This window comes from Cupriavidus campinensis (assembly GCF_905397395.1).
Classification (GTDB): Bacteria; Pseudomonadota; Gammaproteobacteria; order Burkholderiales; family Burkholderiaceae; genus Cupriavidus; species Cupriavidus campinensis.
On sequence record NZ_CAJPVH010000005.1, the window covers coordinates 113,078 to 170,232 of the forward strand.

The 57,155-nt window shown below is 67.8% G+C and carries 50 protein-coding genes and 1 pseudogene (2 of these 51 running past the window's edge); 33 read left to right on the plus strand and 18 right to left on the minus strand.

Going from position 1 to position 57,155, the window contains the following annotated elements:
- The 6 genes from KHO18_RS05080 to KHO18_RS05105 form a co-directional block, all read right to left on the minus strand.
- Positions 1-33, minus strand: partial view of a (2Fe-2S)-binding protein gene (locus tag KHO18_RS05080; protein ID WP_092294846.1) — the start only. Its footprint begins 423 nt before the window's first position; the window shows 33 of its 456 coding nt (coding positions 1-33); the start codon lies at positions 31-33; the stop codon falls past the left edge of the window.
- 36 nt (positions 34-69) lie between these two features.
- Positions 70-477, minus strand: a complete 408-nt coding sequence (locus KHO18_RS05085; protein ID WP_092294844.1) for a GFA family protein — start codon at positions 475-477, stop codon at positions 70-72.
- A 28-nt stretch (positions 478-505) separates the two neighbouring features.
- On the minus strand, positions 506-1,531 hold the full coding sequence (locus tag KHO18_RS05090) for an alcohol dehydrogenase (protein WP_211942885.1): 1,026 nt from the start codon (positions 1,529-1,531) through the stop codon (positions 506-508).
- Positions 1,531-2,916 (minus strand): NAD-dependent succinate-semialdehyde dehydrogenase, encoded by a 1,386-nt coding sequence (locus KHO18_RS05095; protein WP_092294840.1) that lies wholly within the window; start codon positions 2,914-2,916, stop codon positions 1,531-1,533. The genes KHO18_RS05090 and KHO18_RS05095 overlap by 1 nt, the downstream gene beginning before the upstream one ends.
- A gap of 229 nt (positions 2,917-3,145) precedes the next feature.
- Positions 3,146-4,552, minus strand: a complete 1,407-nt coding sequence (locus KHO18_RS05100; protein ID WP_144196538.1) for a dihydrolipoyl dehydrogenase — start codon at positions 4,550-4,552, stop codon at positions 3,146-3,148.
- A 177-nt stretch (positions 4,553-4,729) separates the two neighbouring features.
- Positions 4,730-5,461 (minus strand): glutathione peroxidase, encoded by a 732-nt coding sequence (locus KHO18_RS05105; RefSeq protein ID WP_144196537.1) that lies wholly within the window; start codon positions 5,459-5,461, stop codon positions 4,730-4,732.
- Positions 5,462-5,750: 289 nt separating this feature from the next.
- On the opposite strand from KHO18_RS05105, the gene KHO18_RS05110 reads away from it, so the two are divergent.
- Together KHO18_RS05110 and KHO18_RS05115 are read left to right on the plus strand one after the other, a co-directional pair.
- The gene (locus KHO18_RS05110) at positions 5,751-6,293 is read left to right on the plus strand and encodes a hypothetical protein (protein ID WP_144196536.1); all 543 of its coding nucleotides are present in this window, start codon (positions 5,751-5,753) and stop codon (positions 6,291-6,293) included.
- Positions 6,259-6,444, plus strand: a complete 186-nt coding sequence (locus tag KHO18_RS05115; protein ID WP_144196535.1) for a hypothetical protein — start codon at positions 6,259-6,261, stop codon at positions 6,442-6,444. The genes KHO18_RS05110 and KHO18_RS05115 overlap by 35 nt, the downstream gene beginning before the upstream one ends.
- Positions 6,445-6,469: 25 nt before the next feature.
- On the opposite strand, the gene KHO18_RS05120 is transcribed toward KHO18_RS05115, so the two are convergent.
- Positions 6,470-7,129 (minus strand): response regulator transcription factor, encoded by a 660-nt coding sequence (locus KHO18_RS05120; protein WP_144196534.1) that lies wholly within the window; start codon positions 7,127-7,129, stop codon positions 6,470-6,472.
- A gap of 368 nt (positions 7,130-7,497) precedes the next feature.
- Between KHO18_RS05120 and KHO18_RS05125 the strand changes: the two genes are divergently transcribed.
- From KHO18_RS05125 to KHO18_RS05170, 10 genes are all read left to right on the plus strand, one after another.
- A complete protein-coding gene (locus tag KHO18_RS05125) occupies positions 7,498-8,184 on the plus strand; it encodes a hydrolase (protein ID WP_144196533.1) in 687 nt (228 codons plus the stop codon).
- 251 nt (positions 8,185-8,435) lie between these two features.
- On the plus strand, positions 8,436-9,257 hold the full coding sequence (locus tag KHO18_RS05130) for an alpha/beta fold hydrolase (RefSeq protein WP_144196789.1): 822 nt from the start codon (positions 8,436-8,438) through the stop codon (positions 9,255-9,257).
- Between the two features lie 13 nt (positions 9,258-9,270).
- Positions 9,271-11,208, plus strand: coding sequence for an amidohydrolase (locus tag KHO18_RS05135; protein WP_144196532.1), 1,938 nt, complete (start codon positions 9,271-9,273; stop codon positions 11,206-11,208).
- Between the two features lie 36 nt (positions 11,209-11,244).
- The gene (locus tag KHO18_RS05140; protein WP_211942867.1) at positions 11,245-11,670 is read left to right on the plus strand and encodes a DoxX family protein; all 426 of its coding nucleotides are present in this window, start codon (positions 11,245-11,247) and stop codon (positions 11,668-11,670) included.
- Positions 11,671-11,674: 4 nt separating this feature from the next.
- Positions 11,675-13,303 (plus strand): MFS transporter, encoded by a 1,629-nt coding sequence (locus KHO18_RS05145; protein ID WP_211942868.1) that lies wholly within the window; start codon positions 11,675-11,677, stop codon positions 13,301-13,303.
- A 25-nt stretch (positions 13,304-13,328) separates the two neighbouring features.
- On the plus strand, positions 13,329-13,616 hold the full coding sequence (locus tag KHO18_RS05150; RefSeq protein ID WP_092294822.1) for a XapX domain-containing protein: 288 nt from the start codon (positions 13,329-13,331) through the stop codon (positions 13,614-13,616).
- Positions 13,617-13,620: 4 nt separating this feature from the next.
- Positions 13,621-14,739: a porin gene (locus KHO18_RS05155; RefSeq protein ID WP_144196529.1), complete on the plus strand. Its 1,119-nt coding sequence runs from the start codon at positions 13,621-13,623 to the stop codon at positions 14,737-14,739.
- A gap of 183 nt (positions 14,740-14,922) precedes the next feature.
- The gene (locus tag KHO18_RS05160; RefSeq protein WP_244844554.1) at positions 14,923-15,312 is read left to right on the plus strand and encodes a response regulator transcription factor; all 390 of its coding nucleotides are present in this window, start codon (positions 14,923-14,925) and stop codon (positions 15,310-15,312) included.
- Between the two features lie 78 nt (positions 15,313-15,390).
- Positions 15,391-20,958 carry a trifunctional serine/threonine-protein kinase/ATP-binding protein/sensor histidine kinase gene (locus KHO18_RS05165; RefSeq protein WP_211942869.1) on the plus strand — a complete coding sequence of 1,856 codons (5,568 nt, stop codon included), beginning with the start codon at positions 15,391-15,393 and terminating at the stop codon, positions 20,956-20,958.
- A gap of 271 nt (positions 20,959-21,229) precedes the next feature.
- Positions 21,230-22,747 carry an MFS transporter gene (locus tag KHO18_RS05170; RefSeq protein WP_144196526.1) on the plus strand — a complete coding sequence of 506 codons (1,518 nt, stop codon included), beginning with the start codon at positions 21,230-21,232 and terminating at the stop codon, positions 22,745-22,747.
- Here KHO18_RS05170 and KHO18_RS05175 read toward each other — a convergent pair.
- Positions 22,739-23,314, minus strand: coding sequence for an HlyD family secretion protein (locus KHO18_RS05175; protein WP_313818361.1), 576 nt, complete (start codon positions 23,312-23,314; stop codon positions 22,739-22,741). The genes KHO18_RS05170 and KHO18_RS05175 overlap by 9 nt on opposite strands.
- A 215-nt stretch (positions 23,315-23,529) precedes the next feature.
- Here KHO18_RS05175 and KHO18_RS05180 point away from each other — a divergent pair, with 215 nt between their 5' ends.
- Positions 23,530-24,675 carry an FAD binding domain-containing protein gene (locus tag KHO18_RS05180; protein ID WP_144196524.1) on the plus strand — a complete coding sequence of 382 codons (1,146 nt, stop codon included), beginning with the start codon at positions 23,530-23,532 and terminating at the stop codon, positions 24,673-24,675.
- A gap of 99 nt (positions 24,676-24,774) precedes the next feature.
- Positions 24,775-26,532 carry a dipeptidase gene (locus tag KHO18_RS05185; protein WP_144196523.1) on the plus strand — a complete coding sequence of 586 codons (1,758 nt, stop codon included), beginning with the start codon at positions 24,775-24,777 and terminating at the stop codon, positions 26,530-26,532.
- Between the two features lie 65 nt (positions 26,533-26,597).
- Here the strand turns inward: KHO18_RS05185 and KHO18_RS05190 are convergent, their stop codons facing one another.
- From KHO18_RS05190 to KHO18_RS05210, 5 genes are all read right to left on the minus strand, one after another.
- A complete protein-coding gene (locus KHO18_RS05190) occupies positions 26,598-27,077 on the minus strand; it encodes a nuclear transport factor 2 family protein (RefSeq protein WP_144196522.1) in 480 nt (159 codons plus the stop codon).
- 111 nt (positions 27,078-27,188) lie between these two features.
- Entirely contained in the window at positions 27,189-28,043 is an 855-nt protein-coding gene (locus tag KHO18_RS05195) for a class I SAM-dependent methyltransferase (protein ID WP_144196521.1), read from the minus strand.
- Positions 28,044-28,085: 42 nt separating this feature from the next.
- Positions 28,086-29,162: an alpha/beta fold hydrolase gene (locus tag KHO18_RS05200; RefSeq protein WP_144196520.1), complete on the minus strand. Its 1,077-nt coding sequence runs from the start codon at positions 29,160-29,162 to the stop codon at positions 28,086-28,088.
- 195 nt (positions 29,163-29,357) lie between these two features.
- Positions 29,358-29,657 carry a hypothetical protein gene (locus tag KHO18_RS05205; protein WP_211942870.1) on the minus strand — a complete coding sequence of 100 codons (300 nt, stop codon included), beginning with the start codon at positions 29,655-29,657 and terminating at the stop codon, positions 29,358-29,360.
- A 355-nt stretch (positions 29,658-30,012) separates the two neighbouring features.
- The gene (locus KHO18_RS05210; protein WP_144196518.1) at positions 30,013-31,794 is read right to left on the minus strand and encodes an FAD-dependent oxidoreductase; all 1,782 of its coding nucleotides are present in this window, start codon (positions 31,792-31,794) and stop codon (positions 30,013-30,015) included.
- A 304-nt stretch (positions 31,795-32,098) separates the two neighbouring features.
- On the opposite strand from KHO18_RS05210, the gene KHO18_RS05215 reads away from it, so the two are divergent.
- The 10 genes from KHO18_RS05215 to KHO18_RS05260 all read left to right on the plus strand — a co-directional run bounded on the left by KHO18_RS05215 (position 32,099) and on the right by KHO18_RS05260 (position 41,695).
- A complete protein-coding gene (locus KHO18_RS05215) occupies positions 32,099-33,640 on the plus strand; it encodes an acetyl-CoA hydrolase/transferase family protein (RefSeq protein WP_144196517.1) in 1,542 nt (513 codons plus the stop codon).
- Between the two features lie 157 nt (positions 33,641-33,797).
- Entirely contained in the window at positions 33,798-34,370 is a 573-nt protein-coding gene (locus KHO18_RS05220; RefSeq protein WP_211942871.1) for a diguanylate cyclase, read from the plus strand.
- A gap of 165 nt (positions 34,371-34,535) precedes the next feature.
- The gene (locus KHO18_RS05225; protein WP_144196515.1) at positions 34,536-35,813 is read left to right on the plus strand and encodes an Nramp family divalent metal transporter; all 1,278 of its coding nucleotides are present in this window, start codon (positions 34,536-34,538) and stop codon (positions 35,811-35,813) included.
- Between the two features lie 138 nt (positions 35,814-35,951).
- Positions 35,952-36,419, plus strand: a complete 468-nt coding sequence (locus KHO18_RS05230) for a carboxymuconolactone decarboxylase family protein (protein ID WP_149138057.1) — start codon at positions 35,952-35,954, stop codon at positions 36,417-36,419.
- Between the two features lie 327 nt (positions 36,420-36,746).
- On the plus strand, positions 36,747-37,712 hold the full coding sequence (locus KHO18_RS05235; protein ID WP_144196514.1) for a patatin-like phospholipase family protein: 966 nt from the start codon (positions 36,747-36,749) through the stop codon (positions 37,710-37,712).
- A complete protein-coding gene (locus tag KHO18_RS05240; protein ID WP_211942872.1) occupies positions 37,705-38,532 on the plus strand; it encodes an AraC family transcriptional regulator in 828 nt (275 codons plus the stop codon). Before KHO18_RS05235 ends, KHO18_RS05240 begins: the two co-directional genes overlap by 8 nt.
- 75 nt (positions 38,533-38,607) lie before the next feature.
- Entirely contained in the window at positions 38,608-39,018 is a 411-nt protein-coding gene (locus KHO18_RS05245) for a cupin domain-containing protein (RefSeq protein ID WP_211942873.1), read from the plus strand.
- Between the two features lie 208 nt (positions 39,019-39,226).
- Positions 39,227-39,634 (plus strand): hypothetical protein, encoded by a 408-nt coding sequence (locus KHO18_RS05250; protein ID WP_244844555.1) that lies wholly within the window; start codon positions 39,227-39,229, stop codon positions 39,632-39,634.
- A 177-nt stretch (positions 39,635-39,811) separates the two neighbouring features.
- A complete protein-coding gene (locus tag KHO18_RS05255; protein ID WP_211942874.1) occupies positions 39,812-41,071 on the plus strand; it encodes a BON domain-containing protein in 1,260 nt (419 codons plus the stop codon).
- A 27-nt stretch (positions 41,072-41,098) separates the two neighbouring features.
- Positions 41,099-41,695: a M23 family metallopeptidase gene (locus KHO18_RS05260; protein WP_144196510.1), complete on the plus strand. Its 597-nt coding sequence runs from the start codon at positions 41,099-41,101 to the stop codon at positions 41,693-41,695.
- Between the two features lie 10 nt (positions 41,696-41,705).
- Here KHO18_RS05260 and KHO18_RS05265 read toward each other — a convergent pair whose 3' ends face one another.
- Both KHO18_RS05265 and KHO18_RS05270 read right to left on the minus strand, forming a co-directional pair.
- Positions 41,706-43,616, minus strand: a complete 1,911-nt coding sequence (locus KHO18_RS05265; protein ID WP_211942886.1) for a methyl-accepting chemotaxis protein — start codon at positions 43,614-43,616, stop codon at positions 41,706-41,708.
- 184 nt (positions 43,617-43,800) lie between these two features.
- Entirely contained in the window at positions 43,801-44,565 is a 765-nt protein-coding gene (locus KHO18_RS05270) for an SDR family NAD(P)-dependent oxidoreductase (RefSeq protein ID WP_144196509.1), read from the minus strand.
- A 150-nt stretch (positions 44,566-44,715) separates the two neighbouring features.
- Here KHO18_RS05270 and KHO18_RS05275 point away from each other — a divergent pair, with 150 nt between their 5' ends.
- Both KHO18_RS05275 and KHO18_RS05280 read left to right on the plus strand, forming a co-directional pair.
- A complete protein-coding gene (locus KHO18_RS05275; protein ID WP_211942875.1) occupies positions 44,716-45,345 on the plus strand; it encodes a TetR/AcrR family transcriptional regulator in 630 nt (209 codons plus the stop codon).
- A 115-nt stretch (positions 45,346-45,460) separates the two neighbouring features.
- Positions 45,461-46,765 (plus strand): MFS transporter, encoded by a 1,305-nt coding sequence (locus KHO18_RS05280; protein ID WP_211942876.1) that lies wholly within the window; start codon positions 45,461-45,463, stop codon positions 46,763-46,765.
- Here KHO18_RS05280 and KHO18_RS05285 read toward each other — a convergent pair.
- Positions 46,734-47,669 (minus strand): LysR family transcriptional regulator, encoded by a 936-nt coding sequence (locus tag KHO18_RS05285; protein WP_211942877.1) that lies wholly within the window; start codon positions 47,667-47,669, stop codon positions 46,734-46,736. The two genes, KHO18_RS05280 and KHO18_RS05285, sit on opposite strands and share 32 nt — an antisense overlap.
- Before the next feature lie 133 nt (positions 47,670-47,802).
- On the opposite strand from KHO18_RS05285, the gene KHO18_RS05290 reads away from it, so the two are divergent.
- The 4 genes from KHO18_RS05290 (at position 47,803) to KHO18_RS05305 (ending at position 50,779) form a co-directional block, all read left to right on the plus strand.
- On the plus strand, positions 47,803-48,225 hold the full coding sequence (locus KHO18_RS05290; protein WP_144196505.1) for a VOC family protein: 423 nt from the start codon (positions 47,803-47,805) through the stop codon (positions 48,223-48,225).
- Positions 48,226-48,307: 82 nt separating this feature from the next.
- A complete protein-coding gene (locus KHO18_RS05295; protein WP_144196504.1) occupies positions 48,308-49,003 on the plus strand; it encodes a fumarylacetoacetate hydrolase family protein in 696 nt (231 codons plus the stop codon).
- 415 nt (positions 49,004-49,418) lie between these two features.
- On the plus strand, positions 49,419-49,892 hold the full coding sequence (locus KHO18_RS05300; RefSeq protein ID WP_211942878.1) for a copper resistance protein CopQ: 474 nt from the start codon (positions 49,419-49,421) through the stop codon (positions 49,890-49,892).
- Between the two features lie 284 nt (positions 49,893-50,176).
- Positions 50,177-50,779 carry a TetR/AcrR family transcriptional regulator gene (locus tag KHO18_RS05305; protein ID WP_144196502.1) on the plus strand — a complete coding sequence of 201 codons (603 nt, stop codon included), beginning with the start codon at positions 50,177-50,179 and terminating at the stop codon, positions 50,777-50,779.
- 111 nt (positions 50,780-50,890) lie between these two features.
- On the opposite strand, the pseudogene xth reads toward KHO18_RS05305, so the two are convergent.
- Positions 50,891-51,697, minus strand: a pseudogene (gene xth / locus KHO18_RS05310) (exodeoxyribonuclease III); the annotation flags it as partial.
- A 577-nt stretch (positions 51,698-52,274) separates the two neighbouring features.
- On the opposite strand from xth, the gene KHO18_RS05315 reads away from it, so the two are divergent.
- From KHO18_RS05315 to KHO18_RS05325, 3 genes are all read left to right on the plus strand, one after another.
- Positions 52,275-53,678 (plus strand): lactonase family protein, encoded by a 1,404-nt coding sequence (locus tag KHO18_RS05315; RefSeq protein ID WP_149138070.1) that lies wholly within the window; start codon positions 52,275-52,277, stop codon positions 53,676-53,678.
- A 258-nt stretch (positions 53,679-53,936) separates the two neighbouring features.
- Positions 53,937-56,342, plus strand: a complete 2,406-nt coding sequence (locus tag KHO18_RS05320) for an ATP-dependent DNA helicase (RefSeq protein WP_244844560.1) — start codon at positions 53,937-53,939, stop codon at positions 56,340-56,342.
- A gap of 74 nt (positions 56,343-56,416) precedes the next feature.
- Complete coding sequence (locus KHO18_RS05325) at positions 56,417-56,758, plus strand: thioredoxin family protein (RefSeq protein WP_144196498.1); 342 nt, start codon at positions 56,417-56,419, stop codon at positions 56,756-56,758.
- A gap of 9 nt (positions 56,759-56,767) precedes the next feature.
- On the opposite strand, the gene KHO18_RS05330 is transcribed toward KHO18_RS05325, so the two are convergent.
- Positions 56,768-57,155, minus strand: the 3' portion of a protein-coding gene (locus KHO18_RS05330) for an Lrp/AsnC family transcriptional regulator (RefSeq protein WP_144196497.1). It continues 86 nt past the right edge of the window; the window shows 388 of its 474 coding nt (coding positions 87-474); its start codon lies beyond the right edge, outside the window; the stop codon is at positions 56,768-56,770.

Sequence of the window (57,155 nt, forward strand, 5' to 3'; positions counted from 1 at the left end):
GTGCTGCCGGCCGTTGATATCCAGTCTTACCATGTGTGCCGCTCCGGTTTAGGGGGGATGCGCCAGCGCTCAGGGGCTGAGCGCGAAGCGCTGCGTGCCGTCCACCGGCGCGAGCCAGTACGGCGCGCGATCGGTATAGATCTCAAGGCCGGGCGGCTGGATGCCGGCCAGGCTGTCCAGCGTGCCTGCCTTCACCAGCACCACGCCGGGCATCGTCGACACCCGGGTGAGGATGGGCGACCCGCAACTACCGCAGAAATGGCGATACGAGGGATGCCCGCTGTCGCCCCGGTCCTCGAACACCCTGGTCTCGCCGTGCTGCGTGAAGTTGGCCTCCTTCACGAAGAGGTTGAACGAGAACAGGCTGGCGCTCTGTTTCTGGCAGTGCCGGCAATGGCAGATGGCCGCCGTCTCCGGCTCGCCCTTCATCACGTAACGCACGGCTCCGCACAGGCAGCCGCCTTGTCTTTCCTTCATGATTGGGATTCCCTGTTGATAGGTTGGATCAGTGTGACGGGTCTGGCGTCAGCACGATCTTGAAGCGGGCCTTTCCGCTCTTCATGCGTTCGTAGGCTTCCGCCGCGCGGGACAGCGGGTACTGCTCGATCATCGGCCGCACGCCGGACAGCGCGCTGAAGGCCAGCGTCTCCTGCGATTGCGCGGCCGTGCCCGATGGCCAGCCTTCCACGGCATTGCGGCGCATGATGAACTGCGTGGCCGAGACGGCGATGGGCTCCTCGGTCCAGCCGAGCATGACCATCCTGCCGTTCATGCCCAGCCCGCCGAGCGCGCCGCTCATCGCCTTGCCGCTGTTCGCGGTCGCCAGGATCACGCGCGCGCCACCGAGCGCCTGCAGCGCTTCGGCAACATCCTGCGTGGCGGCGTCGATGTAGTGATGCGCGCCGAGGTCGCACACCAGCGTCGCCTTGTCCTGCCCCAGCGCGATGGCTACGGTGACGAAGCCCATCTGCCGCGCGAACTGCACGCCGATATGGCCGAGGCCGCCCACGCCCAGGATGGCCACCACGTCCCCGGCGCGCGCACCGCTGTGGCGCAGCGCGTTGAAGGTAGTCAGGCCCGCGCAGAGCAGCGGCGCGGCATCGACGTCCGCAAGCGCGTCCGGCATGCGGGCGAGCGCCTCCTGCGGCGCCACCATGTACTCCGCATATCCACCGTCGTAGCTGATGCCAGGCACGCGCAGGTTGTCACAGCGCACGAAGTCGCCATGCCGGCAGTTGTCACAGTGCCCGCAGTGGCCACCGTGCCAGCCCACGCCCACCCGCTGCCCGGGCTGCCAGCCTTGCACGCCAGCGCCGATCTCGTCGATCACGCCCGCAATCTCATGGCCCGGCACACGCGGATACTGGATCCCCGGCCACGAGCCATCCAGCGTATGCGAGTCGCTGTGACAGATGCCACAGGCCTGCACCTTGATCCGCACATGCCCCGCGGGCGGCTCCGGGATCTCGCGATCCACCAGCTCCAGCGGGCCGCCTGCCTGCGCCACCTGCACCGCGCGCATGGTTCGCATCATTGGCTCCCGGCGGCGTCGGCGATGCGGATCAGCTTGCGGTTGAGGAACTCGCCAATGCCCTGTTCGGACAGTTCACGGCCAAAGCCCGAGTTCTTGACGCCACCGAACGGCAGGCCCGGGGAGTCGACGAAGCACGAGTTGATGTAGACCATGCCCGACTCGATGCGGGACGCCACCTGCTTCGCATGCTCGATATCGGCGTCGAAGACAAAGGCGCCCAGGCCGTACTTGGAGTCGTTGGCCAGGGCGATAGCCGCTTCCTCGCTATCCACCACATAGAAGGACAGCACGGGGCCGAAGGCTTCCTGTTGATACAGCGGATTGTCTTCGGCGATGTCAGTGATGATGGTCGGCTCGAGGTAGAAGCCGGGGCGGTCCACCCGCTTGCCACCGTAGACGATCGTCGCGCCGGCAGCCTTGGCGTCCTCGATCTGCTTGAGCAGCCCTTCCAGCGCGCGTTCGCTGACGAGGGGGCCGAGCAACGTGGTCTCGTCCGTGGGGTCGCCCACCTTGATGGCGGCAAACCGCTCCTTCAGCGCCGCCAGCATCTGGGCGCCCCGAGTCTTGCCCACCACGATCACGCGCTTGATATTGACGCAGCCCTGCCCCGAGTTGAACGTGCGGCCCATCACGCACTGTTCCACCGCGTGATCGAGCGGCGCGCCCTCCAGGATCAGCGCCGGATCGCTGCCGCCCAGCTCCAGGATCACCTTCTTGAGATTGCGTCCGGCACGCTCGCCCACGGACGTGCCCGCCCGCTCGCTGCCGGTAAGCGCCACGCCGCGCACGCGGAAATCGTCGATCAGGCTGGCGATCTGGTCGATGCTGCAAAACAGGTTCGTGTACACACCCTCCGGCGCGCCGGCTTCCTCGAACAGCCGCGCGAAGGCGAGCGCGCACTGCGGCACGTTCTCGGCATGCTTCATCAACACCACGTTGCCGGCGATCAATTGCGGCGCGGCCACGCGCACCAGCTGGTAGTAAGGGAAATTCCAGGGCTCAATCGCCAGGATCACGCCGATGGGCTCGGCCACCACCGTGGCGCCGGGCTCGCCGGGCAATGCCTGCGCCGCGAGCAGCCGTTCGCCATGCTCGGCGTAGTAATCCAGGATGTCCGCGACAAGATCGATCTCCATATAGCCAAAGCGGACCACTTTGCCCATTTCCAGGGTCGGATACTTCGCGTATTCATCGCGCTTCTCGCGCAGGATCTGGGCCGCCCGGCCCACGATGCGGGCCCGCTCGGCCACGGAACGGAACTTCCAGTCCTCGCGATAACGCTTTTCCGCGGTGTCCAGCGCCGCGAAGACTTGCGCATCGGTTTGCAGCGGAAATTCCTTCACGAATTCGCCCGTGGCCGGATTGACTGTACGAAAGCTCATGGTCTGACTCCTGTTGAGAGTTTCGAAAATGAATCGAAAACGATTTCGATAAAAATAGTACCACAGCCGATAAATTTCAACCTGCTGCCACATTGTCTGATGGACAACGTCCCGAAAACGGTTTCACACCCTGCCCAGGACCCAATTCCGGAACGAAAAAAGGGCCGACAGCGTCACCGCTGCCGGCCCTCCCAACCAGACTCTGGTCAGTCCTGCTGCTACTTATTCATCACTTTTTTGTCGCATCTGCCAGCTTGGCTTCCGCGTCGCGCAGCGCGGTGCGCAGGCCCTCTTCCACCACCGGGTGGTAGAACGGCATGGCCAGCATCTGGGCGATGGTCAGGCCTTGCTGGCAGGACCACGCCAACAGGTGGGCGATGTTCTCTGCACGCGGGCCCATCCACTCGGCACCAAGGAAGCGGCCCGTGGCGATGTCCGCATAGACGTGCATCAGGCCCTTGTTCTTCAGCATCACGCGACTGCGGCCCTGATCCTCGAAGCTGACCTCGCCCGTGACGAAGCTGCCCGGCTCCAGGCTGGCGTAGCTGTTGCCGACGATGGCCAGTTGCGGATCGGAGAACACCACGGCCAGCATGGCGCGGCGTGCCAGCGGGCGCACGTCGGGCCAGCGCGCGGCGTTGTCGCCGGCGGCCTTGCCTTCGTCGGCGGCCTCGTGCAGTAGCGGGAGCACGTTGTTGGCATCGCCGGCGATGAACACCGGCGCGGTGCCGCACTGGAGCGTGAGCGGGTCGAAGACCGGCACGCCGCGTGCGTCGAGCGCCAGCCCGGCGTTCTCGATCGCCAGGTTATCGACATTCGGGCGGCGTCCCGTGGCCGCCAGCACGTAGGCGAAGCGCTCGGTCACGCGCTGGCCGTCGGCGTCCTCGAACGTGATCACCGCTTCGTCGCCCTCACGGCGCATGTCGGTCACGCGGGCGTCGGGCTGCAACGAGAATTCCTGGTTGAACGCCTGCGCGGCATAGGCGCGGATCGCCGGATCGGTGAACGGGCCGACCGCGCCGCCCACGCCAAACACGCGCACCCGCACGCCCAGCCGGGACAGCGCCTGGCCCAGTTCGAGCCCGATCACGCCGGGGCCGAACACCGCCACGCTGGCGGGCAGGTCGTCCCAGGCGAACACATCGTCATTGACGATCAGCCGGTTGCCAAACACCTGGAATGACGGCGGCACGGCCGGACGCGAGCCCGTGGCAATCACCACGCGGCTGGCGCGCACCGTGGTGTGGTCGTCGATCTCCAGCACGGTGTTGTCGATGAAGCGCGCATGGCCGATCAGGCGATGCGCTGTCGGAATGCTCTCCGTGCCGCGCACCACGAAGCCGACGAAGCGGTCGCGCTCGCTACGGACGCGGGCCATGACCTCGCGGCCATCGACGCGCACCGGGCCATCCACATGCACGCCGAACGCGCCGGTGTGGCGCGCCTCGTGGGCGGCCTCGGCGGCGGCGATCAGCAGCTTCGACGGCATGCATCCCACGCGGGCGCAGGTGGTGCCGTAGGCCCCGCCCTCGATGATCACGGCGCGCTTGCCGGCCGCGATGGCGGCACGGTAGGCGGCGAGGCCAGCGGTGCCTGCGCCAATCACGGCTACGTCGGTCTGGATGGTCGTCTTCATGATGCGATTCCTGGTAATGAGCGGTTTGCTGGCTTTTTCTCAATCAGCGGACGGCATGACACCGGCGCCAGGCTGGGCGCCCGATGTCATCGGATCCGACGACTGTCCTGCTTCGGGAAATGTCCCCCTGGACACCGGCGGGAAACCGGGCCAGGGGAGGACGCGGGAGGGATGCGCTTAGCGCGACAGGTACTGCTCGAGCGCTTCAGCGCCGCCGATCAGATTGCCGTTGATGAACACCTGCGGGGCCGTCATGCTGCCGGACACTGCGCCCAGCACCTTGCCACGCACCTTGTTTTCCAGCGGCACGTCGATGTACTCGAAACCGTTGTCCGACAGCAGTTGCTTGGCCTTGGCACAGTGCGAGCAGCCGATCTTCGAGAACACCACGACCTGGTCGGGGCTCTTCGCGTTCGGGGCGATGTGGTTCAGCATCGTGTCGGCGTCCGAGACCTTGAACGGGTCGCCCGGCTCTTCCGGCTCGATAAACATCTTGGTCACCACGCCGTCCTTGACCAGCATCGAATAGCGCCAGCTGCGCTTGCCAAAGCCCAGGTCGGCCTTGTCCACCAGCATGCCCATGCCGTCGGTGAATTCACCGTTGCCGTCGGGAATCATGGTGATGTTCTGGGACTCCTGGTCCTTCGACCACTCGTTCATCACGAAGGTATCGTTCACGGACACGCACAGGATGGCGTCCACGCCCTGCTTGGCGAACACCGGCGCCAGTTCGTTGTAGCGCGGCAGGTGGGTGGACGAGCAGGTCGGCGTGAAAGCGCCGGGCAGCGAGAAGACCACGACGGTCTTGCCGTCGAACAGTTCGGCCGTGGTCACGTTCTTCCATTCATTGTTCTCACGCACACGGAAGGTGACTTGGGGAACGCGTTGGCCTTCGCGGGATTGCAGCATCGGTAAGACTCCTCTGGGTTGGGTTGGGCGCCACGTGTTGTAGCGATGGGGTGGATTCTGAAGATTGAGATGTGATTTGTACAATTCATCGTTCCTACCTGTCCGATTGAAACAATCTATTATCATTCGGCGTTATCCGATTGCTTTTTCCTATCAGACGGCGTTCTGACCGCTGGCGCCGCCCGTGAAATGTTGTAAAGAAGCGGCCCGCCGTGCAGCACGGCGGTTAGCATCCGGGCTTGAAAAAGGCGGGGTATGCCGCCTTTTGTGATGCAATTTTCGTTGCCCGATGTACGACTACATTTGCCCCGGACTGGTCACGCGCGTGTTTCCCCCGCAGCCGCCGCAAGGCGGCCGCGGCGACATTCACGTGACGGAAACGATACGCGTGGAGGATGGCCTGGAGGTCATCGGCATCGGCTTTGCCGACCTGCGCTATGTGATGTTCTTCGCGGAGGTGCCCGAGGACATGGCCGACCCCGCAGCGGGCGAGGTGACCCGGTTCGTCACGGTGGTGCGCGTGGAGGCCGACCACGGCACGATGTTCCTGCCGGACTTCTGGCGCCTGCCCTGCCCGCACATGGTCTGGCAGTTCTCGGAGGCCCTGCTGTGGGCGATGCGCCACCATGTGGACGCCCACCCGGCGGTGCAGCAGTACGTCTGCGTGTCGCAGACCCGCAAGATGGATTTCCTGTGCGAGCGTGTGATCCGACAGTTCGCGCGCGCCGGCGGCAACGCGCGCTTCCGCTGCGTAACGCGGCCCGAACCAGGCAGGACAGGGGAGAAGGAAGGAATCTATGGCTTTGCACGTCACGAACCATGTTCGGCCTGAGGCGCTCGCGCAGCAGAAGCGCCTGATGTCGGGCATCCTGGCCCGGGTGGCCCAGGCCGCGGCGGCGTCCACGTTCACGGTGACCCCGCGCCCGCTGTTCCGGGCGGCCTTGCGCATGCAGCCACATCCGGCCACGCACGGACCGGGCTAGCCGCCCCCCTTTCAGAGGTTGCCTTTCAGAGGCGCTGCCTGCAGATGCCGAGCTGCTGCGCCATCAGGACGAGATCGGCGAACGTACGCGCACGCATCTTGCGCATGGCCTGCCCGCGATGAATCTTGACCGTTACCTCGCTGATGCCGATCTCGCTCGCAATCTGCTTGTTGAGCAGCCCGGACACGGCCAGCGTCATGACCTCGGTCTCGCGCGGCGTCAGCGCCTCGTAGTTGGCGCGCAACGCCTCCACCTGCCGCATCCCCAGGCGCCGAATCCGGTCTTTGTCGAGCGCGGCGGACACCGCGTCGAGCAGGTCCTGGTCGCGGATCGGCTTGGCCAGGAAGTCCTCGGCGCCGGCCTTCATCGCCGCCACGGTCATCGCAATGTCGCCGTAGCCGGTCATGAAGATGATGGGGATGTTGACGCCCATCTGGGCCAGCCGGGTCTGGAGGTCGAGCCCGCTCGGCCCGCGCAGCCGCACATCGAGCACCAGGCAGCTCGGCACGTCCGGCATGGCGTAGTCGAGCAGTTCGGCGGCCGAGGCGAACAGCGCCACCCGCATGCCCACCGAGCGGAACAGGTTGCCCAGGCCGCTGCGCAGCATCGCGTCATCGTCGACGATCAGCACCAGTGCGTCGTCGTGCGTGCTGTCGTCAGCGGGCTCCAGGCTCTTCGATGTCACGTCTTCTCTCCCTGTCCGCGGGGGTGGTCCCGGGTGTCTGTTGCGGATTATATCGAGGGCAACCATACGCCCCGGCGGCCGCAGCGGACGCGGCACCGCGCATTTCAACATAGTCCGTGGGCACATGCCATTCATACCATCGGGTTAGTTGGCCAGACGCGGCGCAGCCGCCACCATGTCATCCGAAAACACGACTGGCCGCGCGTGGCGGGCGCCATGCCGCCCCGCGCCGACAGCTAGCCACCCGATCGTGCGAGCAACTAATACGATCGAACAGTAGCCGCCGGCGGGGCGGGCGCTTAGCCTCTCGACGGGCTGCTACCCAAGTATGCCCCCATCACCCGCCAATGTTTTCCTGGAGCACCATCATGTCCAATCCGAAGCTCGAAGTCCTGACCCCGCAAAACAGCCAGCTCATCATCATCGACCACCAGCCGCAGATGGCCTTCGGCGTCCAGTCGATGGACCGCCAGGCGCTGAAGAACAACGTCGTGGGCCTGGCCAAGGCCGCCAGGATCTTCAATGTGCCGACCACCATCACCACGGTGGAAAGCGAGTCGTTCTCGGGCTTCACGTACCCGGAGGTGCTGGACGTGTTCCCGAACCAGAAGACGCTGGAGCGCACGTCGATGAACTCCTGGGACGACCAGAAGGTACGCGACGCCCTGGCCGCCAACGGCCGCAAGAAGGTGGTCGTGGCCGGCCTCTGGACCGAAGTCTGCAACACCACCTTCGCGCTGTGCGCCATGCTGGAAGGCGACTACGAGATCTACATGGTCGCCGATGCCTCGGGCGGCACCTCGAAGGAAGCCCATGACTACGCCATGCAGCGCATGGTGCAGGCCGGCGTGGTGCCGGTGACCTGGCAGCAGGTGCTGCTGGAGTGGCAGCGCGACTGGGCCCACCGTGACACCTATGACGCGGTGATGAAGCTGGTCAAGGAGCACTCGGGCGCCTACGGCATGGGTGTGGACTACGCCTACACCATGGTCCACAAGGCCGCCCAGCGCACCGCCACGCCGCACGAGTCCGTGGCGCCGGTGGCCGCACGCTGATGTGTGCCGCCCCGCTGCCGCCTGCGGGAGCGGGGCGATCACCCGCCGCACTCTTCACATTCCTCGCCAGACCGAACATGCAACCTCAAGAACAAATCGAAGCGCTCAACTCCTCGCGTCGCAAGCTGCTCGTCTCGGGCGCCGGCACCGTCGGCGTGGCCGCCGTCGCCGCGCTGTCCGCCACCACCCAGGCCAATGCCGCCGGCAAGCCGCAGGCCGGCGCTACCCATCACCCCGCAGGAGGCAACACCATGAGCACCATCACCACCAAGGACGGCACGCAGATTTTCTACAAGGACTGGGGCTCGGGCCGCCCGGTCGTGTTCTCGCACGGCTGGCCGCTCAACGCGGACGCCTGGGACGCGCAGATGCTGTTCCTGGTGCAGAAGGGCTTCCGCGTGATTGCCCATGACCGTCGCGGCCATGGCCGCTCGGGCCAGCCGGCGCAGGGCAACAACATGGACACCTACGCCGACGACCTCGCCGCGCTGCTCGACGCACTCGACATCAAGGGCGCCACGCTGGTCGGCCACTCCACCGGTGGCGGCGAAGTCACGCACTATATCGGCCGCCACGGCACCAGGCGCGTCGCCAAGGCCGTGCTGATCGGCGCCGTGCCGCCTATCATGGTCAAGACCGCCAACAACCCCAACGGCCTGCCGATGGAAGTCTTCGATGGCATCCGCAAGGGCGTGACCGACAACCGCTCCCAGTTCTACAAGGACCTGGCCGTGCCGTTCTTCGGCTTCAACCGTCCGGGCGCCAAGGTTTCGCAAGGCACCATCGACGCCTTCTGGGCGCAGGGCATGGCCGGCGGCATCCTGGGCCAGTACGCGTGCATCAAGGAATTCTCGGAAGTCGACTACACCAACGACCTGAAGAAGATCGACGTGCCGACACTCGTCATGCACGGCGACGACGACCAGATCGTGCCGATCGACAACGCCGGCAAGCTGTCCGCCAAGATCGTGAAGAACGCCACGCTGAAGGTCTACCCCGGCGCGCCGCACGGCATGTGCGTGACCCACGCCGACCAGATCAACGCCGATCTGCTCGCCTTCCTGAACACCTGATCCGAGCCGCACCATGTCAGTTACCCGCCGGCATTTCATTGCCTCGGCTGCCGCACTCGGTGCGGCGGCTTCTTCGGAGCTCTTCGCCATGACATCCGCCACGCCAGACCTCATCCTGGTCAACGGCAAGTTCGCCACGCTTGACCGCGCCAACCCCCAGGCCGATGCCGTCGCCATCCAGAATGGCCGCTTCATCGGCGTGGGCGCGCGCCAGGACATCATGAAACTGGCCGGCACGCAGACGAAGATCGTCGACCTGAACGGCCGGCGGGCCATTCCCGGGCTGATCGACAGCCACATGCACATCATCCGGGGCGGCCTGAACTACAACATGGAACTGCGCTGGGACGGCGTGCGCTCGCTGGCGGACGCCATGCGCATGCTCAAGGACCAGGTGGCCCGCACGCCGGCTCCGCAATGGGTGCGCGTGGTGGGCGGCTTCACCGAGCACCAGTTCGTCGAAAAGCGCCTGCCCACCATCGAGGAACTGAACGCCGCGGCGCCGGACACTCCGGTCTTCATCCTCCACCTGTACGACCGCGCCATCCTCAACGGCGCGGCGCTGCGCGCGGTGGGCTACAACAAGGACACGCCGAATCCTCCGGGCGGCGAGATCATCCGCGACAAGGCCGGCAATCCTACCGGCCTGCTGCTGGCCAAGCCCAACGCCACCATCCTCTACGCCACGCTGGCCAAGGGCCCGAAGCTGCCGCCCGAGTACCAGAAGAACTCCACGCGCCATTTCATGCGCGAAGTGAACCGGCTTGGCGTGACCGGCGTGATCGATGCTGGCGGCGGCTACCAGAACTACCCCGATGACTACAACATCATCGAGGACCTGCACAAGGAAGGCCAGCTCACCGTGCGGCTGGCTTACAACCTGTTCACGCAGAAGCCCAAGGAAGAACTGAGCGACTTCAAGACCTGGACCTCGACCGTCAAGCCGGGCCAGGGCGATGACCTCTACCGCCACAACGGCGCCGGCGAGATGCTGGTCTACACTGCGGCAGACTTCGAGGACTTCCGCGTGGAACGGCCCGACATGCCCCCGTCGATGGAAGGCGACCTCGAGCCCGTGATCCGCCTGCTGGCCGAGAAGCGCTGGCCGTGGCGCCTGCACGCCACCTACAACGAGACCATCACGCGCGCGCTGGATGTCTACGAGAAGGTGGCCAAGGACATCCCGTTCGATGGCCTGAACTGGTTCTTCGACCACGCCGAGACCATCACCGACCGCAATATCGACCGCATCGCGGCATTGGGCGGCGGTATCGCCGTGCAGCACCGCATGGCCTACCAGGGCGAGTACTTCGTCGAGCGCTACGGCGCCAAGGCTGCCGAGGCCACGCCGCCGATCAAGCGGATGCTGGAGCGTGGCGTCAAGGTGGGCGCCGGCACCGATGCCACGCGCGTGGCCTCCTACAACCCATGGGTGTCGCTGTACTGGCTGACCACGGGCAAGACCGTGGGCGGCATGGCGATGTACCCGCAAGCCAACCTGCTCGACCGCGAAACCGCGCTGCGCCTCTGGACCGAGGCCAACACGTGGTTCTCGTCGGAAGTCGGCAAGAAGGGCCAGATCAAGGTGGGCCAGCTGGCCGACCTGGCCGTGCTGTCGCAGGATTACTTCAGTGTGCCGGGCGACGACATCCAGGACATCACCTCGGTGATGACGATCCTGGGCGGCAAGGTGGTCTACGGCGACAACGAGTTCAACAAGCTGTCGCCCGAGATTCCGCCGGCCATGCCGGACTGGTCGCCGGCCCGCCACGGCAGCCAGTACCAGCCCCGCCCGCAGGCCAAGGCCCTCGCGCTGGCCACCGCCTGCGGCTGCGCCAGTTCCTGCGGTGTGCACGGCCACGCGCACGCCAAGGCGTGGACGTCGAGCGTGCCGACCGCTGACGAAAGCTCGTTCTGGGGCGCGCTGGGCTGCTCGTGCTGGGCGTTCTGATGCCCCTGTTCCTTGATTGCTGACCGGAGACCGGCCATGGCTGATACCACTTCCTCGATGAGATCGGCCACGGCCGGCTCGGGCGTCCTGCCGCGCTGGGTGCGCTGGGTCGCCCTACTGCTGCTTTGCGGCGCCTATATTCAGGGCGGCCTCGTCAAGCTGTTCGACTTTCCCGGCGCGGTGGCCGAGATGGAGCACTTCGGCCTCACGCCGGCCGTGCCGATGGCCGTCGCCACGATCGTGCTGGAGCTGGGCGCTGCCGCGCTGATCCTGCTCGGCCGCTGGCGCTGGCTTGGCGCGCTGGCGCTGGCCGTGTTCACGATCGCCGCCACCTTCATGGCCAACCGTTTCTGGAGCGCGCCGCCCGAGGCCCGTTTCATGCTCGCCAACGCCTTCTTCGAGCATCTGGGCCTGGCCGGGGCCTTCGTGCTCGTGGCGTGGGAAGACCTCCGCAGACACTGATTCCATGGCCGATTCCCGCTCCTCCCCTGCCGCCGCCAGCCCTGCCGGTGGCACCTTCGCCCCGCTCGCCCAGAGCACGTTCGCCGTGCTTTGGGCGGCCACCATTCTCGGCAACATCGGCAGCTTCATGCGCGACGTGGCCAGCGCCTGGCTGGCCACGGACCTGTCTTCATCCCCCGCTGCCGTCGCCACGATCCAGGCCGCCGCCACGCTGCCGGTGTTCCTGCTGGCCATTCCGGCCGGCGTGCTGTCCGATATCCTTGACCGGCGCCGCTTCCTGATCGTCATCCAGTTCGGCATGGCGATGGTCAGCGGCACGCTGATGCTGCTCGCCTGGAACCAGGCTCTGACCATCGAGATCCTGATCGCCATGGCCTTTGCCGGCGGCATCGGCGCGGCCATGATGGGGCCAACATGGCAGTCCATCGTGCCGGAACTGGTGCCGATGCAGGAGCTGAAGCGCGCCGTGGCGCTCAACGCGCTCGGCGTGAACATCGCGCGTGCCATCGGCCCCGCCGCCGGCGGCCTGCTGCTGGCCGCGTTCGGCGCGGCCACCACCTACGGGCTGGACCTGCTCAGCTACCTGTTCGTGATTGCCGCGCTGATCTGGTGGAAGCGCCCCGAGCGCCCCTCCGACCCACTGCGCGAGCATTTCTTCGGCGCCTTCCGCGCCGGCCTGCGCTTCACGCGCGCCCACAGCCAGCTGCACGTGGTGCTGGCGCGCGCCGCCGTCCACTTCGCGTTCGGCAGCAGCATCTGGGCGCTGTTGCCGTTGGTCGCCAAGCAACTGCTGCACGGGGGCGCCAGCCTCTACGGCGTGCTGCTGGGCGGCGTGGGCCTGGGCGCCATCCTTGGCGCGCTGATCATGCCCCGGCTGCAACGCCGGCTCGATGCCGATGGGATGGTGCTGCTCTCCGCGCTCGTCACGGCGGGGGTCATGGCGGTGCTGTCCTTCGCACCGCCGGTCTGGATCGCCCTGCCGCTGCTGTTGCTGCTCGGCGCGGCGTGGATCTCGGCGCTGACCACGCTCGGCGGCGTGGCGCAGGCGATTCTGCCGAACTGGGTGCGTGGGCGTGCGCTGGCGGTCTACCAGATGGTGTTCAACGGGGCGATGGCCGGTGGCAGCCTGCTGTGGGGCTTCGTGGCGCAAGAGACCGGCACGCCGCGCGCGCTGCTGATCGCGGCAGCCGGGCTGGTCGTGGCCGCGCTGCTGCTGCACCGCCTGCGCCTGCCGCAGGGCGAGGAAGACCTCGTCCCGGCACGGCACTGGCCCCAGCCGGAGATGGCGGGCGAGGTCGCTCATGACCGTGGCCCGGTCATGATCCTGATCGAATACTGCGTCACCGCCGCGGACCGTGATGCCTTCCTGCGCGCCGTGCACAAGCTCTCCGACGAGCGCCTGCGGGACGGCGCGTTCAACTGGGGCGTGATGGAAGACCCGGCCGACCCCGAGCTGCTGACCGAATGGTTCCTGGTCGAATCCTGGGCAGAACACCTGCGCCAGCACGAGCGCGTGGCCCACGCCGATGCCGACCTCCAGCGCGATGTCACGCGCTACCACACCGGCGCCACGCCGCCACGCGTGCGCCACCTGCTGGGCGTTGGCCTGCCCCCGGGCAAGCCGGCTGCCTGACCCTCCCATTCATATCGCGACCATCATGAAGCTCTATCTCGTCTCCCTGGGCGCCGGCATTCTCGTCGGCATCATCTATGCACTGATGCAGGTGCGCTCCCCGGCGCCGCCCGTGGTGGCGCTGATCGGCCTGCTGGGCATGCTGATTGGCGAGCAGGTCGTGCCGCCGATCAAGCGCATGCTGGCCGGCGAGCCGGTCACCGCTGCGTGGTTCCACAGCGAATGCGTGCCGAAGATTACCGGCGCGCCGCCCAGCACGCTGACCGCCGCCAACAAGGCCGAGGCCGCCAACCCCAACGAGAGCCAGCGCTGACCCCATGCCGTACCGACGTCTTGTATCGCCGCGCGTCGCCGCGCTGGGGTTGGGGTTGGGACTGTGCCTGGCCGGCGGACCGGCCGCCGCGCAGAGTACCGTGACCATCTACGGCCGCCTCAACACGGCCATCGAATATAGCCGCGCCAGCACGGCCACCGACGGCACCGCCCTGGGCAGCGTGGTACGGCAGACCAACTACCGCTCCGTGTTCGGCCTGCGCGGCGAGGAAGGTCTCGGCGGCAGCCTCAAGGCGCTGTGGCAGATCGAGAGCAACCTGTCACTCGATACCGGCCAGGGCCAGATCGCCAGCCGCAACTCGCGTATCGGCCTCCAGGGCGACTACGGCCTGTTGTTCATGGGGCACTGGCAAACGCCCTATACCGAGTCGACGGCGGCCTACGACCCGTACTATCCGACCACCGCCGGCTACATGGCGCTGATCGGCAACGGCTCCACGTCCTCGTCGGACAACGTGCAGGACACCAGTTCATTCGATCGGCGCCAGAAGAACATCGTGCAATACCGCTCGCCGCAGTTCGGCGGCGTGAGCGTGTGGCTGGGCTGGGGGCTGCCGGAGGAGAAGACCACCGTGGCGCGCAATCCGGCGCTGTACTCGGCGGCGGCGGTCTACGAGCGCGGCCCGCTGAACGCCACCCTGGCCTACGAGGTGCACCAGCACTACCAGGCCGCCGGCCGCAACGACGACGCCATCAAGGTCGGCGTGGCCTACCAGCTCTTCGCCGGCACGCGCGTCTCCGCCATCTACGAGCACCTGCACTACCGCACGGATACCGGCGACCTCCAGCGCAACGGCTACTACGCCTCGCTGGTGCAGCAGCTCGGCCCCGGCAGCGTGCGGATCGGCTTCGCCTATGCCGCCAATGGCACGGGCGCGTCCACGGACACCATCGGTTTCTTCCGCAGCGGCTCTGGCACGGGCGCCACGCAGGTGACGGTGGGCTACGACTATCCGCTCTCCAAGCGCACGGCGCTGTTCGCGTGGTACAGCCGCATCAACAACCACCCCAACGCCGTCTACGACTTCGCCATCAACGAGCTTGGCGTCAGCGCGGGGGCCGATCCGCAGACCTTTGCCCTGGGCATGCGCCACTACTTCTGAGCCGCCGCAAGCCATACCCAGGTGTCACCCCGCCAGCGCCATGCGGCGCGGCCGCCGTGTGGGACGGGCGCTGACAATACCACCGTATGATATGGGGCGCGCCCGCCTGGCAGTATGCTGTGCGCAAGCGATGGGAGCCCGAAGTGGCCCCGTCATCGCTCCGGACTACTCAAGGAATCCCGTGTGACTGCCACCCCGGTGATCGCCATCGTCGATGACGACGCGTCGGTCCGACACGCCCTGGGACGGCTCGTGCGCTCGTTCGACCTCGCCGTGGTGCTATACGCCAGCGGCGAGGAACTCCTGCAATCGGCCACCCTCGATACGGTTTCCTGCCTGGTAACCGACATACAGATGCCCGTGATGAACGGATTCGCGCTGTGCGAGGCCCTGCGCGCACGCGGCCTGCACATGCCCGTGATCTTCATGACCGCGTTCGCGCAGCCCGGTCACGAAGCCCGCGCCATGGCCGCCGGCGCGGCATGTTTCCTGCGCAAGCCTTTCCTCGACACGGCTATCATTGCGTGCATCGAGCGCGCGCTGGCCCCCGCCCCGGCAGACCCAGGCACCTAGCGCGGCGCAACGCCCCCACCCCCGCCCCACTATCCGCACCGGCCCACCGGTGCGGCGGCCGGCAATAGACGCCTCACGATGACGCCCTACGACCCAAGCCCGGCCACCCTTGCATCGCTGGACGAATTCGCCCTCACGCCGCTCTGCCACAACGGCATCGTCGCGCTCTCACGCGGCCATCATGTCGAGGACGGCCGCACCCTGCTGGTGGCGCACGCGGCGTCGGTGCTGACCGAGGGCGAGGCGGCACGCCGGCTCCACAATGAATTCAGCCTCGCCGCCAAGCTGCGCCCGGCCTGGGCGATGATGCCGCGCGCCTGCGTGCAGCACCGGGGCGGCGTGGCATTGGTGTACGACGACACAGACGCGGTGCCGCTGGCGAGCCTGCCGCCCGCGCCCCTGCCGGTTATCCGGCTGCTCCCCCTGGCCGAAAGTGCCAGCCAGGCCCTGCGCGCCGCGCATGAGGCCGGGCTGATCCACAAGGCGATCATGCCGTCGGCCCTCTTCGCCGACGCGGAAGGCCGGTGCCGTCTCACGCGCTTCGGCCTGGCCACCGCACAACAGTGGGACATCGCCGACGCCCTGCCGCCGCACACCCTGGCCGGCGGCGAGGGCCTGGCCTATATGTCGCCCGAACACACCGGACGCACCCGCAACGGGCTGGACGCGCGCAGCGACCTGTATTCCCTTGGCGTCGTGCTGTACCGCCTGGCCACCGGCCAGCTGCCGTTCGCCGCGCGTGATCCGGCCGACCCCAACGAGTGGATCCACGCCCATGTGGCCAGCGAACCCCTGCCACCGCACCGGCTGGCCGCCGGCGTGCCGGAAGCGCTGTCGCTGCTGATCATGAAGCTGCTCGACAAGCGCCCCAGCCGGCGCTACCAGTCCGCGGCGGGGCTGGAGGCGGATATCCGGCGCTGCCGGGCCGCATGGAGCACGCTCGGCCGGATCGACGTCTTCGAACTGGGCCGCCGCGACCAGCCCGCCGAACTCGAGTTGCCGGAGCGGCTCCTTGCCCGCGACGCCGAGCTGCGCGAACTCGCCGAAGCCTACGCGCACGTGGCCCTCACGGGCCAGCACGCACTGGTGACCGTGCGCGGGCCGTCCGGCATCGGCAAATCTGCCCTGATGCGGGCCTTTGTCGACCCCCTGCGCCAGCAGCAGGTCTGCTGCGCCGTGGGCAAGGCCGACCAGTTCCGGAACGAGGCCCCCTACGCCGCCATCGCGGAGGCCTTCCACGGGCTGGTCATCGATATCCTCGGCCAGCCCGAAGAGCGCGTGCGCCACTGGCAGGCGCGCGTCAGCCACGGCCTGGGCCCGTATGCGCGCACCGCCGTGAGCATCGCGCCCGCGCTCGCGGCGCTGACCGGCCCGTTGCCCGCCCCGGCACGGGGAGACAGCGCCGATACCGCCGTGCATTTCGATCTGGCGATGCGCAACCTCGTCGGCACCTTCGGGCTGCCGGAGCGCCCGCTGGTATTGGTGATCGAGGACTTCCAGTGGCTCGACCCTTCTTCCCGGCAACTGCTTGCGCGCCTGCTGGACTGCACCACGCCGCTGCCGCTGCTGATCGTGGGCAGCACGCGCGGGTTGGACGATGCGCTGGACGATGCGTTGGACGATTCGCTGGCTCGCCCGGAAGGCAGACCCCAGGACCGCCACCTGGCGCTGCAACCGCTCGACGTGGAGGCCGTGGGCACGCTGCTGGCCGAAACGCTGCGCGCCCGCCGGCGCGACCTGCAGCCGCTGGCGGGGCTGGTCCACGCGAAGACGCTCGGCAACCCGTTCTTCGTCGGCCAGTTCATCAAGACCATGGTCGATGACCGGCTTGTCACCTACTCGCCCGACGACGGCAGCTGGCAGTACGATTTCCAGCACATCGCACGGCACGCCTACACGGACAACGTCGCCGACATGGTGCTCCAGCGCCTGGAGCGGCTGCCGCCGCGCACGCGCCAGCTGCTGGGCGGCATGGCGTGCCTGGGCCGGCAGTCGGAGGTGGCGCTGATCTGTGCCGCGTTCGAGGTGGAAGAGCGCGCGCTGCACGCCCTTTTGGCCCCGGCGCGCGCTGCGGACGCCATCGGCCTGCAGGAGCCCGGCTACGTGTTCTCGCACGACCGCGTGCAGGAGGCCGCGCACGCGCTGCTGACGCCCGAGGAGCGCGACCGCGTGCACCTGCGCGTGGGCCGGCTGCTGCGGGACGCCCCCGACACCACGGAAGGCGCCCTGCGCGACGACACCCTGTTCCGCGCCACCGAACTGCTGGCGCAGGTGGTGGAGCTGATCACCGACCCCGACGAAGCCGTCCAGTCTGCCCGCCTGTGCCTCGCCGCCGCCACGCGCGCGCGGCGCGCCATCGCCTATCCGGCCGCGCTGGACGCCGTCACCGCGGGCCTGGCCTTCGTGCGCACCGCGCGTGTGCACGGGCATGCCGGCGCCGGCGAGGTGGAATTCGCGTTGCTGCGCGAGCGCTGCGCGTGCCTGTTCCAGCAAGGCAGGCTGCCCGAGGCGCTGACCCTGGCCGAAACCCTGCTCGAGGCAAACGCGCCCCCGCGCCAACTTGCCGAGGTCTACCGGCTCAAGACGGAACTCCATACCCGGCGCTCGGAGAACGCGCTGGCGGTGGAAACGGCCATCCGCGGACTGCGCATGTTCGGCATTTCGCTGTCCGCGCACCCCTCGGCCGCGGATGCCGACGCCGCCTACCGCGCCATCGAGGCGCGGCTGGACGCCCACGGACTCAAGGCGCTGGCGCACCTTCCCCAGATGTCGGACCCCGATGTCATGGCGGCCATGGCGCTGCTGGCTGCGCTATCCGTGCCCGCCAGTTTCGTCGACGAGCACCTGGCCTTCCTGGAACTGTGCGAGATGATCTGGCTGACGCTCGCGCATGGCATCAGCGGCCCCTCCACCGCCGCGCTGGGCTGGCTCGGTGTGCTGGTCTGCCATCGCTACGCGGCCTACGAGGACGGCTTCCGCTACGGCGCGATGGCGCGGGAACTGGTCACGCGGCATGGCTACGCCGCCTATGAAGCCCGCACGCTGCTGCCGCTCGACCAGCTCAGCGTGTGGACGCAGCCGCTGGGCTACTCGACCGACTGCGCCCGGGCGGGCTTTGCGGCCGGCGTCGCCAACGGCGACATGACCACGGCCTGCTTCGTCTGCTGCCATCTGGTGGCCAACCGGCTCGCACGCGGCGACACGCTGGACGAGGTTTCCGCCGAAATCGCCAGCGGACTCGACTTCGTGCGGCAGACCGGCTTCCACGACGTGGAGGCCATCCTGCTGCTGCAACAGCGTTTTGTCGACGGGCTGCGCGAGACGGCATTCCCGCTCGACGCCGCCGCCCCCTCCACGCTCGACGGCCACGACCTCGCCCGCACGCCGGCGCGGGAGCGCATGTCCACCCTGGAATTCTGGTACTGGCTCTATCGCGCCACGCTGCAATATCTGGCTGGCAGGCACGCCGAAGCCGCCGCGAGCCTGGAGACGGCCGGCGCGCTCGCGTGGTCCGCGCCGGGCCATATCCATCAGGTGGACTTCCATCTCTATCGGGCGCTGACGCTGGCTGCCGGCACGCCGGACGCGACAGCACGCGCCACGCTGGAAGCGGACGCCCGCAGACTGCGCCGCTGGGCCGACGCCAATCCGCTCACCTTCACCGACAAGGCGCTGCTCGTGGAAGCGGAACTGGTGCGGCTCGACGGTGACGGGCTCGGCGCGATGAAGCGCTACGAGCAGGCCATTGCCCACGCCACCGCACACGGCTTCGCGCACATCGCCGCGCTGGCCCACGAACGCGCCGGCCACTACTGCATGGCGGCGGGCCTCACCACCGCCGCACGGGGTCACCTGCGGGCGGCGCATGACCGCTATCGGCAATGGGGCGCAACCGGCAAGGCCCGCCAGATGGCGGTCACCTACCCCGAGCTGTTCGACGCGGCGCGGGGCCCGGCCCACGTGCTCGCCAACGGCAAGCGTATCCGCGACGTGGAAAGCGTGATCCGCGCCTCGCGCGCGCTGACCGACGAGATTCGCCTCGACAAGCTGGTGGACACGCTGATGACCATCACGCTCGAATATGCCGCCGCGCAGCGGGGGCTGCTGATCCGCCTCCAGGGCAAGGCGCCGGTCATCGAGGCGCGCGCCCAGACCTCGCCCGCCGGTATCCGCGTGCAGTTGGCGCAGGCCGCCCCAACCGCCGATGACCTGCCGATGTCGATGTTCCACACCGTGATCCGCACCGGCCAGCCGGTCATGGTGGGCCATGCGGCCGGCGCCAACCCGTTCGGGCTCGATCCATATTTCGCGGCCCACGCGCGGTGCGCGGCAATCTGCATCCCGATGTCGCGCCACAACACGCTGATCGGCGTGCTGTATCTGGAGAACCGCCTGCTGGGCGACGGCTTCACGCCCGAGCAGACCGAGGTGCTCGAACTGATCGCCTCGCAGGCCGCCATTTCGCTGCGCACCGCACGGCTCTACGAAGACCTCCTGGCCGAGAATGACCGCCGGCAGCAGGTGGAACGCGCCCTCCGTGCGAGCCAGGCCTCGCTGACCATGGGCGAAAGCGTCAGCCATACGGGCAGCTGGCGCTGGGACCTGCGCCAGCAGGCCATCTCGTGCTCCGACGAGATGCGCCGCATCTTCGAGCTGGATATGGCGCGCGCGCACTTCGCGCTGGAGGATTTCGGCGCGCGGATGCATCCCGACGACCGCGCGAACGCGCTGCACACCATCAACCAGTCGGTAGCCAACCAGGCGCCGATCCACCTCGAGTACCGCATTGTGCGTAGCGACGGCGCGGTCCGTTATGTCGAAGGTATCGGCAAGCCGCTGGTGACGGACGGGGAGACGCTGGAGTACGTGGGCACCGTCACGGACGTGACCACGCGCCGCAGCGCCGACGACGCGCTGCGCAACGCCCAGGCCGACCTCGCGCGCGTGGCGCGCGCCACCACGGTGGGCCAGCTCACGGCCTCCATCGCCCACGAGATCAACCAGCCGTTGATGTCGATCGTCTCGAACGCGGGCGCCAGCCTGCGCTGGCTCGCGCGCAGCAAGCCCGAGATCGAGTACGCGCGCGAGGGCCTCGAGGCCATTGCCAGCGAGGGGCAGCGCGCCGGGGACATGATCCGCAGCCTGCAGGGGCTCACGCGCAACGCCGCGCCGGTGCTGGGCGAGGTGGACATGCACGAGGCCATCCGCCATATCCTCGCCATTTCGCGCAGCGAGATCGAGCGCCGGCAGGTGTCCGTGCAACTGGCGCTGCACGCCGATGCCTTCCGCGTCTTTGGCGACGGCGTGCAGTTGCAGCAGGTGCTGCTGAACCTTGTGGTCAACGCCGTGGAGGCGATGGGCGACGTCACCAACCGCACCCGCGTGCTGACCATGGGCACGCGCATCGCCGCGGAAGACATGCTGGAGATCAGCGTGGCGGACACCGGCGCGGGCCTCGGCGACGGCGACATCGACCATGTGTTCGAGCCGTTCTACACCACCAAGAAGAACGGCATGGGCATGGGGCTGGCGATCTGCCGCTCCATCGTCGAGGCACACCGGGGCCGGCTCCAGGCCACGGCGCGCGCGCCGCACGGCACCGCGTTTTCGTTCACGCTGCCGCTATGCTGGCCACTGGGCGGGTGAGCGCATACGCGCCCCGGGTGCCCTCCCCGAACGCAGCCCCGAACGCAGCCCCGATGCGCCAGACCCGATGCGCCAGACCCTATACGCAGGGATAGTTGTTTGCGACCGTGGCACGGGGGCGGCCATGCGCGGGGACGAGTGTGCCGGCGGCGGGACACGCCTAAGCTGGAGACCTGCCGGATGCCGGCCTGATCCCCGGAACAATGCATGTCCCGAATCGCCCTTCCCTTCACGCTGCGCGCCAGGCCTCTGGCCACGCGCCTCGACCCGCATGCCGGCTGACGCGGCACCGCTGCAGGCGCTGCCCGAGCTGTCCCGGGCGCGCGTACAGTGGCTGGGCCTGGCGCTGGGCTGCGCAACGGGCGTGGACTTCGTCGCCACGTCGATGCTCGCCACCGGGACACTCCACATCCGCGCCGGCATCTACGCCACGCCCGATGACTTCCTCTGGTGCCTGACCGCCTATGCCGGCGCGGCCATCGTCGCCAACCTGCTGACCCGGCGCATTGCCGACGATCTCAGCTATCGCGGCTACACGCTGCTCGGCCTCGCCATCGCCTTCGTCGGCTGCCTGCTGGGCGCCGCGTCGTCCAATGTCGCGGAGCTGTCCGCAGCGCTGGCGGTGCAGGGGCTGGGCGCCGGCGGATTGTTCTCGGCATCCCGCGTGCTGATCCAGCTGATCGCCACGCCGGCGGAGCGCCCGCGCCTGCTGATCGGCTTCGTGATCGGCACGACCGGCCTGCCGGCGCTGGCGCCCTGGCTGACCGCCACGCTGATGCTCGACACCGGCTGGCGCATGATCTTCCTCGTGCAGGCGCTGCTGGCCGCGCTGACGGCCCTGTTCGTGTTCTGCGTCTACCCGCACCGTGCCCGCCCGCCACGCACGCCGGACCTCGACGACGTAGCCAGCATGGACTGGCTCACCGTCCTGCTGATTGGCGCCGGCGCGCTCGTGCTGGTGCATGGCCTGGCCTCGCTGCGGCTCTATGCCACCGGCGACTCGCTGCGCGTGGCCGCCGCACCGCTGGCCGGTCTGGCCATCGTCGTGTTCGCGTTCATCCGGCTGCGCCGCGCGCCGGACGCCTGGCTCAGTCCGCGCCGCCTGAACGGCCGCCGCTACTTCACCGGGCTGGCCTATTACTCGATCTTTGCCTGCCTGAGCGGACTCTGGACCTTTACGGTCTCCAACGTGATGCAGCTTGGCCTCGGCTTCACGTTCGAGACCACCGGCATGGTCCTGACCCTGTCGGCGCTCGGCGGTCTGGTGGCCGGCGTGGCGTTCGTGCTGTTGGGGGCGCGCCTGCCCGGCGCGCGGCGCTACCTCGCACTCGGCTACGGCATGACGGCGGCGGCGGCTTGGCTGCTGGCCACCCGCCTCACGGACGGGCTCCCGGTGTCGGCCATCCTGCCCGTGCTGCTGCTGCAAAGCGTGGCGTTGCCGTTCACGCTGATCCTCGTGGCCAAGCTCACCTTCATGGACACCCCGCTCGAGGACTTCCCGCACGCCTACCAGTTCAAGAACATCCTCCGGCAGGTGGCGCTGATGGCCGGCACCGGGCTGGCCGGCCAGTGGCTCCAGGCGGGCGAGGCCGTGGCGCGGACGCACCTCATCGCCCGCGTCACACCCTACGGGCTGGCCACCCCGCCCGATGCCGCCGCGCTGGCCACGCTGTCGCAACTGATCGACCAGCAGGCGGTGCTGGTGGCATCGGCCAACATGCTGGCGGTGGTCGCCGTCGTCTGCCTGGGCATCGCTGCCGTCGCCGTCTGGCAGCGCTGGCTACGCTAGCGGCCGCTGGCTCGGCTCCATCGGGTCCGGCGCGCCCCGCGCGCGCACGTCTACCGTCACGTGCATCGACAACCCCACACGCAGCGGATGGGCGGCGAGTTCGGCCCGGTTCAGCGCGATGTGCACCGGCAACCGCTGCGGCGGCTTGATCCACCGGCAGATGGCACTGTGGGCGGGCAGCGGCGAGAGCGCCGCACCGCTGCGTGCCGGGAACCCTGCCACCGTGCCGTGGTAGCGCACCCGCGCGCCATACGCGTCTGCGTACAGCGTCACCGGCTGGCCGGTGCGCAGCCGCGCAAGCTGGCTCTTCTTGAACCGCGCATCGACCCACACCGCGTCCGGCGGCGCGCGCCGCGGGTCGAGGGTGCCGATCGCCACAACGGCGCCGGCAGCGCGCGGCGCGACATCGGCAATCCTGGCGGCCACGTGGGCGTCATCGGTGGTCTCGAAATGGCGCCCTTCGATCCACCAGTGCCCGACAACGGCGGCAAGGCCCGCCATCGCGCAGGCGACGGCGCACGCGGCGGCAAGCGGCCGTCCCGATGATGAATGCGACCGGATACTCATGACAACTCCTTGAGGACGAGGGCAGGACATCCCTTGGAGCGAATTGTTGGCACGCCGATGCCGCGGGGATGGCGCGTCCGCCGGTTTTTTGCCGATTGGAACGCCGGGAGGGCGGGCGCCTATACCTTCGTGTCACGCGCGGCAAACCTGTGGCCGATTGGCGGCATCCGGGCCCGCCCCTACGATGCGAAGACACCTCCACTTCCCTGACGACCATGCATCCGACCTCCACCCCTCGCGCCGTGATCATCGGCGGCTCCCTCGGCGGCCTGTTCACGGCGCTCTGCCTGCGCGCCATCGGCTGGCACGTGGATGTGTTCGAACGCTCGCCCCAGGCGCTCGACAGCCGCGGCGGCGGCCTCGTCCTGCAGCCCGATGTGGCCGACGCGCTCGCCTTTGCCGGCGCGCCGTTGCCCGAGGACTTCGGCGTGCCGTCGGGCGGCCGCATCTTCGTCACGCGCAGTGGCGACGTGCGCCGCGTCTACATGCCGCAGACGCAGATCGCCTGGAACGGGCTGTACGGTCACATGCGGCACGCGCTCGGCCCCCGCGCCGTGCATGCGGGCGAGACCTTCCTGGCGCTGCGCCAGCATGGCGCGCGCGTGACCGCCTGCTTCGCCTCCGGCCGCACGGAAACCGCCGACCTGCTTGTGGCGGCGGACGGGCCGCTCTCCACCGTGCGCGCGCAACTGCTGCCCGGCGCCGCGCCGGCCTACGCCGGCTACGCGGCCTGGCGCGGCGTGCTGCCCGAGTCCGCCCTGCCAGACGCCACGCGCCAGCTCCTGCACAACACCTTCGCCTTCGAGGAAGGGCACGGCCACCAGTTGCTGACCTACCTGATCCCCGGCGAGAACGGCGAGACCGCGCCCGGCCAGCGCCGGCAGAACTGGGTCTGGTATCGACCATTGCCGGGCGGCCCGGCGCGCGACGCGGCGCTGCGGGATCGCGTGGGGCATCAGCACCTCCATTCGCTCCCGCCGGGCGTCATGCGCGACGGCGAGATCGATGGCCTGCGTCACGCCGCGCGGCGCGACCTCGCGCCGGACCTTGCCACGCTGGTCACCGGCACGCCCGACCCCTTCCTGCAGCTGATTCACGACTACGAGGCGCCGCGCATGGTGTTTGGCCGCGTGGTGCTGACCGGCGACGCAGCCTTCGTCGCGCGGCCCCACACCGGCGCCGGTGCCGGCAAGGCGGCCGGCAATGCGGTGGCGCTGGGCCGCGCGCTGCACGCCAATCGCGGTGGCATCGACGCCGCGCTGTCCCTGTGGGAGCGCACCCAGCTGCCCGCCGGCGCCCAACTGGTGCGCTGGGGCATGGCACTCGGCACCCGCATCATGGGCCGGCACGACGCCGCCTGAGCCCCTGGCGGGGCCGATGCGGGGCGATCCAGGCCATCTGTGACGATGGAGGCGCTGCTATCATGCGCATCCATCACAAGACCGCTACGAGAGACATCGATGAACCGCCTGCCTGCCGTGCCGACCTCCCCCCTGCGGGGCGCCTTGCTGGCCGCCCTGCTCGTCCCGCTGCTGGCCATTTCCGTCCCCGGCGCGGCGCTGGCCGAGACGCTGGCCAAACCCGCGCTGGACCGCCTGGTGGCCAGCCAGTCGGCCAAGCCGCCGGCCAGCTTCAACGCCTTCCTCGCCGCCGCCGTGAAGGCCGAGCCGAAGCTGGCGCCGGCCGTGCGGGCCTACCGGGCGAAGAAGCCGCTCAAGGGCGACGATCTCGTCAATATCGGCCGGCTGCTCGGCGTCTATAACCGGCTCCACAACCAGACCGCCGTGCTGGAGAGCATCACCGAGATGGTGGCGATCCGCACCGTGCGCGACGAAAAGGTGCCGCAGCACGAGAACCCGGCCATCATCGCGTTCGGCAAGGTGGTGGAGCGCATGGCGCGGGACTTCGGCCTGACCTACCGCAACGTGGATAACCGCGTGTTCGAGGTGACCCTGCCCGGCACTGGCGCGGACACCTTCGGCATCCTCACGCACGCCGACGTGGTGCCCGTGGTGGCCGACGAATGGGTGCTCGACGACGGCACGAAGCTCGACCCGTTCAAGGTGACCCGCGTGGGCGACTACCTGTACGGGCGCGGCACCATCGACGACAAGGGTTCCATCGCGGCGGCGCTGTACGCAATGAAGACCGTGCGCGAGAGCGGCGTGCCGCTGGCCCGCACGATCCGGCTGATGATCGAGACCACCGAGGAAACCGGCGGCGACGGCATGAAGTACTACCAGGCGCACACCACGCTGCCGGCGTACAACATCGTGCTGGACAGCAAGTACCCGGCGGTGGTGGCCGAGAAAGGGTCCGGCGCGCTGACGGTGCGCTTCGCGGACCAGCCGACGGACGGCAAGGCCCCCGCCATCGTGGCGATGGCCGGCGCGGCCTCCGCCAACGCGATTCCGCAGACCGCCACGGCGCGCATCACGGGCGGCGATCCGGCCGCCGTGACCGCCGCGCTGGAGAAGGCGCGCGAGCCGTTCATCGCCCAGCACGCCGCGCAAGGCAAGTTCTCGATCGACGTGACGCCGGGTGCCGGCGGCGTGGACGTCAAGGTGACCGGCTCGTCGGCCCATGGCTCCCGCCCCGAGGAAGGTGTGAACCCGGTGCCGCGCCTGGCGCTGTTCCTGCAGGGCGCCGGCGTGCCGTTCGCGGACAACCAGTACGCGCGCGCCATTCGCTACCTGGGCGACCTGTACGGCACGGGCTATCTGGGCGAGAAGATGGAAGTGGGCTATCGGGACGACTTCATGGGCCCGCTGACGATGTCGCCCACGCTGATCCGCGAGCGCAACGGCAAGCTCGAAGTCACCGCCAACGTGCGCATGCCGCGCGGCGCCACGCCGGACGAACTGCGCGCCCGGGTGGCGACCAGGATCAACACCTGGGCCAGCGCCACGCAGACCGCGGTGGAGATCCAGCACGACCAGGGCAACTGGATGGCGCGTGACCCCAAAGGCGCATGGCTTTCCACGCTGCTGAATATCTATGGCGACACCACGGGGCTTGAGGCCAAGCCGGTGCCCACGGCCGGCAGCACCACGGCCAAGCTGATGCCGAACGCGATCAACTTCGGCCCGGCCATGCCCGGCAAGAAGTACACCGCGCACAACGCCAAGGAATACAAGGAAGTGGCCGACCTGAACCTCGACATGCAGATGTTCACCGAGATGCTGGTCCGCATCGGCAATCTGGACACCATGCAGTAAGGCCGGCGCCGGCATGCGCGGCGGGGGCTGCAAAGGCGCCCCCGCGCATGTCGGCTTTTACCTGCTTACAGCCCCAGGTCGCTCAGGCTGGGGTGGTCATCCGGGCGGCGGCCCAGCGGCCAGAAGAACTTGCGGTCCGCCTCGCGCATCGGGGCATCGTTGATGCAGGCGAAGCGCCGCTGCATCAGACCGTTCTCGTCGAATTCCCAGTTTTCGTTGCCATACGACCGGTACCAGTTACCCGAGTCGTCATGCCACTCGTACGCAAAGCGCACCGCAATGCGGTTGCCATCGTGCGCCCACAACTCCTTGATCAGCCGGTAATCGAGTTCCTTCTGCCACTTGCGCGACAGGAAGGCCTCGATCGCGGCACGTCCCGTGACGAACTCCGCCCGATTGCGCCATTGGCTGTCGACGGTATAGGCCAGCGCCACGCGTGCAGGATCACGGCTGTTCCAGCCATCCTCGGCGCCGCGGACCTTCTGGGCGGCACTCTCACGGGTAAAAGGCGGAAACGGCGGACGGGATTCGGCTTGGGTCGACATCGAAGCTCCTTGAGGATGGGTTGGCTAGCGCCGGAATGAGACAGATCTGTCTACTATCGTGGAGTAGACAGATCTGTATGTCAAGGAGATTCTGGGGAAGTGGGCTATCCCCTACCGCTTCGTCGCCACCACCTCCAGGTACTCGCTCGGCACCACCATGGAATCCTTGCCGGCGCGGTTCAGGCTGTTCAGCAGCGTGGTCAGATCGGCTTCCAGTGCGCTGGCCTTGTCGGCCGGCAGCGAGGCGAACGCCTTGTGGACCGGGCCGTACCAGGTGCGGAAGACCTCGATGAAGTGCGCCGCCGAGCGATAGCGGAAGTTGAACTGGCGCGGCGTGACGTGGACATCCACCCCATGCGGCGCGAACAGCGCCTTCAGGTGCTCCTCCACGCCCCATTTCGACGGCGGCGACACGCCCGCCGGCGGCGGCACGTAGGCGCCCAGCGTCTTGAACATCTGGCCGACGAAGCCCTGCGGGGTCCAGTTCGCCAGCCCGATGCGGCCGCCGGGCCGGGTCACGCGCGCCATCTCGGCGGCGCACTTGGGTTGGTCCGGGGCGAACATCACGCCGAAGGTGGAGAGCACGGCGTCGAAGCTTGCATCGTCAAAGGGCAGCGCTTCGGCATCGGCCTGCTGGAAGGTCACGTCGAGCCGCTCGGCGCGGGCGCGCTCGGCGCCGCGCTCCAGCAGCGCGCCCACGTAGTCGGTGGAGGTCACGATGCAGCCACGGCGCGCCGCCGCCAGCGTGGCGTTGCCGTTGCCGGCGGCCACGTCGAGCACGCGCTCGTCGCAGCGCAGGTCGCAGGCTTCGGCCAGTTGCTCGCCCACGATCTGGAGCGTGGTGCCGATCACGGCATAGTCGCCGCTGGCCCAGGCCACCTGCTGGCGGCCCTTCAGGGCGGCAAGGTCGGGCGTAGTGGCCGGCGAATTGGCCGAAGACGCGGCAGCGTCGGGGGTAGTCGTCATGATGGGGGTCTCCTGATTGAATCGCCCGGCAGGTCCGCCGGCTTACGCGCGCGACCGGTCGAAACCGGCCTCGCGCGCGAGCACGATGGCCTGCGAGCGGTTTTCCACCTCGAGCTTCGAGAAGATGCTCGTGATGTGGTTGCGCACGGTTTTCTCGCACAGCCCAAGGTAGGCGGCGATCTGTGCGTTGTCGCGGCCCTGCGCGATCAGCACGACGATGTCGCGCTCGCGCCGGGTCAGGGTGTGGAACGCCGGGTCGTCCACCGGCACCGGCGCGGGCAGGAAGGCGCGTACTTCCTCCAGCCAGCGGTCCCACGCCGGCTCCGCCTCCAGCAGCAGGTGGTTGCCGCTCTCCAATGGAACGAAGCGCGCGTTCGGGATCATGCTGGCAATCAGCCGGCCTTCGTCGAACGGCACGCGCGCATCGCGCACGGCGTGGAGCACCAGCGTGGGGCAGGTCACCAGCGGCAGCAGTTCCACCACGTCGATGTCGTTGAAGATGCGCATGAAGCGCGCCGCGTTGCCGGGCGAGGTGGACACGCGCTCCAGCTCGTTGAACCAGCGGTGCTGCTCCGCCGTGCCGCCCGGGATGAACTGCGTGGTGAAGAACTGGCGGAAGGCCGGGTTCTCCTGCCCCCAGCCCAGTTCCGCCAGCCGCGCCATCAGCTCGGCTTCCTCGCGCATCTCGGCACCCAGGTTGCGCTTGAGGCGCCCCCTGGCGTAGCCACCGTGCAGCACGAGGTGGCTCACCCGCTCGGGATGCGCCACGGCGTACGCCACGGCGATCGACGCGCCCTGGGAAATGCCCAGCAACGGGAAATGATCGACGCCGGTGGCGTCCACGATGGTTTCGAGATCACGCAGCCACGCCTCGAAGGACAGGTCATCCACGTGGCGGTCAGAGAGGCCACAGCCACGTTCGTCGTAGCGCACGAGCGTGTGGTTCTCCGACAGCGCGCACAGCATGTGGCTCCAGACCGGACTCCCCACGTCGAATTCGAGGTGGCTCATCCAGTTGGCGGCCTTCACGAGCGGCGGTCCGCTGCCCGTGATGGCATACGCCAGTCGCACCCGGTCACGGCTGGTGCAAAGGCGTATCTGCTGCTTCAGCATCGGCATGGTGGGATCGCGCGCGGGACAGGGTACGGCCGGTGCGGAGCGCCGGGGCGATAGCTCACCACGTCCGCTTGGAACGGGCGATTGACTAATCTTAGTCAACGATCCCCAGCGTGCAGGCAAAACCACGGCCAGCTGGCCCCGCAAAGTGCGGAAAGCCAGACGTGGTGCATACCGTGCCCGGCGCATTTTCCGCGGTCAGGCGTTGCGCAGCAGACATCCGCCACCGGCAGCGCCCAGCCGCGCGCCGTCGCTGTACGGGTCACGCTGATCCATCCGGGCGCCATCGGTGTAGGGATCCGGCTTGCCGATGCGCAGGCCGTCCTGGTACGGATCGAACTTGCCGCCCTTGCAGGCGGACATGCTGGCCTGCGCCGAGGCTGCGGTGGAAATCGAAGGATTGGAACGATCGCTCCCCAGCCCGGCGTAAGCCAGGTTGCACAGGCCGATGGCCAGCGAGGAAGCGGTCAAGAGGGTCTTGGCAAGATTCGTGTACATCGCAAACTCCAACTACAACAGGAAGGCGATCACGGCTCAGGATGCAGGACCAGTGGGGGGATCGCCTGAGCCACACCGCTCCTTGTTCGAGGGGCCGATTGTGGGCAGCAGGGTCCGCGGGAACATGAGGCGGGTGTCCCGGTTTGAGGGATTCGTCAGGGTCTATGCGGGGGGATTCCGTGGGACAAGGGTCCCGGGATGCGGGTAATCACCGGGGCGGCCGGAGGCGCTGGCGCGCTTGCGCACGCGCTCAGGGAGAACAGCCGGGCGCCGTGGACCAGCAGGCACAGGCCACCGCCGACGCGCACTACATCATGCGCGTGACCCGTGGCACGCCGGATGCCCCGCGCGCCGCCTAGGCCACCGCCTGCACGGTCTGGCCGGCCTGCATGCCCGCCAGATAGCGATGGATCTGCGCCACGACCGCAGCGCCCTCGCCTACCGCGGCGGCCACGCGCTTGGTCGAGCCCGAGCGCACGTCCCCGATTGCGAACACGCCCGGCACGCTGGTCTCCAGCGTGTAGTCGGCGCGCTCGGTGCAGGACTGGTGGGCTTCATAGCCGGTCAGCACGAAACCCTTGGGGTCCGTGGTGACGTTGCAGGACCGCAGCCATTCCGTGTTCGGCGCGGCGCCGATAAACAGGAACACGTGGCGCATCGGCCGGGTGATGCAGTCCGGGCCACAGGAGCGCTCCTTGTAGCGCACCGTGGAAAGCCAGCCATCGCCCTCCATCGCCGTGATCTGCGCGTGCGTGTGCAGGAATACGTTCGGCAGGCCCTTCAGGCGGTCGATCAGGTAGCGCGACATGGTGGCCTCGAGCCCCTCGCCGCGCACCAGCATATGCACCTCCGCCGCGTGGGAGGCCAGGTACACCGCCGCCTGCCCCGCCGAGTTGCCGCCGCCCACCAGCATCGCGTGCTCGTCCTTGCAGAGCTTGGCCTCTACCGGCGACGCCCAGTAGTAGACGCCCCGGCCCTCGTACTGGTCCAGCGATTCGATCTCCGCGCGCCGGTACTGGGCGCCGCTGGCAATCACCACGGTGCGCGTGGGCACCATCCGGCCATCGGTCAGTTCGATCCGGATCGGGTGCTCGCCGCAATGGAGCGCGCTCACCTCGAGCGGAATGGCCACGTGGGCGCCGAACTTGAGCGCCTGGACGAAGGCGCGCCCGGCCAGCGCCTGGCCCGAGATGCCGGTGGGAAAGCCCAGGTAGTTCTCGATCCGCGCGCTCGCGCCGGCCTGCCCGCCCGGGGAGCGGCAGTCGATCACGGCCACGGACAGCCCTTCGGACGCGGCATAGACCGCCGTCGCCAGCCCGGCAGGGCCGGCGCCGACCACCACTACGTCATAGACATGGTCCGGCGTAAATTCAGGCACCAAACCGAGGCACGAGGCGAGCTGGCCCTCGTCCGGCGCGCGCAGTATGCCGCCGTCGGGGCAGATCACCATCGGGAAATCGCTCGCGGGCGCGTTGCTGACGTCGAGCAGCGCCATGGCGTCGGGGTCGGTATCGATATCGACCACCTTGTGCGGATAGCCATTGCGGCGCAGGAAGGCCTGCAGCGCCAGCAGCAGCGGCTGGGTGCCCTTGCCGACCAGCACCGGGCCGCCGCCGCGCTCGATCAGCCCTACCCGGCGCAGGATCAGCGCGCGCATGATGCGCTCGCCCAGATCCGCCTCGGCCACCAGCAGCGCGCGCAGCCGTTCGGGCGGCACCACCAGCGCGGTGGAGTCCTCCAGCGCCACCGCATCCACCAGCGCCGGCTTGCCGGAGAGCTGGCCCACCTCGGCCAGGAACTGGCCCGGGCCCTCATCGGTGATCGGAAAACGGTTGCCAAGCCCGTCGCGCTGGATGATCTGGAGCTTGCCGGTCAGGATCAGATGCATGCCCGGGGCGGGGTCGCCGATGCAGAACAGCGTCTCGCCGGCCTTGAACGACGCCACCGTGCCAAACCGCCGCACACGGTCGATCTCGGCCGGCGTCAGGGTCGGAAACATCTGGTGCTTGCGGGTCTCGAGCACCGAGAACGGCGCCTCCAGCCCTACCACCGGCTCATGCGCGGCCTGATTGGCGACCTGATCGGCAACCGGGTCCGGACTGGCTTCGGGCTGCGAAGCTCCCTGCGTCATCTCCATGCGACTCCCCTCTATTTCGGTCTAGGTAGGACAGGACTCGACTGCGTACTCGACTGAGATAGTAGCCGGCGTGGCCACGAAACACACATGAAGATTTTAGGAAGCGATGGCCACCGTTGCTTGCCGATTTGCCCGGCGCACGGCGCCTTGCACGGCGCCGTCATCCATGAAAAAACCGACTGGTTTCCAGCGATTTAAATCATGGTGAGAATATTCAGCGCTCGCTACACTGGCTCCGACAACGCCCCCCAAAGCCCCAAAAAGCCCCCACAGGCTTCAGAAAGCCCACAAGCAAGGAGACGAGATGTACCGTGATCGCATTCGCCTGGCCGCCCTGCAGGACCGGATCATGTCGGCCGACGCGGCCGCCGCGCTGATCCAGGACGGCATGACGGTCGGCATGAGCGGCTTCACCCGCGCCGGCGACTGCAAGGCCGTGCCCTTCGCCCTGGCGCGCCGCGCCGCCGCCGACCCGCTCCAGATCACCCTGATCACGGGTGCCTCGCTCGGCAACGATATCGACAAGATCCTGGCCGAAAGCAACGTGCTGGCGCGCCGCCTGCCGTTCCAGTCCGACGCCACCCTGCGCCGCAAGATCAACGACGGCGAGGTGATGTTCATCGACCAGCATCTGGGCGAGACCGTGGAGCAGCTGCGCAGCGGCCAGCTTGCGCCGGTGGACATTGCCGTGATCGAGGCCGCCGCCATCACCGAGACCGGCGGCATCGTGCCGACCACCTCGGTTGGCAATTCGGCGAGTTTCGCGATGATGGCCAAGCAGGTCATCGTCGAGATCAACACCAATATGCCGGCCGCGCTGGAAGGGCTGCACGACATCGCCTTCCCGGTGCAGCGCCCCTACCGCCAGCCGATTCCGCTGATTGCCGTCGAGCAGCGCATCGGCCTGCCCTATATCCCCGTCGATCCGTCGCGTATTGCGGCCATCGTGCTCACCGCGCGCGACGACAGCCCGTCCAACGCGCTGCCGCCAGACGGCGAGACGCGCCTGATCGCCGGCCATCTCAATGCACTGTTCGAGCGCGAGGTGCGCGCCGGGCGGCTCTCGCCCTCGCTCCAGCCTTTGCAGGCCGGCATCGGCACGATTGCCAATGCGGTGCTGCACGGGCTCGTAGATTCGCCATTTCACGACCTGACGATGTACTCGGAGGTCTTGCAGGACAGCACCATCTCGCTGATCGACGCCGGCAAGCTGCGCTTCGCCTCGGCGTCGTCGATGACGCTGTCCGGGCCGGTCTACCGCCGTGTGCTGGACGAGATCGAGCGCTACAAATCCCGCCTGGTGCTGCGGCCGCAGGAAATCAGTAACCATCCCGAAGTGCTGCGCCGGCTGGGGTTGATCACCATCAACACCGCGCTCGAGTGCGACATCTACGGCAACGTCAACTCGACCCACGTGGGCGGCACGCACATGATGAACGGCATCGGCGGCTCGGGGGACTTCGCGCGCAATGCCTACCTGTCGGTCTTCGTGACCAAGTCCGTGGCCAAGGACGGGCGGATTTCCAGCATCGTGCCGATGGTCTCCCACGTGGATAACAGCGAGCACGACGTGGACATCCTCGTCACCGAGCACGGCCTGGCCGACCTGCGCGGGCTGGCGCCACGCGAGCGGGCGCTCCAGGTGATCCGCAACTGCGCCGACCCGGCCTACCGCGACGGCCTGCTCGACTATTTCCGCCGGGCCCAGACGCGCGGCGGCCAGACCCCGCACCTGCTGGAAGAGGCGTTTGCGTGGCATATCAATTACCGCGAGCACGGTACGATGCTGCCGGCGCCCCGGGCGGCGGCCATCGCGCCAATCGAAGCCACGCCGCTGGCGGCCTGACGTTTCTGCACCACCGGGCGGTTTTTACATCCCGCCCGGCTGCCGGCTGCCTCCCACGGGCCTCCCACGGGCCTCCCACGGGCTCATTTCGGCATGGAACGGCACTTGCAGCGTGCTTCGGAAGGTGGCGTGAGTTCCCGCCACCGCTGGAGACGCCATGCAAGAACCGGTTCGCCTGATCCTGATGTACGGCCTGATCCCGCTCTGGATCCTCGCGGGGCTGGGCGACTGGTGGTTCCATCGGCGCCAGCGCATCGAGATCAACGCGGGCGTCCGGGAATCGGTCATGCACAGCCTGATGATGGTCCAGGTGGGCGTCCCGGTCCTGCTGGTGCTGTTCTTCGAGGTGAACGCGCTGCTGTTCGCCATCATGATCGCGGGCGTGGTGGTCCACGCGGTCACCGCCTGGTTCGACGTGCGCTACGCGGTGAGCCGGCGCACGGTGCCGCCGAACGAGCAGCACGTGCACAGCCTGCTGGAGATGCTGCCGGTCACGGCCGTGGCCATGCTGGCCGCGGCCCACTGGGACCAGTTCCTGGCGCTGTTCGGCGCCGCCGCAGAGCCCCCCAGCCTCACCCTGACCCCGAAGCGCGATCCCCTGCCGCCGCTCTACCTCATGGGTCTGTTCGCCGCGCTCGGCCTGCTCGTCGTGCTGCCTTACGCAGAGGAACTGCTGCGCTGCCTGCGGGCCCAGGCGGCGCGCGCCAGGCCCGTGGCGCAGCACCGCTGACGCCCGGCCAACGCTGGCGCCCCGATGACCGTACCGGTCATGTGCCCTCAGCGCATCGATCGACGAATTCGGCTAAATTGGCTGCCTTGGTAGTTCGAGACATCCGAGCCACACACAACTTGAACGGGAGCGCCATGCGCGGTCATCACCTCGTAGGATGGGCACGTGTCGGCCGTCATCCCTAGCCCGCCCACCGCCAGGTGGCGCGAGTTCGTCCGCTTCCTTGGCCCCGCCTACCTCGTGGCCGTGGGCTATATGGACCCCGGCAACTGGGCCACCGACCTCGCGGGCGGGTCCGCCTACGGCTACTCCCTGCTCTGGGTCGTGGCGATGTCCAGCCTCATGGCGATGCTGCTCCAGGTGCTGGCCAGCCGGCTCGGGCTGGTCACCGGCATGGACCTGGCGCAGGCGTGCCGGCACGGCGCCTCGCGCTGGTCGGCCTGGTCGCAATGGATCCTGGCCGAACTGGCGATCTGCGCCACCGACCTGGCCGAAGTCATCGGCACGGCCATCGCCCTCAACCTGCTGTTCAACATCCCGCTGCTGGCCGGCGTGGCGCTGACCGTGCTGGATGTGCTGCTGGTGCTGGTCCTGCAACAGCGCGGCTTCCGGCGGCTGGAAGCCTTCGTCATCAGCATGATCACCATCGTGCTGCTGTGCTTCGTGGCGATGCTGATCATCGCCGAGCCGTCGTGGTCGGACGTGGGCTGGGGGCTGCTGCCCTCGCCGCGTTCGCTCACCGATGCCAACGCCGTGGTCATCGCCACGGGCATCATCGGCGCCACGGTGATGCCGCACAACCTCTACCTCCACTCGGCGGCGGTCAAGACGCGCGCCGTGGAGGACAGCCCGCCGGCGCTGCAACGGGCGCTGCGCTACACCGCCGTCGACACGCTGGTGGCCCTCGCCATCGCCTTCTTTATTAATAGTGCGATCCTGGTCACGGCGGCCGGCGTGTTCCACCGCAGCGGCCACGCGGAGGTGGCCGAGATCCAGCAGGCCTTCCACCTGCTCTCCCCGCTGACCGGCGCCGCCTGGGCCAGCGTGATCTTCGCCGTGGCGCTGCTGGCCTCGGGCCAGAGCTCGGCGGTGACCGCCACGCTGGCCGGCCAGGTGGTCATGGAGGGCTTTATCCGCACGCGGCTGGCGCCGTGGGCGCGCCGGCTGCTCACGCGCGGCGTGGCCATCGTGCCGGCGCTGATCGTGGCATGGCTGTACGCCGACAAAGGCGTGGCGCAGCTGCTGATCGCCAGCCAGGTGGTGCTGAGCCTGCAACTGCCGTTCGCGGCGATTCCGCTGGTGCGCCTCACCAGCAGCCGCGCCCGCATGGGCGCCTACGCCAACCCGCGCAGCGTGGTGATCCTGGCGTCGCTGACGGTGGGCATCATCATCGCCATGAACGCGGCCATGCTCTTCCTCACCTTCCGGGAATGGATGAACTGAGGGTTCAATCGGCTCAATCGGATTTTTCTGAAATTTTTTGGGAAAGCTGTCACAAGCCGGGCGCGCGGTACGTCTTACAGGGAAAGGCAGGCGCAAAGGGCGCACGCCAACTCCCTTGAACTACCGTGAGGAACCATCATGAGTGCATCGCGTATTAACTTCTTCCAGCTCGCCCCGGCCAACCTGAAGGCCATGATCGCGCTGTCGGGTTCGGTCAAGCAAAGCTCGCTGGGCCCGCGTCTGGTGGAAATCGTGCAGCTGCGCGTCTCGCAGATCAACCAGTGCGGCGTCTGCGTGGACATGCACTGGCGCGACCTGATCAAGCAGGGCCTGGACCCGCGCCACGTGAACGCCATCGCCGGCTGGCGTGAGGCGCCCGCCTCGTTCTTCAACGCCCGCGAGCGCGCCGCGCTGGGCTGGGCCGAGGCCGTCAACGCGCTGCCGCACCAGGACCTGACCGACGCCGCCTGGCCAGCCCTGCGCGAACAGTTCAGCGAGCAGGAAATCGCCGAGCTGTCCTATACCATCGCCGCTATCCGCGGCTGGAACGTGATGAACCTGAGCCTGCGCAACCAGATCCCGGAAACGCCGGCTCCCGGCTTCTGATCGGGACATTGCTTCGCTAGCGCGCCAGGTTGGACTGCCGCGGGGCGCCGACAGCGCGACATCGCTGTCGGCGCCTTTTTTGCGTGCGTGCTTCGCGTGCCGTTTTCGCATCGTGCGTCTTTCGCATCGTGCCTTTTTTGCGTCGTTTCCCCCCATCCCCTGCCCGCCCGCCCCTGAAGTCGCGCCAAATTCTTGGCGGTTAATTGCACAATTGGCCCCAACAGACCCTACATCCACAGACTCTTTCGCTCCCGCCCGGAAGTGGCCTATGCTGTCGCCACGAACAGATCGAGAATCCGGGGAGGATGGCTCCCCGCGGGCCCAGCTATGGAAAAAACAGCATTCGTCTTTGCCGGTGGAGGCAGCCTCGGTGCCATCGAGGTCGGCATGTTGCGGGAACTGGTGAAGTGGGGCATGGCGCCGGACATGGTGATCGGCGCATCGGCCGGCGCCATCAACGGCGCGTATTTCGCCTGCCATCCGCACGAGGAAGGCACGGCCAAGCTGGAGAGCCTCTGGCGCGGCATTCGCCGGGCCGAGGTGCTGCCCTGGTCCTGGCGCAGCATGCTCGGCATGCTGGGCGGACGGCGCGGGCATCTGGTGGAATCGTTCGGCCTCCAGAAGTTACTTTCACGCCACTTCGGCGAATCGCGGCTTGAACATGCCAGCCTGCCACTCTATGTCGTGGCCACCGACATGCATTCCGGCGACGAAGTGGTGCTGTCCTCGGGCAATATCGTCGATGCGGTGCTGGCCAGCGCGGCCATTCCGGGCGTGTTTCCGCCGGTGCACGTGGAAGGCCGGGCGCTGATCGATGGCGGCGTGGCCAACAACACGCCTGTCTCCACGGCCGTGCGGCTGGGTGCCACGCGCATCGTGGTGCTGCCGGCCGGCTTCGCCTGCGCCGAGCGCCGCCCGCCGCGTGGCGCCGTGGAGCATGCGCTCAATGCGCTGTCCCTGCTGGTGGCGCGGCAACTGGTGCATGACCTGGAACGCTGGGCCGACCACGCGCATATTGCCGTGGTGCCGCCGCTGTGCCCGCTCGATGTCTCGCCCTATGACTACACGCGCTGCGGCGAGCTGATCGACCGCGCCGCCGAGGCCACCGTGGCCTGGCTGCGTGCCGATGGCCTGAAGAGCCGCCGCGTGCCGGGCGCGCTGGAGCCGCACAGCCACGACGAGTCGTCGCCCAGCTGCAGCGCCGACCTTTCCCCGCCACCGGAGGCGGACCACATCCACACGCACGCGGCGCCGAGCCACACCCACGGCCATCCCGGCCACACGCATGGTTGATGGCGTGCTGCCGGGCCGGCGCGACTGGATGCGGCGCGATGCGTCCGCCCAGCGCATGGAGCGCATCGAGGCGTTCATCGGCGGCCACGGCTACGACATGCATCGCCATGACACCTATGCGATTGGCCGCACGCTGGCCGGCGTGCAGCGCTTTTCCTACCGGCGCGGCGTCTGCAACAGCCTGCCGGGCGGCACCATTGTCCTGCACCCCGACGAGCCGCACGACGGCCAGGCCGGCACCGAGGCCGGCTTCCAGTACCGGATGATCTACGTGGAGCCCGCGCACGTGCAGCGCGCGCTGGGCGGCCAGCCGCTGCCGTTTATCCCGGGCGGCCGATCGGACGACCCCCGGCTGTTCGCCGCCACCGAGACGCTGCTGCGCGCGATGGACCGCCCGATCGACCCGCTCGAGGAAGACGACGCCATCTACGACGTGGCCCACGCGCTGGCCGCTGTTGCGGGCGGACCCACGCCGGGGCGCCGGCAGGCGCTGGACTACCGCGCCGCCGAGATGGCCCGGACCTTTCTGATCGACAACGTGGCGCGCATCGTCACGCTGGACGAACTCGAAGCCGCCACCGGCCGTGACCGCTGGCGCCTGTCGCGCGATTTCCGTGCGCTGTTCGGCACCAGCCCGTACCGCTACCTGACCATGCGCCGGCTCGACATGGCCCGCCGGCTGATCGTGGCTGGCCAGACCCTGGCCGATGCCGCCGCGTGGGCCGGTTTCACCGATCAGGCCCACATGACGCGGCATTTCGCGCGCACCTTCGGCATCACGCCGGCGCGCTGGCTGCGCACGCTGGGGCGCACGCCGTAGCTGCACGATCGTACAAGACGGCCCGCCCGCCGGCGGCGCAGACTCGGGCCTTCATCCCATCCGAAGGAGCGCCCCATGTCCCCCACCCCCACCCCCACCCCCTCCCCCACTCCCACCCCCACTCCCTACCGCGCCATCAACTTCGCCGAGAAGCTCGCCCTGTTCTCGGACCACTGGCAGCCGCGCGTGATTGCCGAGATGAACGACTACCAGTTCAAGATCGTCCGCATCGAAGGGGACTTTGTCTGGCACAGCCACGCCGAGACTGACGAGACCTTCATCGTGCTGGACGGCCACCTGCGCATCGACTTCCGTGACGGCCACGTCGACCTGCGCGCCGGCGAGATGTACGTGGTGCCGCGCGGCATCGAGCACAAGCCGTTTGCCGATGGCGAGGTGCGCATGCTGCTGATCGAGCCGCGTGGCGTGCGCAATACGGGCGAGGCCGTGGGCGAGCGCACCGCGCAAAACGACGTCTGGATCTGATCGGCCGATGTTGGCATGGCGCCAACCGTTCCTCACCACGTGTTGGTCCGAAACCCCCTGTTTTCCGCGTGAAAGTGGTCCGGCCTGCCCGCCCGGGGCCGAAATGATGGTGGCATGTTCTCTGCGAAAAGGAAGGACGAGCGCGGCGCCGCGATGCTCGTTCTGAGTGCCCTTTCAGCCGGAGCGAAAGCTCCTTTGGAGAACCATCATGAAGATCCCGCCACAGTTGCGCCCCACGGACGCCGCGCCCCTCCACCAGCCCCGTCCTCTTTCGCCGCTTACGCCCCTCGCCGTGCTCTACCGCATGCGTGGCGGCATCCTGCTGCTCCGCGTGCTGGCGCTCTGCGCCCACACGGCGGTGTATGCGCAGCCCGCACTGGCCCCGGCGGTCACGCCTGAGCAGAAGTTCTCGCCCGGCTATCTCGAAGCGGTGTCCACCGGCTACGAGAACGGTCAGGCGCTGGGCGCCGTCGAGGGCATCGCCCCGGTGCGCCCGCCCCGTGCCGAGCGGACGGATCCCGCACCCGCCGCGCCGGCCACGCCCTCCGCACCGAGGATCCCCGCCGCCGTCCTGGCCCACCCGCCGGGCTCGCTGCGCCGTGTGACGGCCCATTAACCCGCGCACGATGCCCACCGAGCAGTCTTTACACGCGCCCGCGCAAGGCTTGCATGGGCGTCCCCCGCACCAACTCCCGCAAGGCCAGCCCTGACAAGGCCCGGCCGGCGCGGTACGAATCTTGCCCCTCTTCTGGATTGCCAGTGATGGCACACCCGCAACTTCAGGAGATCAGCAATGGGCGACCACTACACCGAGCGTTATCGCCGGGGGCAGACCTGGCGGGCCGTTGAAAATGTCCGCGACGACGACGCTTACGATCCATGGAGCGACGACACTGGACTGCGTGCGCGCGAGCAGGATTGGCAGCCCGAGTCCGCCAGCGATGAATGGGACGATGCGCGCCGACGCCAGCGCCTGATCCCGGGACAAACCAGCGACGGCAGCCCGCCCCGCAGCGGCTATGCCGGCGCCTACCGCGACAGCGGCCAATGGCAGGGCAGCAACCTGCGCTACGGGCTCAACGGCGGCTATGCCAGCAGCGACTCGCCCGAAGAAGACGCCCAGCGCCGCCAGCAGGCGTACCGCAGCCGCCGCCAGGCCAGCGAGTTTGGCGACTATGGGGACTATGGGGACTACGGCGGCCCGCAGGGCTACCGGGGTTATCAAGGCTATCAAGAGGCACGCGGCTACGGCGGCGAGCGCGGATGGGAACAGGATCAGGGTCAGGGTCGGGGTCAGGGTCGGGGTCAGGGTCGGGGTCAGGGTCGGGGTCAGGGTCGGGGTCAACGCCAGCAACAAGGTCATCAGGGCGAACGCGGCCAGCAGGGCTTTGGCAGCGCCGACCAGCAATGGCTGCGCCGCGCCCAGCAGCGTGAACCCTGGCAGGCCGGCGGGTCCGGGCATGACGCCTATTTCAACGACCTGCGCAGCGACACGCGCTACTGGACCGAGCCCCGCGACGAATGGGGCGAATCCCGTCCGTCCGGCGCCTACGCCGGCCGCCAGCCGCCCGCCCAGTCATACGGGCGCAATTACCTTGGCGCCAGCGGCTATGACGAGGAACTCGGCTACCGCCCGTCACGGCGCAGGGCGGACGACGACGATGACCGCGATCAAGGCGAGGAGCACGGCGCGCTCTACAATCTCGGCCACCGGATCGGCGAAGCCGTCAGCAACTTCTTCGGCCTCGACGACGATGACATCGACAAGCGCAACGTGCCGCGCGGCTACACCCGCACCGACGAGCGCATCCGCGACCAGATCTGCGAACGGCTGACCTTTACCAGCGGCGTGGATGTGGGCGAAGTCAGCGTCGACGTGGACAAGGGCAAGGTCACGCTATCCGGCACCGTCCACCAGCGGAGCCAGAAATATGCCATCGAGGACATCGCCGACAACACCTTCGGCGTTACCGAAGTCGAGAACAACATCCGCGTCGAGAAGCGCGAAGCGCGTGCCGGCGAAGGTACCAGTGCCGGCTCCAACGGCTGGTAATGCCATCGCCACCGGCCGGAGCCGCCCATGGTGACGCGCCCGGCCGACCCGCCCCGACCCCAGCCCCAACGCCAACCCGAACGCCAGCCCCGCTCCTACGCCGGCTGGCTGTGGCTGGCCGCGCTGCTGCTGGCGGGCGCACTGGGCTGGCCCTACGTCAAACCCTATATAGATAGTGCGCTCTACGCGGTACGGCTGGCGTCGATGCCGGCGCCCACCGCGCTGGCGATGCCGGTGCAGGGTGTGGCCCAGCGCGGGCTGCGAGACACCTGGCACGGGGCGCGCTCCGGCGGGCGCAAGCACGAAGGCATCGACATCTTTGCCGCGCGCGGCACCCCGGTGCTGGCCGCCACGGAGGGCATCGTCTCGCGCGTGGGCACCAACAGCCTGGGCGGGAAGGTGGTCTGGGTGCTCGGGCCGGGTCGCCAGATGCATTACTACGCCCATCTGGACGACTATGCCGATGTGAGCATCGGCAACCGCGTGGCACCCGGCGCCGTGCTCGGCTACGTCGGCAATACCGGCAACGCGCGCGGCACGCCGCCGCACCTGCACTACGGCGTATACACCGGAGCCGGGGCGATCAACCCCTATCCGTTGCTGCGCGCGCCGACGTCCCCGTAATTTTCCTAGTTCAAGCCGCCAGCCGGAACACGCTGACGCTCTGCTCCATGCGCAGCGCCTGTTCCTGCAGCGCCTCGGCCGCTGCGGCGGCTTCCTCGACCAGCGCAGCGTTCTGCTGCGTGACCTGATCCATCTGCGTCACCGCCTGGTTCACCTGCGTGATGCCGCCGCTCTGCTCGTGGGAGGCGCGGCTGATCTCGTCCATCATCGTCGTCACGCGCTGCACGGCCGTGACGATGTTCTCCATGGTCGCGGCGGCCTCCCCGGCCAGCGCCGTGCCTGCCGTCACCCGGCTGGTCGACTGCGAGATCAGCGCGCGGATCTCCTTGGCCGAATGGCCGGCGCGCTGGGCCAGCGTGCGCACCTCGCTGGCCACCACCGCGAAGCCCCGGCCCAGTTCCCCCGCACGCGCCGCCTCGACAGCGGCGTTCAGCGCCAGGATATTGGTCTGGAAGGCAATACTGTCGATCACGGCGATGATCTCGACAATCCGCTTCGAATCGGCCTCGATCTCGCCCATGGTCTCGCGCACGCGCGACACCGATTCCCCGCCCGCCACCGCAATCGCCGACGCCTCCGCAGCCAGCGTGCTGGCCTCGTTGGCGTTGCCCGCGTTCTGCTGGACGATGGCGGTCAGCTCCTCCATGCTCGCCGCGGTCTGCTCCAGCGACGACGCCTGCTCCTCCGTGCGCTGAGACAAATCGGCATTGCCCTGCGCGATCTGCCCCGCCGCCACCAGCACGTTCTGCGCGCCGTCCTTGGTCTCGCCGATGATGCCGCGCCACGTTTCCACCATCGACATCAGGTGCCTTTTTACGCCGCTCAGCTCGTCCCGGCCGTGGGCGTCGATGCGCACGGTAAGGTCGCCGGCGTTGATGCGCGCCACCAGCGTCGCCACGTCCTGCACGTCACGGCGCATGCCCTGACTGAAACCGGCAAACAGGTAGAGCGCGCCGCCCACGGTGACCAGCGCGATGACGGCCAGCAGCACCAGTTGGCGCTGCTCGGCCGCCATGCGCTGGGCGAGCATCTCGCCCGTCAGCGCGGCGAACTCCTGGTTGAGGGCCGACACCGCCTCGATTGCCGCCGTACCTTCGGAAAAATACGACTTGGCATCGATCGTGATGCCGCTGGAGCCCAGCATGCTCACCTTGAGCGTGCGATAGAAGTTGTCCATCGCGGCCAGCCTGGCGGTGGCGGCTTCCATGCGGGCCTTGAAGGCCGGCGCACCGTGCTCGGCACGGGCGATGTCGCGCCGCACGGCTTCCAGTCCGTCCTGGATCTGCTCGGCCAGCGCGGCAAGGTCCGCCTGCTGGGCCGCATCGGAATAGCCGCCCTGCGCGATGATGCCGGCGCCCCGGCCACGCGCCAGCGCGCTCAGTTCGGCCAGCTTCGGCATCGGGCCAACCATCAGGTTGATCAGGTAATAGGAGCCGGCGTCCGGGTCGAGCGCCAGCGAGGAGCGATCGGCCACATCGCCAATGAACAGCCGCGTCTGCTTGACCAGCGCGGTGTGGCGCTCGAACAGCGGCGCGGCGGGGGTTTCCAGCCCGAGCTTGCGGATCTGCGCCCAGGCTTCGTCGAGCTTGGCCGCGTCCGGCTTCACGTCGAACGCCGTCACGCTTGCCGCCTCGGCGCGAAGTGCGCTGAGATGCCCATCGGCCTTGCCGTTGGCGGCGTCGAAGGTCGGCCGGAAGGTGGCATTGCCGAGCAGCAGCCCGTTGGCGGCGCCCCGGCGCACCTGCGTCTCGCGCATGAAGTCGAGCGCGCGGCCAACCAGCGTCAGGCCGCGCAATTCATCCTGCGTGGCGCGGATCGACTGCACCGACTGGTTCAGCACGGCAACCAGCGCGCCGCAGAGCGGAATCAGGAACAGGATGGTCAGCAGCACCAGCTTGCGCGTGATCGTCAGACGCGCCATCAGGTGCATTGCGGGGGTGAGGAAAGCGGCCACGGTGCTCCTTGTTATCGAGAACTGATTTCACGCTGTATCGGTCTCGATTCGAAGGAATGAAGCCACTTTCCCGGCTATTTTTCGCACTGCACAAACACGGTGCCGCCGCCGCACGCGCACGGTGCGCGAAGCACGGCGGCGGGGCGAAACATCAGGCGGTGGCGCCGCCGTCCAGCCCGATCACCTGACCCGTGATGTAGCGGCCCGCCGGCGAGGCGAGCAGCACGGCCAGGCCGGCGACGTCACTGGCTTCGGCGATGCGCCGCATCGGGATGGCGCCGCTCAGGGCCTTTTCGCGTTCGGGATCGCCCCACAGCGCGTCGCGCGAAAAATCGGTGCGCACCGGGCCCGGGTTGATGCTGTTCACGTTGATGTTGTGCGGCGCCAGCGTCAGCGCGAAGTTGCGCATCACGGCATCGATCGCGCCCTTGGAGACGCTGTACAGCGGCAGGAAGGCCGAGCCGCGGCGGCCGGCAATGCTTGACATGAAGACGATCGAGCCATCGCGGCGCTCGATCATCTGCGGCGCGAGTGCATTAACCAGCACAAAATTGCCGCGCACGTTGCCGGCCATCACGTCGTCGAATTCCTTCTCGCCCTGCTCCAGCATCGGGCCGACCACGCCGCTGGCGGCGGCGTTGAGCAGGAGGGCATCCACGCGGCCGAAGGTGGCGAGCACCTTGTCGGCGAAGGCGCGCACGCTGACGAGGTCGGCGATATCGCAGGCGATGCCGGTGGCATCGATGCCTTCGGCCTTCAATGTGGCCGCCACGCGCTCGGACACCGCGCTATCGCGGCCCGAGACCACCACGCGGGCGCCTTGCTGGCCCAGCGCGCGGGCCATCTCCAGCCCCATGCCTTTGGTGGAACCGGTAATCACCGCGACGCGGCCGGACAGGTCGAACAGTTTGGACATAGCAGGAATCTCCTTGGATCGATGGGACGACATGACAACAACCATGCTGGCCTTTTTAAATGATGACCAGCATCTATTGAATAAAGTATGGACGTCATCTAAACTGCGGTCAAGGCAAGTTTCAGTCAGGTTTCCAGAGGGAGGCGTCAAATGGCGCGCGCATCACGAGCAGTGGCCAGCCAACACAAGGCGGCCATCGAAGCCGCATCGGCAAAGCTGATCCGCGAACGGGGGCCGCATGCAGTCAGTGTGGCAGAAATCATGGCAAATGCCGGGCTGACCCACGGTGGCTTCTACGGCCATTTCGCGTCGAAGGACGACCTCGTGGCGGTGGCCTGCCGGCGCGCCTTCGAGGAAGGCGACCAGCGCTGGGACCGGCGCATCGCCGGCGCCGGCGGTGACCGCCAGACCGCGCGGCGCGCGCTGGTGGCGGCCTATCTCACCCCCGCGCACCGCGACCACGCCGCCGAAGGCTGCGCGGCCTCTGCGCTGGCGGCCGATGTGGCGCGCGAGGACGCCGACAAGCCGGTGCGCCCGGTGTACCGCGAAGGGCTCTCGGCGCTGATCGACAAATGGCTCTCGACCGCCCCAGCCGACCTGCCCGAAGCCGAAGCCCGCCAGCAGGCGCTGGTGGAGGTGTCGGCCATGGCGGGCGCGCTGATGCTGGCCCGCGCCACGGCCGGCGACCCGCTCTCCGAGGCGATTCTCGATACCACGCGTGCGTGGTTGCTGGGCGAGGACGCTGCCGAGGCTGCGCCCGAACCTTCTCCCGCCGGCTGAGGCAGACGCGGACACCCACGGACACCCACGGACACCCACGGACACCCGCAGACACCCGCAGACACCCGCAGACACCCTTTCTCCACATCTCACTCACCACAACAACCAGACCCCCATGTTTGCGCAAGCCCTTTCCAGCCGGCTGGACCGGCGCGGCATCCACTATGCGTGGATCATTGCCGCCGTCACCTTCTGCGTGATGCTGACCACTTCCGCCGCGCTCGGCCTGCCCGGCGCGTTCCTGAAACCGCTGACGCAGGAGATGGGCTGGAACACCGATCAGATCTCATCGATCCTCGCCTTCCGCTTCGCGCTGTTCGGCCTGATGGCGCCGTTCTCGGCCATCCTGATGGAACGCTTCGGCGTGCGGAATGTGGTCTGTGCGGCGCTCGCGCTGATCGCGGGCGGCATGGCGCTGGCCACGGTGGCCACGGAGTTGTGGCAGTTGTTCGTCGCCTGGGGGCTGATGCTGGGCGTCGGCTCGGGCATGACCGCGCTGGTGCTGGCCGCCGTGGTGGCCAACCGCTGGTTCACCGCGCGGCGCGGGCTGGTGGTGGGCATCCTCACGGCGAGTTCGGCCACCGGCCAACTCGCCTTCCTGCCGGTTGCCGCATGGCTGATCGAGCACATGGGATGGCGCACGGCGGTGCTGCCCGTGCTCGTGGCCTGCGCCGCGCTGGCGGTATTTGTCTTCGCGCTGATGCGCAACCGGCCCGGCGACGTTGGCCTGCCCGCGTTCGGCGAACTGCCCGGCACCGCGCCGGCGCCGTCCGGCCCGCCCGCCCCGCTCACGCTGCGTGGCCCCTTCGTCGTGCTGCGCGACGCCGCGCGCACGCAAACCTTCTGGCTGCTGGCCGGCACGTTCTTTATCTGCGGACTGTCCACCAACGGCCTGATCCAGACGCACTTCATCGCCCTGTGCGCGGACTTCGGCATGTCGGCGGTGCCGGCCGCCTCCGCGCTGGCGATGATGGGCGCGTTCGACTTCGTTGGCACCATCCTGTCTGGCTGGCTTTCGGACCGGTACGACAGCCGCAAGCTGCTGTTCTGGTACTACGCGCTGCGCGGCCTCTCGCTGTTCTGGCTGCCGCATTCGGAGTTCACGCTCTACGGCCTGTCCATCTTCGCGATGTTCTACGGCCTGGACTGGATTGCCACGGTACCGCCGACGGTGAAGCTGGCCGCCACCACGTTTGGCCGCGAGCGCGCGGCGATGGTGTTCGGCTGGATCTTCGCCGCCCACCAGATCGGCGCGGCCACGGCGGCGTTCGGCGCGGGGCTCTCGCGCACGCTGCTGCTGACCTATTCGCCGGCGCTGTACGTGGCGGGCGCGGCCTGCCTGGTCGCCGCGCTGATGGCGCTGGCGGTGCGCCGCAAGGCACCGGCCGCTACGCCGCCTCAGGCGGCAGCGCAGGCGTAACCCCAGACTCGCCAGCCTCGCCAGGCTCGCCAGCCCCGGTAGGCGGCGCGACGGCCACGAACGCCTCGATCAGCGCCGCCGCCGGGGCGCGCTTGAGCGCCGACTGCCGCACCAGCACGCCGATCTCGCGGAACAGCGGCGGGCCGGGCATCGGCACTTCCTCGATGTTCGGCGTCTGCCGCAACGGCACCAGATCGGCAGGGATGATGGCGCAGCCGAGCCCCTCGCCCACCATCTGCAGGATCACGGCCGGCTCGTCCAGCTCCATGCCTTCGCGCACCCACAGCCGGTGCCGCTTGAGGTAGCGGTCCACCAGTTGCCCGCCCGTGGAATGCCGGTTGTAGCGGATGAACGGCACGGTGGCGAGCAGCGTCTTCAGGTCCGCCGGGGCGCCTGCCGGCGCAATCGCCACAAAGCGCTCGTGCAGCAGCGGCACCCATTTCAGTTCGGGCGGAATGCCCAGCCGGGGCTTCACCAGCACGGCGATGTCCAGCTCGCGCGCATCCACCTGGGTCAGCAACTGCGTGGACATGCCCGGCACGATGTTGACGTGGGTGTCCGGGTAGGCGATGCGAAAGCGCTGCATCGCCTTGGGCAGCAGCGTCGACTGCACCGTGGAGACCGCGCCCAGATCCAGCGGCGCCGTGTCCGGCCGCGCCTGGGCGCTGCCCTTCATCGACTCATAGAGCGCCACGAAGCGCGTGGCGTCTGGCAGCAGTTGCCGCCCCTCCTCGCTCAGTGTGACGGACTTGCCCGAGCGGTCGAACAGCGCGTAGCCGAGATCCTCCTCCAGCCGGCGGATCTGCGTGCTCACCGCCGACTGTGTCAGGCCGAGCCGCGCCCCGGCGGCGGAAAACGACGCCGTCTCGGCGGCCATCAGGAAGGTGCGGAAGTAGCGGATCACGGGCGTGGGCGCACAGGCAGGGGTATATCGAAATCTCTGATACTCAGACCAGAAATCATTCGTTTCATATTACGAGTTCTGCTGATTACAATCAACGACACGTCAAAACATCCCTGCCCACGAAAGGATTGCCATGAGCGCCATGCCCCTGTTCCACCTTGCCTTCCCGGTGCACGACCTTGCCGCCGCACGCCAGTTCTATGGCGACCTGCTGGGCTGCCCGGAAGGCCGCAGCTCCGACGCCTGGGTCGATTTCGACTTCTACGGCCATCAGGTGGTGGCGCATCTCTCGCCGGACGAATGTGGCCATCGCGCCACCAGCGCGGTCGATGGCGACGATGTACCGGTGCGCCACTTCGGCGCCATCCTGCCGATGGACAAGTGGGAAGCGCTGGCCGACAAGCTGCGCGCCGCCAAGACCAAGTTCGTGATCGAGCCGCACGTGCGCTTCAAGGGCCAGGTGGGCGAGCAGGCCACCATGTTCTTCCTGGACCCGTCGGGCAACGCGCTCGAGTTCAAGGCGTTCGGCGACCTGAGCCAGGTGTTCGCCAAGTAATCGCCAAGTAATCGCCAAGTAATCGCCAAGTAATCGCCAAGTCACCCCCATCAAACCCAGATCCATAAGAGCAGAGCGAGACATGACCGAATTCGTTATCCAGCCGGCCCCGCAGGCCAGCGTGGCCGTGGCCGGCAGCCAGGCCCGCTTCCCGATCCGTCGCGTGTTCTGCGTCGGCCGCAACTACGCCGCGCACGCCCGCGAGATGGGCAAGGACCCGGACCGCGAGCCGCCGTTCTTCTTCACCAAGCCGGCTGACGCCGTGGTGCCGGCCGAAGGCACCGTGTCCTATCCCCCGCTGACCGAGAACCTGCACCATGAGATCGAACTCGTGGTGGCCATCGGCAAGGGTGGCGCCAACGTCACCCCGGCGCAGGCGCTGGATCTGGTGTGGGGCTATGCGGTCGGCGTTGACCTCACGCGCCGCGACCTGCAGGACGTGGCCAAGAAGATGAGCCGCCCGTGGGACTGGTCGAAGGCGTTCGACGCTTCCGGCCCCTGCGGCCCGCTGCATCCGGTGTCCGCGGTCGGCCATCCGGCCAAGGGCGCGATCTGGCTCAAGGTCAACGGCGAGCCCCGCCAGCAAGGCGACCTCGACGAACTGATCTGGCCCGTGGCCGATGTGATCGCCTATATCTCGGAAAGCATGACGTTGGCCCCGGGTGACGTGATCTTCACCGGTACGCCCGCTGGCGTGGGCGCGCTGAACCCGGGCGACGTGGTCACGGGTGGCGTGGACGGCCTCGGCGAGATCGCTTTTACGGTCGGCAAGCGCTGATCCGAGGGCTCGCAAGGTCGCCAGACGGCGTCGGTCCACATGGGGATCGACGCCGTTTTTCTTTATAAATCAGCGATATACCAGGTAGACATGTGTGACGCTGCGGGGGCCTGGCCATTCCGCAATCGAAATTTCTTTAAAAAGTCCTTGCTTATCTATCTAGTAGTAGATAATATTCTGCTCATGGACGGCGCTGCACCACCCGGCAAACAGAAACCAGCCCCGCGATGCAGTTCAAGTCCACGCAGTACATGTTGTGAATGAGTACCGGACGACGGTCTTTTTTTTAGCTCCGCCCCTCTACCTACCAGTAGATAGCAAAGCAGGAAAGCCTGTCACAACGCAGCAAGACATCGGCCCCGCGATCCACCTCTAACCGAGATCGCCCGGTCAACCAAAGACAAGGAGCACCACCATGAACGCCAAGACCATCCTCTCCGCCGCCGCCCTCGCCGCCGCTTTCGTGACTGGCGCCGCCCAGGCAGCCCCCGGCAACAGCACCGGCGAAGTCTACGGCTACAGCTATCGCGTCAACGACCAGCGCAGCCCCTTCACCGATGGCGCCCGTGCCAGCGGTGTGAACGAACCCCGCAACCCGTTTGTCGACGGTGCCCGCGTGAATGACCAACGCAGCCCGTTCACCGACGGCGCCCGCGTCGGCAAGACCGACCCGTACACCGACGGTGCCCGCACCGTTGCCGGCCTGGATACCAAGGGTGTCTCGGCCAGCCCGGCCCGCACGGTGGATGCCTTCACCGACGGCGCCCGTACCGGCAAGTTCGACCCGTACACGGACGGCGCCCGCATCGTGGCCGGCCTGGACCGCACCGGTGTCTCGAGCGAACCGTCGCGCACCATCGACGTGTACACCGACGGCGCGCTGGCCTGATCGCACGGTAGTGCAGCGCCACGCGCCCGGTAACGATACCGGGCGCACGGCCTTCCCCGAACAAGGAGTTTGATCATGAGTTTGCGTGACAGCGCCCTGATCCTGGGCGGATGGGTAGTGCTCTGCATTGCCAGCGGATCACTACTTTCTGTCGTCGCGCAGTCGCTGTCGATCTGATCTGATCTGATCTGATCTGATCTGATCTGATCTGATCTGATCTGATCTGATCTGATCTGATCGGCAGCGGCATGAACCGGAGGGTCTCCCACAAGGAGACAGTCGCCATGAAAACGCAACCCGTACGCGAGCAATTGCTGGAACACGCGTCAGTGCTGATTCGGCGCCGGGGCTACAACGGTTTCAGCTACCGCGATCTGGCGGAGCTGGTTGGCGTCAAGACGTCTAGCATCCATTACTACTTTCCGTCGAAGGACGACCTGGTGCTGGAGGTGGTGCGGTGCTACCGCGAAACCGCCACGGCACGGATCGGGGCCATCGACACGACATTGCCGCTGGCCGAGCAGGCCCGGCGCTATATTGAGCCGCTGCGTGGCGGCGCGGACAACGGGCAGGTGTGCCTGGTCGGCATGCTGTCCGCCGAGGTGATGATGCTGCCGCCGGCGATTGGCGCGCTGCTGCAGGATCACTTCCGCATGCACGAGGCGTGGATTGCCGAGCTGCTACGCCGCGCCGAAGCCGAGCGCGGCCAGCCCTACCCGGTGCCGCCGCCGGCCTTCGCCAAGGTGCTGTATGGCGCGATCCAGAACGGCATGATCACGGCGCGCATGTCGGGGTCGAGTGACCGGCTGGATGCCGCGGCGGACATGCTGCTCGGCGCCGTGGCAGACCCGGTGACGGCCAAGGCTGAAGAGGCCGTGACGGTGTAACGTCCAACCTCCGGAATCAGGCGCGTGGCGCCCGTCGCTTTGCGGCGGGCGCCTTTGTCGTTTTAGCCGGGGTCGTTTGGCCGGGGCCTTTTTAGCCGGGGTCTTCTTGGCTGCGGCCTTCTTCGCCGCGCCCTCCCCCAGATCCAGTTCGATCCACGCCGGCGCGTGGTCGCTCGCCCGCGCCTCCCCCCGCACCCATTTGTCCACGCCCGCATCGACCAGGCGCGGCGCCAGTTCGGCATTCAGCAGCAGATGGTCGATGCGCAACCCCGAATTGGTCTGCCAGTGCTGGCGGAAGTAGTCCCAGAACGTGTAGATGCGCGCGTCCGGGTAGCGCGTGCGCAGCGCGTCGGTCCAACCCTGCGCCAGCAACCGGCGATAGCATTCCCGGCTCTCCGGTTGCAGCAGGGCGTCCTTGAGCCATGAACGCGGGTTGTAGATGTCCTCGTCGGTCGGCACCACGTTGAAGTCGCCGGCCAGCACCACCGGGTGGCCGCTATCAACCAAACCCTGCGCGTGACGGATCAGGCGCTCGAACCATGCCAGCTTGTAGTCGAACTTAGGCCCCGGCTGCGGGTTGCCGTTCGGCAGATAGAGGCAGGCCACCAGCACGCCGTTGACGGCGGCTTCGAGGTACCGGCTCTGGGTGTCATCCTCGGCGCCCGGCAGGCCGCGGCGCGCCTCGATCGGGTCCGTGCCCCGGGCGAGGATGGCCACGCCGTTCCACGCCTTCTGCCCGTGCCAGATGGCGCCGTAGCCGGCGGCGCGAATCTCGTCGATCGGAAACGCCGTGTCGATGGTCTTCAGTTCCTGGAGGCAGGCCACGTCGGGCGCCTCGCGCGCCAGCCAATCCAGCAGCGCCGGCAGGCGGGTACGGATGCCATTGATATTGAAGGTGGCGATCTTGAATCTGGACATCGGCTCTCCCTGTGCGAGGCTGGCAACACCATCGGCAAGTTTCAGCAAGATTCGGCAAGTTTCGCTAGCGTCGCGTGCTTTCCTTTCATCCGGCTGTTCGAGGAGATCTGTGCTGCCGGCTACGAGGGTGGCTTGCCAGACGGATCCACGATGACGGAACCCGGCCCGTGGCCAACGCTGACGCGTGCGTATGCCTATGTGGTCAACCCTGGCAGCAACACTGTTTCCCAGGCCGGGTAACTTGCCCGGCATTGTAACAACCGCATACGGGGCCATAGCCCCCCGTGTTGCCGTGCACGCGCGTAGAGATTCTTTTGGCTTCCGAGGTTGGTCGACTGGCTCATGTTATCGGCCTCGACCCGACCGGGGGGCTTCGAGTTACTCAATAAAATCGAATTCCATGCCGTTAACGGGAAACGACTTGGTGTCACGTATTTTGTATTGCAGATTAAGAAACGCGTACCACATTAAAATGATCCGGCAGTTGATCTACGCGAGGAGTCGTCCAGCCGCAATGAGAGTTTCGATGCGGACCGAACTCAAATGAGTTGAAGAATTTACTTAACGGAACAAGAAAATGACGTACGGTAGAAATCGGTTCTGGGTTGCAGCAAAAATAACGGTTGGCGGTTTCTTTATCGCCGCTGCCATTACTGCCTGTGGTGATGGCAGCAGCTCAAGCGTGCCTGACTCAAGCGTCCCTGACGCAAACATTCCTTCCAGTGGCACTACCACTTATCAGGTTGGCGGTACTGTTTCCGGCTTGGTCAGCGGCACCCAACTGCAATTGACCAATGGCCGAGACGCGCTAACTGTCACGGCCGAAGGAAGTTTTGCATTTCCTGCGAAGCTCGTGTCCGGCAGTGCCTACAGCGTGACTGTCGGGGCACAACCGATGGGACAGAACTGCACGGTGACCGGTGCTGCCGGCACCGTGTCGGCAGCCGATGTTGCGACAGTTAGCGTTGCATGCAAACGCATCGCTTATGCCTATGTGGTGAATCGAAACAGCAATGACGTTTCGCAGTATTCAATCGAAAATAATGGCTCCCTCGCGCCGATGGCTACGGCCAGCGTCGGCACGGGATTTTTCGGTTCGCAGGCAGTCCTGGTTGATCCGACGGGCAAGTATGCCTATATTGCGAACAGCCTCGACGATACCGTTTCGCAGTACACGATCGGAGCGGATGGTTCGCTCACGCCAATGGCCACGGCGTCTGTTGCTGCGGGGCTTTGGCCCGGGGCGGGGGCCGTGGATCCGACCGGCAAGTATGTCTATGTGGTGAATTCCAGCGGCAATGACGTTTCGCAGTACACGATCGGGGCGAATGGTTCCCTTACGCCGATGGCTATGTCGACTGTCGTAACGGGATCCTCTCCCTTTTCGATGACGATCGATCGGACGGGGAAGTATGCCTATGTGACGAACAACGGTGGCAGCAGTGTGTCGCAGTACACAATCGGAGCCGATGGTTCGCTCACGCCGATGGCTACACCGGTCGTCGCCACGGGCGCCAATCCAGAGTCAGTAATGGTAGATCCGACCGGCAAGTATGCCTATGTAGCGAACAACGGCAGCGCAAGCGTTTCGCAGTACACAATCGGAGCCGATGGCTCGCTCACGCCGATGGCTACACCCACCGTCGCTTCTGGATTCGGGCCGATTTCAGTGTTGATCGATCCGACCGGCAAGTATGTCTACGTGGCGAACAGCGGCGGTGACAATGTTTCCCAGTACACAATCGGGACGGACGGTTCGCTCACGGCAATGGCGACAGCGACCGTCGCATCCGGAACCGTGCCCATTTCGGTGTCGATCGATCCGACCGGCAAGTTCGTCTATGTGGTGAACAGCGGCGGCAACAGTGTTTCGCAGTACACGATCGGAGTGGATGGCTCGCTCGCTGCGATGGCTACAGGGACCGTCGCTGCCAACTTCGCGCCTTGGTCAATGGCGACAACTTATGCCGCCACGCACTGAATGTGTGCGCCATTGAAAATAGCCAGATATACCTGAAATACACCCCAAAGCTTCGACACCGATACAACCTTTGGGGTGCTTTCCCATGTGTCATGGCGGCGGCCAATGAGTATCTGCGGGTGCAACCCCGTCACATCCGAGCGCCCGCGCAGCCTTTGGGGGATGGCTCCGTTAGGCGTTGACAGCGTCGCGTGCTTTCCTTTCGCCGCAAAGACTGTATATTTATACAGTTATTTCGTCGCCCCCGCCTGCCGCGCCTTGTCCGCCACATCCACCCCGGAAATCCCCGAATCGCCTGCGCTACCACGCTACACGGTTGCCGTGCGGGCGCTGTGCGAGTTCACGGCCAAGGCGGGAGATCTCGACCTGCGCTTCACGCCCTCGCCCACCGCACAGGAAGGCGTAGCGGGCCACGGCGTGGTCACGAGCCGGCGCGGGCCGGGCTATGAAGCGGAGGTATCCCTCTCCGGCATGTTCGAAGGACTGCACGTGCGGGGCCGCGCCGATGGCTACGACCCCGCCGCCAACCGGCTCGAGGAAATCAAGACCGTGCGCGGCGAAGGGGTCGAGGTGCCCGCCAACCACCGGGCACTGCACTGGGCGCAGGCCAAGGTCTACGGCTGGCTGCTGTGCCAGGCGCGCGGGCTGGCCGGGATCGACATCGCCGTGGTCTATTTCGACATCCTGAGCCAGCGCGAACGCGTGGAGCAGGAGCGCCACGACGCCGCCGCCCTGCGCGCCTTCTTCGAGGCCAGTTGCCGGCGCTTCCTGCAATGGGCCGAGCGCGAGATCGCCCACCGTCAGGCGCGCGATGCCGGGCTGGTGGCGCTGACCTTCCCGCATGGCGATTTCCGGCCCGGCCAGCGCGTGCTGGCGGAGTCGGTCTACAAGGCCAACGTGGCGGCGCGCACGCTGCTGGCGCAGGCGCCCACGGGCATCGGCAAGTCGATCGGGACGGTGTTTCCGGCGCTGAAGTCGATGCCGGGGCAGCGCCTGGACAAGCTGTTCTTCCTCTCCGCACGCACCACAGGCCGCGCGGTGGCCTTGCAGGCCGCGGCACAGCTTCGGGGGGAAGGCGACCGGGGTTGCGACCCATTGCCCCTGCGCGTGCTGGAGCTGACCGCCCGCGACAAGGCGTGCGAACACCCCGAACTGGCCTGCCACGGCGAATCCTGCCCCCTCGCGCAAGGCTTTTACGACCGCCTGCCCGCCGCCCGGGAAGCCGCCGCCGCCGTGCCGCTGCTCGACCGGGACGCCATGCGCGGAATCGCCCGCCAGCACAACGTCTGCCCCTACTATCTTGCGCAGGAGATGATCCGCTGGAGCGATCTGGTAGTGGCCGACTACAACTACTACTTCGACCGCAGTGCCATGCTGTACGCGCTGACCGTGCTGAACGGCTGGCGCGCCAGCGTGCTGGTGGACGAGGCCCACAATCTGGTGGAGCGCGGCCGCGCCATGTACACGGCCATGCTCGACCCCGTGGCCTTCCGGGGCGTGCGGCTGGCCGCGCCCAAGGCGCTGTCGCGGCCGGTGAACCGCCTCCATCGGGCATGGCAGGCGCTGGCGCGAGCCAGCGATACGCCCTTCGAAACCCACACGACCGCCCCCGCCGCGCTGGTGGAGGCGCTGACCCAGCTCTGCGGCGCGATCCTTGAACACCTGAGCGCCCATCCCCGCCAGCAGGACGCCACGCTGGAGCGTTTCTACTTCGACGCCCTGCACTTCCTGCGCCTGACCGAACAACTGCCCGACCATGGCGGCCAGCACTCCCTGTTCGAGGTCACACGCGCGCCCGGCCTGCGCGGCGGCGTGCAGGCCCAGCTTTGCGTGCGCAACCTGCTGCCCGCGCCGTTCCTGCGCCCGCGCTTTGCCGGTGCGCACGCCACCACGCTGTTCTCGGCCACGCTCCAGCCGGCGGACTACTACACCGACATGCTCGGCCTGCCCGCCAGCGCCGTCTGGGTGGAGGTGCCCTCGCCCTTCCACGCGGACCAGCTCGACGTGCATATCGCCCGCCATATTTCCACGCGCTATACCCAGCGCCAGCGCTCGCTGCCGGCCATCGTGCAGTTGATGGCCGACCAGTACGCGCGGCGGCCCGGCAACTACCTCGCCTTCTTCAGCAGCCACGACTACCTGCGCCAGGCCGCCGATCTGCTGGCCGCGCAGCATCCGGGCCTCCCCACCTGGGCCCAGGCGCGCGGCATGGACGAGGCGGGGCAGGCCGCGTTCCTCGGCCAGTTCGCGCCGGGCGGGCGCGGCATCGGCTTTGCGGTGCTGGGCGGGGTGTTCTCGGAAGGGGTGGACCTGCCCGGCGACCGCCTGATCGGCGCCTTCGTGGCCACGCTGGGGCTGCCGCAGGTGAATGATGTGAACGAGCAGTTGCGCGAGCGCATGGCGGCCGCGTTTGGCGACGGCTACGCCTATGCCTATCTGTATCCGGGGCTGCGCAAGGTGGTGCAGGCCGCCGGGCGGGTCATCCGCACGCGCGAAGACCGGGGCGTGGTGTGGCTGATCGATGACCGCTTCGGGCGGCCCGAGGTGCAGGCGCTGCTGCCCGCGTGGTGGGTAATCGACACCCCGGCGCGTAAATCTGTCGCGCCGATGGCAAAAACCGGTGTCGGCACGCCGCACGCGCTGGCGCAGCCACTGGCAGAATGACGGCAGCGCTTCTGGCGCGGTTCTCGCTTGCCCTTACTTGCCCCGAAGGGGTAAGCCACGACGGAGACCCAAGAATGAGCATGACCAAGGCCTTTGCCGCCACCGAGCCCACCCGCGCGGAAATCGACGCGCTGCAGGGCGCCACGCTGCTGGAGTTCGGGGCACCGTGGTGCGGGTTCTGCATGCGCGCCCAGCCGCTGATCGAGACCGCGTTCGGCAAGCATCCGGCCATCCGGCATATCAAGGTGGAGGACGGCAGCGGCCGGCCGCTTGGCCGCTCGTTCCGCGTGAAGCTGTGGCCGACGCTGGTGTTCCTGCGCGATGGCCAGGAAGTGGCCCGGCTGGTGCGCCCCGACGACGCGCAGGCGATTGCCGAGGCGATGGCGCAGATCGACGGCGCGTCAGTGACGCACTAATCACACGAATCAAGCCTCCAGCGGCATCGCGCTGGTGCATTTGATCTCGTCCAGGCAGACGCTGGACTTGACCCCGCTCACGCCGGGAATGCGCATCAGCGTGTCCAGCAGGAAGTCCGAGAGCGACTTCAGATCCTTGGCCACCACCTTCAGCACGTAGTCGATATCGCCGGTGACGGAGAAGCACTCCTGGATCTGGGCGAGTTCCGCCACCAGCCCCTTGAACTTGGACAGGTCGCGGATATGGCCGCGCTCCATCGTCACATGGATAAAGGCGGTGACGCCGAAGCCCAGCGCGGTGCTGTCCAGCCGCGCCTCATAGCGCTTGATGATGCCGCTCTCCTCCAGGCGGCGGTGACGCCGCAGCGTCTGCGCCGGCGACAGGCTGATGGCCTCC

What these genes read in the sequence shown, in the direction of transcription:
- KHO18_RS05170 (WP_144196526.1), top strand. Translation starts at nt 21,230, where the DNA reads ATGCCGGCTGACGCGGCACCGCTGCAGGCGCTGCCCGAGCTGTCCCGG.
- KHO18_RS05215 (WP_144196517.1), top strand. Translation starts at nt 32,099, where the DNA reads ATGTACCGTGATCGCATTCGCCTGGCCGCCCTGCAGGACCGGATCATG.
- KHO18_RS05205 (WP_211942870.1), bottom strand. Translation starts at nt 29,657, where the DNA reads ATGTACACGAATCTTGCCAAGACCCTCTTGACCGCTTCCTCGCTGGCC.
- KHO18_RS05135 (WP_144196532.1), top strand. Translation starts at nt 9,271, where the DNA reads ATGTCAGTTACCCGCCGGCATTTCATTGCCTCGGCTGCCGCACTCGGT.
- KHO18_RS05185 (WP_144196523.1), top strand. Translation starts at nt 24,775, where the DNA reads ATGAACCGCCTGCCTGCCGTGCCGACCTCCCCCCTGCGGGGCGCCTTG.
- KHO18_RS05315 (WP_149138070.1), top strand. Translation starts at nt 52,275, where the DNA reads ATGACGTACGGTAGAAATCGGTTCTGGGTTGCAGCAAAAATAACGGTT.
- KHO18_RS05220 (WP_211942871.1), top strand. Translation starts at nt 33,798, where the DNA reads ATGCAAGAACCGGTTCGCCTGATCCTGATGTACGGCCTGATCCCGCTC.
- KHO18_RS05110 (WP_144196536.1), top strand. Translation starts at nt 5,751, where the DNA reads ATGTACGACTACATTTGCCCCGGACTGGTCACGCGCGTGTTTCCCCCG.
- KHO18_RS05265 (WP_211942886.1), bottom strand. Translation starts at nt 43,616, where the DNA reads ATGGCGCGTCTGACGATCACGCGCAAGCTGGTGCTGCTGACCATCCTG.
- KHO18_RS05140 (WP_211942867.1), top strand. Translation starts at nt 11,245, where the DNA reads ATGGCTGATACCACTTCCTCGATGAGATCGGCCACGGCCGGCTCGGGC.
- KHO18_RS05175 (WP_313818361.1), bottom strand. Translation starts at nt 23,314, where the DNA reads ATGAGTATCCGGTCGCATTCATCATCGGGACGGCCGCTTGCCGCCGCG.
- KHO18_RS05150 (WP_092294822.1), top strand. Translation starts at nt 13,329, where the DNA reads ATGAAGCTCTATCTCGTCTCCCTGGGCGCCGGCATTCTCGTCGGCATC.
- KHO18_RS05300 (WP_211942878.1), top strand. Translation starts at nt 49,419, where the DNA reads ATGAACGCCAAGACCATCCTCTCCGCCGCCGCCCTCGCCGCCGCTTTC.
- KHO18_RS05305 (WP_144196502.1), top strand. Translation starts at nt 50,177, where the DNA reads ATGAAAACGCAACCCGTACGCGAGCAATTGCTGGAACACGCGTCAGTG.
- KHO18_RS05195 (WP_144196521.1), bottom strand. Translation starts at nt 28,043, where the DNA reads ATGACGACTACCCCCGACGCTGCCGCGTCTTCGGCCAATTCGCCGGCC.
- KHO18_RS05290 (WP_144196505.1), top strand. Translation starts at nt 47,803, where the DNA reads ATGAGCGCCATGCCCCTGTTCCACCTTGCCTTCCCGGTGCACGACCTT.
- KHO18_RS05280 (WP_211942876.1), top strand. Translation starts at nt 45,461, where the DNA reads ATGTTTGCGCAAGCCCTTTCCAGCCGGCTGGACCGGCGCGGCATCCAC.
- KHO18_RS05090 (WP_211942885.1), bottom strand. Translation starts at nt 1,531, where the DNA reads ATGCGAACCATGCGCGCGGTGCAGGTGGCGCAGGCAGGCGGCCCGCTG.
- KHO18_RS05235 (WP_144196514.1), top strand. Translation starts at nt 36,747, where the DNA reads ATGGAAAAAACAGCATTCGTCTTTGCCGGTGGAGGCAGCCTCGGTGCC.
- KHO18_RS05095 (WP_092294840.1), bottom strand. Translation starts at nt 2,916, where the DNA reads ATGAGCTTTCGTACAGTCAATCCGGCCACGGGCGAATTCGTGAAGGAA.
- KHO18_RS05325 (WP_144196498.1), top strand. Translation starts at nt 56,417, where the DNA reads ATGAGCATGACCAAGGCCTTTGCCGCCACCGAGCCCACCCGCGCGGAA.
- KHO18_RS05125 (WP_144196533.1), top strand. Translation starts at nt 7,498, where the DNA reads ATGTCCAATCCGAAGCTCGAAGTCCTGACCCCGCAAAACAGCCAGCTC.
- KHO18_RS05245 (WP_211942873.1), top strand. Translation starts at nt 38,608, where the DNA reads ATGTCCCCCACCCCCACCCCCACCCCCTCCCCCACTCCCACCCCCACT.
- KHO18_RS05255 (WP_211942874.1), top strand. Translation starts at nt 39,812, where the DNA reads ATGGGCGACCACTACACCGAGCGTTATCGCCGGGGGCAGACCTGGCGG.
- KHO18_RS05145 (WP_211942868.1), top strand. Translation starts at nt 11,675, where the DNA reads ATGGCCGATTCCCGCTCCTCCCCTGCCGCCGCCAGCCCTGCCGGTGGC.
- KHO18_RS05115 (WP_144196535.1), top strand. Translation starts at nt 6,259, where the DNA reads ATGGCTTTGCACGTCACGAACCATGTTCGGCCTGAGGCGCTCGCGCAG.
- KHO18_RS05260 (WP_144196510.1), top strand. Translation starts at nt 41,099, where the DNA reads ATGGTGACGCGCCCGGCCGACCCGCCCCGACCCCAGCCCCAACGCCAA.
- KHO18_RS05240 (WP_211942872.1), top strand. Translation starts at nt 37,705, where the DNA reads ATGGTTGATGGCGTGCTGCCGGGCCGGCGCGACTGGATGCGGCGCGAT.
- KHO18_RS05105 (WP_144196537.1), bottom strand. Translation starts at nt 5,461, where the DNA reads ATGCTGCAATCCCGCGAAGGCCAACGCGTTCCCCAAGTCACCTTCCGT.
- KHO18_RS05200 (WP_144196520.1), bottom strand. Translation starts at nt 29,162, where the DNA reads ATGCCGATGCTGAAGCAGCAGATACGCCTTTGCACCAGCCGTGACCGG.
- KHO18_RS05275 (WP_211942875.1), top strand. Translation starts at nt 44,716, where the DNA reads ATGGCGCGCGCATCACGAGCAGTGGCCAGCCAACACAAGGCGGCCATC.
- KHO18_RS05155 (WP_144196529.1), top strand. Translation starts at nt 13,621, where the DNA reads ATGCCGTACCGACGTCTTGTATCGCCGCGCGTCGCCGCGCTGGGGTTG.
- KHO18_RS05130 (WP_144196789.1), top strand. Translation starts at nt 8,436, where the DNA reads ATGAGCACCATCACCACCAAGGACGGCACGCAGATTTTCTACAAGGAC.
- KHO18_RS05210 (WP_144196518.1), bottom strand. Translation starts at nt 31,794, where the DNA reads ATGGAGATGACGCAGGGAGCTTCGCAGCCCGAAGCCAGTCCGGACCCG.
- KHO18_RS05230 (WP_149138057.1), top strand. Translation starts at nt 35,952, where the DNA reads ATGAGTGCATCGCGTATTAACTTCTTCCAGCTCGCCCCGGCCAACCTG.
- KHO18_RS05180 (WP_144196524.1), top strand. Translation starts at nt 23,530, where the DNA reads ATGCATCCGACCTCCACCCCTCGCGCCGTGATCATCGGCGGCTCCCTC.
- KHO18_RS05165 (WP_211942869.1), top strand. Translation starts at nt 15,391, where the DNA reads ATGACGCCCTACGACCCAAGCCCGGCCACCCTTGCATCGCTGGACGAA.
- KHO18_RS05295 (WP_144196504.1), top strand. Translation starts at nt 48,308, where the DNA reads ATGACCGAATTCGTTATCCAGCCGGCCCCGCAGGCCAGCGTGGCCGTG.
- KHO18_RS05085 (WP_092294844.1), bottom strand. Translation starts at nt 477, where the DNA reads ATGAAGGAAAGACAAGGCGGCTGCCTGTGCGGAGCCGTGCGTTACGTG.
- KHO18_RS05100 (WP_144196538.1), bottom strand. Translation starts at nt 4,552, where the DNA reads ATGAAGACGACCATCCAGACCGACGTAGCCGTGATTGGCGCAGGCACC.
- KHO18_RS05270 (WP_144196509.1), bottom strand. Translation starts at nt 44,565, where the DNA reads ATGTCCAAACTGTTCGACCTGTCCGGCCGCGTCGCGGTGATTACCGGT.
- KHO18_RS05190 (WP_144196522.1), bottom strand. Translation starts at nt 27,077, where the DNA reads ATGTCGACCCAAGCCGAATCCCGTCCGCCGTTTCCGCCTTTTACCCGT.
- KHO18_RS05250 (WP_244844555.1), top strand. Translation starts at nt 39,227, where the DNA reads ATGAAGATCCCGCCACAGTTGCGCCCCACGGACGCCGCGCCCCTCCAC.